The sequence below is a fragment of the Actinacidiphila sp. bgisy160 genome (assembly GCF_965342435.1).
Lineage (GTDB): Bacteria > Actinomycetota > Actinomycetes > Streptomycetales > Streptomycetaceae > Actinacidiphila.
The window spans coordinates 1-57,671 of the sequence record NZ_CBDRCM010000016.1 but is presented as its reverse complement, the minus strand read 5'-3'; the positions used below and the strand labels follow the sequence as shown (position 1 = coordinate 57,671).

The following is a 57,671-nucleotide window of genomic DNA, read 5'->3' as shown; positions in this document are numbered from 1 at the left end:
GCTCACCCTCTCCTACGTCTCGGGGTATCTGGGGTCCGAGGTCGCGCTGCTGGGCGCGCTGGCGGTACTGATGACGGTGCTGATGATCCGGCCCAACGGCCTGTTCTCACGCGCCTCCGTGCGACGGGTGTGAGGGCCGATGACCGACACGACGGACACGAAGGACCCGGGGTCCCCGCCCGGGGGCCCGGCCGCGGCCGGGCTGAGGGCCCGGTTCCGCGGGCCGATGGACCGCACCGCGGTGCGGCACCTGGTGCCCGCGCTGCTCGGGCTGCTGGTGGTCTACGGCGTCAGCGCCCTGCTGTCGCCGTACCAGAACCTGGAGGTCGCCACCGTCGCCACGTATGTGTGCGCGGTCGCCGGGCTGACCGTCCTGACCGGGACCAACGGCCAGATCTCACTGGGCCACGGCGCGCTGATGGCGGTCGGCGCCTACGGGACCGGCCTGTTCCTCACCGAACTGGGCTGGTCGCTGGCCGTCTCGCTGCCGGCGGGCACGGCGGTCACGGCCGCCCTCGGAGCGCTGGTGGGCACCGCGGCGGCCCGGCTGCAGGGCCCGTACCTCGCGGGTGCGACGCTCACCCTGGCCGTCGGGCTGCCGGCACTGGCCAACTACCGCCACCTGACCGATCTGCTGGGCGGCGAGAACGGACTCATGGTGGCCTCGCCCCCGCCGCCGGAGGCGCTGGGCCCGTACTTCCCGCTGGAGCGCTGGCAGGCCTGGGTCTGCGTGCTGTGCGCGGTGGTCGTCCTGGTGTTCCTCGCCGACCTGGGGCGCAGCCGCGTCGGCCGGTCGTGGCGGGCGATCCGGGACGACGAGGTCTCCGCGGCGCTGGCCGGCATCCACGTGGCGCGGCTGCGGGTGCTCGCCTTCGTGGTCAGCGCGGCCTGCGCGGGCCTGGGCGGCGGGCTCCTCGCGGTGGTCAGTTCGCTGGCCGCGCCCGGGGCGTTCCCGCTGGCGCTGTCCCTGTCCCTGCTGACGGCGGCCGTGCTCGGCGGGCTCGGCAGCCTGGCGGGCGCCGTGTACGGCTCGGTGCTCCTCGTCCTGCTGCCCAACTGGACGGGTGACGTGGCGGACGCCCTGCACCTGTCCCGGGGCTTCTACGCGAACCTGCCGCTCGCCCTGTACGGCCTCGCCCTCGTCCTGTCGATGCTCCTGTTCCCGCAGGGGATCCAAGGGGCCCTCATCCGTCTGGTCCGGCGGCTCCGCACCCAGGGCCCCGGTACCTGACCGTCCACATCCCGTTCCCTCAACCACTGGCGTGTCACCCGAAATCAGCCCAACACCCACCGAATCCGATTCGGTTCCAGGAGGGGTCATGAGAAGAAGCCACCGACACGGCCCGGGCCTGCGCGGCGGCACCGCGCTGGCCGTGCTGGCCCTGGTGCTCACCGCCTGTTCCGACGGCTCCGGCAGCGGTTCCGCCGCGCCGGGCGTCACCAAGGACAGCATCGTCATCGGCAGCCACCAGCCGCTCACCGGACCCGCGGCACCCGGGTACAGCAACGTCTCGGCGGGCGCGAAGGCGTACTTCGACCACGTCAACGCCAAGGGCGGGGTCAACGGCCGGAAGATCGAGTTCAGGTACAGGGACGACGCGTACAACCCGACCCAGACGGTGAAGGTCACCAAGGAACTCGTCCTGGAGGACAAGATCTTCGCGATGGTGGGCGGCCTCGGCACGCCCACCCACACCAAGGTGGTCGACTACCTCAACAGCCGCCGGGTGCCCGACCTGTTCGTGTCCTCCGGCTGTCGCTGCTGGGACGAGCCCGGCAAGCACCCGCAGACCTTCGGCTGGCAGCCGGACTACCTCGTCGAGGGCAAGATCCTCGGGCAGTACATCAAGGAGAACTTCGCGGGCAAGAAGGTCGCCTACTTCTACCAGGGCGACGACTTCGGCAAGGACGGCGTCGAGGGCCTGGACCAGTACATCCCCAAGGAGTCGGTGGTCAGCCGGCAGAGCTACCAGCCCGGCGGCACCGACATCGCCCCGCAGGTCACGGCCATCGCCCAGGCCAAGGCGGACGTGGTCGTGCTGTTCACCATCCCGACGTACACCGCGCTGTTCAAGCTCACCTCGCTCAAGCTCCGCTACGACCCGCAGATGGTGGTGACCAACGTCGGTTCCGACCCGACCACCCTGGCGGGCCTGCTGGAGTCCTTCGCGAAGCAGGCGGGGGGCACGGCCGACCCGGCGGCGCTCATGGACGGCATCATCACCGACACCTACATGCCGCCCACCAACGACGCCTCCAACAGCTGGATCAAGCTCTACCGCGAGATCCACGACAAGTACATCCCGAAGCTGCCCTTCGACGGCAACGTCGAGTTCGGGATGTCCATGGCGTACACCTTCGTCCAGGCGCTGCAGGCCGCGGGGAAGAACCCCACGCGGGAGTCGCTGGTGAAGGCCGTGGAGAAGGGCGGCTTCACCGGGCCCGGACTGGTGCCGTTCCGGTTCAGCGGGGACTCCCACGCGGGCTACACCGGCGTCCAGATCGGCATCCTGAAGGGCAGCACCGAGGTCGCCCTGCAGGGCACTCCGCTGGTGACGGACGACGAGCAGGGCGCCATCACGCCGTACACCACGGCGCAGCCGGAGGCCCCCGCCGACGGCATCCCGGCGTCCTGAGGGGCGAGGGGTAGTGTGCCGCCCCTCCAGGCAGTGGGTTCACGGCGCTTCGTGACCGTGACGGACGGAAGGTCCCGGGATGGGCGACACACGCGGTGACGAGCTGCTCATCGGCGATCCCGCGGGCCTGCCCACGACCGGTGGGGCGTCCGGGCCGGCCCCGGCCCGGACGCCCGGCCGGGCGGCGACGGGCATGGCCGAGGTGGTCCGCCGCGCGGACGCCGGCGTCGGCGGGCTCTACCAGCCTGGCCGTCTCCCGCCGGGCGTCCTGACCGACACCGCCATCGAACTCATCTGCAGCCTCTGCGACTTCGGGCTGTCGGCCGCCGGGGACGACGCCACGGCCTGAGCCGTCCGGCGACCGGCCGCGGCATCCCGCGCGCCGCGGATCCGCCCTGTTCACGGGCAGGGCGAGCGACTCAAGCGCAGGGCTGAACATTACCTCCGGTAAATCTGCACACCGCACACCTGGGCGACATACGCCCGCACGTCCGTCCGGGACACCGACCGCCGGTGCGCGCGGTTTGATCCGGAGTGCCCGGTTCCACCGTCCGGACGGGATCCCCGAGTGTGAAGGAATTGCCACCGGGCCGTGGGGGATTCGGCGCACCGGTGAAGCCGTGAATCCGAACCGGATTCGAACGCACGGATCGCCAATTGGCCGTCCCACCTGCTCCCATGCTTGTATCCCGTGCCGTGGCGAAGAGGTTGCCCCCTGATGATTCGCCACATGAAATGTGTTCACACGAAGGGAAACCCCCCATGGACTTCACCTCCCAGGTTGAGACCCGCGAGATCTCCGACGCGGACCTGGACAACGTCTCCGGCGGTCTCGTGGGTGGCCTCGTGGCCAACGCCACCGGCACCGTCGAGTCGATCGCCCCGGTCGCGGGCACCGTTTCCGGTGTCGTCGGCACCGTCGAGGGCGTCTCCGGCGTCAACACCGGCGCCGTGACCGGTCTGGCCACCGGCCTGATCGCAGGTCTCTGAGACTGATGGATCCGCGAGTCCCGGAAACCTCCCTTCCGGGACCCGCGGACGCCATTGCGGCATGGTGCCCCAATGGCGAGGGATGCGGCTGAGGAAAGAGTTCCGTGCAGTTTCGCCAAAAGGCCCTTGCCAAACTCCAATCACCGGAAGAACTCGATCTCCCGGTGCGTTTCGCACGCCCGCAGGGTCGTCTCGTGCTGTCCGTCGCCATTCTCGTGATGGCAGCCGCGGCTTCCTGGGCGGTAAACGGTTCCGTGTCCTCGAAATTGAGCGCGCCCGGAATCATCGGCTACGGGCAGGGCAGTTACGTGCTGCAGAGCCCGGTCGCCGGACAGGTCACCCGGGTCCTCGCCGAGGAAGGGGAGCGCCTGCCCGCGGACGCCCCTGTGCTCAACGTGCGTACGGCGCGCGGTGACACCGTCGTCCGCACCGTGGCCGCGGGCCGGGTCAGCGCCCTGGTCGCCACGCTCGGCACCGTCGTCACCGTCGGCGCGGACGTGGCGACGGTCGAACGTGTCGCCCGCACCAATGACCCGCTCGTCGCGACCCTCTACGTCCCGGCGACCGGCGCCTCCTCGGTGCCGGTGGGCGCCGCGGTGGACCTCGCCGTCGAGTCGGCGCCCCAGGCGCGGTACGGCGTGCTGCGCGGCCATGTGCAGGCCGTCGGCCGCACCTCACGCACCGCACGGCAGATCGCCACCGACCTCGGCGACCCGCAACTCGCTGCCCAACTCGCCGGTGCGGGACGCCCGGTGGCCGTCGTGGTACGCCTCGACGGATCCTCCCGGACCCCGAGCGGCTACCGCTGGTCCAAGGGCGACGGCCCCTCGTACGAGCTGGACTCCATGACCCTGGCCACCGGCGCCGTCCGCCTGGCCGCACAGCGCCCGATCGATTGGCTGCTCCCGTGACCGCGCCGACCGCCCGGCCCCAGCAGCGGCCCCTTCCGCCCGCCGGCCGCCGCAGACACCGCCCCGAGCCCGCACGCACCCGCCGGCAGCGGCCGGGCCGCAGGCCGCGCACCGTCCGCACCCCCACCGTGCTGCAGATGGAGGCCGTTGAGTGCGGCGCGGCCTCCCTGGCGATGGTGCTCGGCCACTACGGCCGGCACGTCCCGCTGGAGGAACTGCGCATCGCCTGCGGCGTCTCCCGCGACGGCTCCCGGGCCAGCAACCTGCTGAAGGCGGCCCGCGGCTACGGCCTGCGGGCCAAAGGCATGCAGATGGAGACCGCGGCCCTCGCCGAGGTACGCGCCCCGGCCATCCTCTTCTGGGAGTTCAACCACTACGTCGTCTACGACGGTACGGGACGCCGGCTCGGCCGGCGCGGCGTCCACATCAACGACCCCGACAAGGGGCGGCGGTTCGTGCCCCTGGAGGACTTCGACACCAGCTTCACGGGTGTCGTGCTGACCTTCGAGCCGGGCCCGGACTTCCACCGCGGCGGCCGCAGGCCCGGCATCCTCGCCGCCCTGCCGGCCCGGCTGCGCGGCACCAGCGGCACCATGCTCGCCGCGCTGGTGGCCAGCCTCCTGCTGGTCGCGGTCGGGGCGGCACTGCCGGCGCTCAGCCGCGCCTACATCGACCTGTTCCTGATAGGTGACCAGACCTCGCTGTTGGGCACGCTGTTCGCGTCGATGGCCGTCATGGTGGCGCTCACCGCCGCGCTCACCGCGGTCCAGCAGTCCAACCTGCTGCGCGGCCGCATCATCTCCTCCACCCTCGGCAGCGCTCGCTTCCTGCGCCACCTGCTGCGGCTGCCGGTCACCTTCTTCACCCAGCGCAACCCGGCCGACCTCGTGCAGCGCCTGCAGTCCAACGACGCGGTCGCCGAGACCCTCGCCCGCGACCTGGCCGCGGCGGCCGTCGACGGCGTCGTCGTCGTGCTCTACGCGCTGCTGATGTGGAGTTACGACCCGCAGCTGACCGTTCTCGGGGTGGGGATCGCGCTGCTCAACGCCGTCGCCATGCGCGTGGTGACACGGCTGCGGGCCACCCGGACGCAGAAACTGCGCGCCGACAGCGCCCGGCTGACCAACACCTCGTACACCGGCCTCCAGTTGATCGAGACCATGAAGGCCACCGGCGGCGAGAACGGATACTTCCGCCGCTGGGCGGGACAGCACGCCTCCACCCTGGAGGAGCAGCAGCGGCTCGGCGTGCCCAGCGCCTGGCTGTCGGTCGTCGCCCCGACGCTCGCGACGCTCAACAGCGCGCTGATCCTGTGGATCGGCGGGCTGCGGGCGGTGGAGGGGCACATCTCGATCGGCCTGCTCGTCGCCTTCCAGGCCCTGGTGACGCGGTTCACCGCGCCCATCACCCGGCTCAACGGCGTCGCGGGCCGCATCCAGGACTTCGCCGCAGACGTGGTGCGGCTCAAGGACGTCGAGAACTTCCCCGTCGACTCGCTGTACACGCGCCCCGACTCCGGGGCGAGCACGCGCCGGCTGAAGGGCCACGTCACGCTGGAGGACATCACCTTCGGCTACAGCCCGCTCGACAAGCCGCTGCTGTCCGGTTTCTCATTGTCCGTCGCGCCCGGCCGCCAGGTCGCGGTGGTCGGCGGCTCCGGCAGCGGCAAGTCCACCGTCTCCCGGCTCATCGCGGGGCTCTACAGCCCCTGGGAGGGCACCATCCGCATCGACGGGCAGCGCCTGGAGGACATCCCGCGCGGCGCCCTTGCCGCCTCCGTCTCCTTCGTCGACCAGGACGTCTTCCTCTTCGAGGGCACGGTCCGCGACAACGTGGCGCTGTGGGACCCCTCCATCCCCGACGCGGACGTGGAGGCCGCGCTGCGCGACGCCTGCCTGTACGAGGTCGTCGCCCGCCGCCCCGGCGGCGTCCACAGCCACGTCGAGCAGGACGGCCGCAACTTCTCGGGCGGGCAGCGGCAGCGGCTGGAGATCGCCCGGGCCCTGGTCCGGCAGCCCAGCGTGCTGGTGCTCGACGAGGTGACCAGCGCCCTCGACGCGGAGACCGAGCAGTTCATCATCGACAACCTGCGGCGCCGCGGCTGCGCCTGCGTGGTGATCGCACACCGGCTCAGCACGGTCCGCGACAGCGACGAGATCGTGGTCCTGGACCACGGCACGGTCGTCGAGCGCGGGCGCCACGAGGAGCTGATCGCGGCGGGCGGTGCTTACGCCGCACTGGTCAAGGAGCACTGAAGTGATCCCCGTACAGCCCGGCACCGCCGCCGAGGACCCGGTACTGACCGCGCTCGGCGGGCTCGGCGGCCCCCTCGACTGCAGCGGTCTGCGCAGCCTGCCCCTGGAGGGCCCGCACGTGCTGTGGCTCGTGGTGGCCGGCGCCCTCGACCTGTTCGCGGTCGACGCGGCCCAGCAGGGCCACTGGCACTACCTGGGCCGGCTGGAACCCGGCGCCCTCCTGCTCGGCCCGGTCGAGGGGCCCCGGCACACCTTGGTCGGCCGCCCGCTGCAGGGCTGCTTCCTGCGCCGCGTCCCGCTGCGCGAGCTGTACCGGCCGGCCCACCCGCAGCAGGCGGGGTACGGCGACGGCTGGGCGCCGCAGGGCCCGTACGGCGCCGGCCACGACACCCGGGAGCTCCCCCTCAGCCTCCTCGAGCACGCCTTCGCGCTCGGCGTCGGACGCGGCCAGCGCGTGCTGTACGAGGCCCCGCTGGCCGGCCGGACCATGGACGGCGAGCACGTCGCCGACGACGACATCCTGTGGCTGCCGGTCCTTCCGGGCAGCGTGCAGTACGGCGCCGCGTACTCCGCGGAGGCGGCGGGCGACCTGCTCGTCGACGGCGCGATGTGGCAGAGCATGGTCAACCAGCAGTATCGGCTGCTGTCGACCCTGGACGGCTGGATCGAGGGCATGGAGCGTGCCCACGAGGACCGCACGGCCGCGGGCATCCGGGCCGGGGAGGCCGTCCGCGAGCAGGCCGACCGCGATCTGCTGGCCTCCATCGCCACCTCCCGCAAGGCTCCCTCGCGTACCGCGGCCGCCTCCGACGACGCGACGTACGCCGTCTGCCGGCAGGTCGCGGAGGCCGCCGGGATCCCCCTCGTCCCACCCTCGCGCGGCGGCGCCGTCAGCGAACGGACGGACCCCGTCGAGCGGGTCGCCGTCACCTCCGGCATCCGTACCCGCCCGGTACGGCTCGACGGCCAATGGTGGCGGGAGAACACCGGTCCGCTGGTCGGCCGGCGTGCCGCTTCCGGCGCGCCGGTGGCCCTGCTGTGGCGGCGCGGCGGCTACGAGGCGGTCGGGCCGGGCGGCAGCAGCCGCGTGCGGGTCGCCGAATACAACGCGGAGGACTTCGAGCAGCGCGCGGACATGCTGTACCGGCCGCTCCCCGAACGCGGCATCGGGTTGACGCGTCTGCTGCGCTTCAGCCTCAGGGGCTCCGCGGGCGATCTGCGCAACCTCGTCCTGAGCAGCCTGGTCACCGTCGGCCTCGGCGCGCTCGTGCCCATCGCGACCGGCCAGGTGCTGGGCACGTACGTGCCCGACGCGGAGACCGGGCTCATCGTCCAGGCCTCGCTGGCCGTCGCCGTCACCGGCCTGGTGTGCGCCGCGTTCATGCTGACGCAGAACCTCACCGTGCTGCGCATCGAGGGGCGCGTCGAGGCCACCCTGCAGCCCGCCGTGTGGGACCGCCTGCTGCGCCTGCCTACCGGGTTCTTCGCCGGGCGCTCCACGGGCGAACTCGCCAGTGCCGCGATGGGCATCAGCGCCATCCGCCGGGTGCTCGCCGGGCTCGGCCCGGTCGCCGTCCAGGCGACCACGGTCGGCGCGATGAACCTCGTCCTGCTGCTCCTGTACAGCGTCCCGCTCGCTCTCGCCGCCCTCGGCATGCTGGTCGTCATCGGGGCGGTGCTCCTGGGCCTCGGGCTGTGGGAACTGCGCTGGCAGCGACGGCTGGTGGAACTCGGCAACAAGCTCAACAACGAGGCCTTCCAGACCCTGCGCGGCCTGCCCAAGCTCCGCGTCGCCGCCGCGGAGAGCTTCGCCTACGCCGCCTGGGCCCGCCGCTTCGCCCGCAGCCGGGAGCTGCAGCGGCGCGCGGGCCGCGTCAAGAACATCACGACCGTCCTCAACGCGGTCTACCTGCCGCTCTGCTCCCTCATCATGTTCATGCTGCTGGCCGGCCCGGCCCGGGGCTCGTTGTCCGCGTCCGGCTTCCTCACCTTCAGCACCGCCATGACCATGCTGCTGACCTCGGTCACCCAGCTCACCGGGGCGCTGCTGTCGGCCGCGGCGGTGCTGCCGATGTACGAGCAGGTCAAGCCGATCCTGGACGAGGCGCCCGAGGTGCGCGGCGGCAGCACCCAGCCCGGCGTCCTGTCCGGCGCGATCGAGGCCCGCAACCTCTCCTTCCGCTACTCCGACGACGGTCCGCTCGTCCTCGACGACGTCAGCCTGCGGGTCGGGCCCGGGGAGTTCGTGGCGATCGTCGGCCCCAGCGGCTGCGGCAAGTCCACGCTGCTGCGCCTGCTCATCGGCTTCGGCCGGCCCGCCTCCGGCAGCGTGCTCTACGACGGCCAGGACCTGGCCGCGCTCGACCAGGTCGCGGTCCGCCGGCAGTGCGGGGTGGTGCTGCAGAACGCCCAGCCGTTCACCGGCTCGATCCTCGACTGCATCTGCGGAGCCGAGGCGTACACGCAGGAGGAGGCGATGGAGGCGGCCGCCATGGCCGGTCTCGCCGAGGACATCAAGCGCATGCCCATGGGTCTCCACACCATGATCGCGGGCGGCAGCACCATCTCCGGCGGCCAGCGCCAGCGCCTGATGATCGCCCAAGCCCTCATCCGGCGGCCCCGAATCCTCTTCCTCGACGAGGCGACCAGTGCCCTGGACAACGAGACCCAGCGCATCGTCATCGACAGCACCCGGCGGCTGCGGGCCAGCCGTGTCGTGATCGCCCACCGGCTCTCCACGGTGATGGACGCCGATCGCGTGGTCGTCATGGAGGACGGCCGCGTCGTCGAGCAGGGCCGCCCCGCGGACCTGCTGGCCAACCCCGGCGGCCGACTGCACGATCTGGTGCGGCGCCAGATGAGCCAGGTCAGTAGAACGGCGTCCCAGTAACGTGCGCACACCGGCGTACGACTGACGCGGCGTTTCGGCGCAATTCCGCTCTCACGGTGTCGGCATCCCGACACCTGTCTGCAAAACGACAGGCAGTCAGGTGCGGAAGTCGCTCAGGACCCCGGCAACGTGCCACCCCCCGGGAACCCGTGATCAGCACCCAGGAGCACGGGTTCAACCACCGCCACACGTATCCGAGTTATCGCTGCTCAAGGCTTTGGCAGGCTCACTTCCCGTACCTCGGCGACCGACCGGGCGCCGCTCCCGTCGCGGGGGACTCACCGCGCCGCAGCAGGGAAAAATCCCCCGTCAGACGGCCTCGCCAACGCCGGGCGAGACGGATCGTCATTCGAATGTGATCTTCTCGTAATCGCTTGGAGGTTGGGTGTGACGGGCATTCACACCGTTGACTTCATGGGAGGAGACTCGTGGTCACAAGCGCGAGCCTTCGACGACGACGCCGAATAATCGTGGCGTCGGCAATCACCGCATTCGCCACCATCGTCGGCGGCCTGGGGAACATCGGGCCGGCCGCGGCACAGACCGGCGCTCCGCTGCCGGACCTGAAGCTGGGCCAGTACGACCACTCCCGAGCCGCCCTCACGGGCGGTGGCGCCCTGCACACCGCCGCGCAGCCCGGCACCATCAAGGGGCAGTACGTCGTGCGACTGCGGGAAGCGCCCGTCACTTCGTACACGGGCGGCGTCAAGGGACTCGCGGCGACGAGGCCGGCTGCCGGGCACGAGCTCCAGCCTCATTCGGCCGCGGCCGAGAAGTACCGGCAGCACCTGGGCGAAGCGCAGCGTGACGTACTCGGCGACTTCGGTGTGCGGGCTCAGCGGACCTACACGACCGCCTTCAACGGCTTCGCCGTCAAAATGACCAGCGCGCAGGCCGGCAAGCTGTCCAAGGACCCGCGCGTCGCGGCGGTCACCCCGGCCCGTCTCGTGAAGGCCGACGCGGCGACAACCCCGACCACGCAAGCGGCGCAGCACACCGCACAGGCGCCGGCGCGGACGGCGGCGCCGACGGCGGCGCGGACCAAACCGGTCCACGGCTCCAATGTGGTCATCGGTGTGATCGACACCGGAATCTGGCCGGAGAGCGCCTCCTTCGCCGCCACCATGGCGGCGCCCGCGGGCTGGCACGGCACCTGCCAGACCAGCAGGGACTTCCCCGCCACCGCTTGCAACGGCAAGATCGTCGGAGCACGGTACTTCGCCGACGGGTGGCTCAGCGCCTACGGATCGCTGCCCGAGGGGGAGAGCCTCTCGCCCCGGGACATGTACGGACACGGCACCCACACCGCCTCCACCGCGGCGGGTCTTCCCGTCAAGCACGCGATGGTCCTCGGGCATGACTACGGCGCGATCTCCGGAGTGGCGCCCGACGCTCGGATCGCCGTGTACAAGGCACTGTGGGGCGGCTCGGGCACGGACGCCGACATCATCGCGGCGATCGACGCGGCCGTGGCCGACGGCGTCCAGGTGATCAACTACTCGGTCGGCACGGCGATGGGGGACTACCAGCCGAACAGCCCGATCGGGAACGCCTTCCTCAACGCGTACCTCGCCGGGGTCTTCGTCGCGACGTCCGCCGGCAACGACGGCATGTCCGGGATGATCAGCAACGCCGAACCCTGGGTCACCACGGTCGGCGCGACCGTGGAGCGGTCCCACGAGGCGACCGTACGACTCGGCGACGGCACCCGCATCGTCGGCACCTCGATGGACCAACTGCCGTCCCGTCGCAGCACACCGATCGTCTTCGCCGACCAGGCCGGATCACTCGAGGACGGCGCGCAGTACTGCTGGTCCGGAAGTCTCGACCCCGCCAAGGTCAAGGGCAAGATCGTGGCCTGCGACTTCATCGACTCCGTCGACGCGGTGGCGACGGTCAAGGCCGCCGGCGGTGTCGGCGTGGTGCTGTTCCAGTCGACCGGCAACGCGCGCCTCAACGTGATCTACGACTTCCCGACCGTCTACCTGTGGAGCGCCGAACAGGCGGGCAAGCTCTTCAACTACCTGTGGGCGCACCGTACCGACGGGACCGCCTCGCTGGCCCAGGGCGGGGACGGCAGCAGCCTCGTCGGACTGCCGAGCGTGGCCGGACTCTCGTCCTACGGCCCCGACCAGACGCACACCGGACTCCAGAAGCCCGACCTCGTCGCGGACGGCATCGACGTGGTCGCGGCGGTGTCGCCGATGGGCGGCGGGCGCCTCTTCGACGCCTACTCCGGCACCTCGATGGCAGCCCCGCACGTGGCCGGCATGGCCGCACTGCTGCGCACCCGGCACCCGAAGTGGTCGCCCGGCGCGACCGCCTCGGCACTGCGGACGACCGCCACGGACACCCAGGGCACGGCCAGCCCCCTCCGCCAGGGCTCGGGCATGCCGCAGACCTCGTCCGCCGACGACCCCGGCCTGGTGATCGAGCCTTCCGCGGCCGAACTGACCACCTTCGCGGCCGCGGCGACTCCGGACGGCAAGGAGATCAACCTGCCGTCGATCGCGCTGCGCGAGTACGACGGGACGAAGCCGGTGCGGCTCACGCGACGGCTGACCAACGTCGGCACGCGCACCGAGACGTACACGGCGCACGTCGACGGGCTCGCCGGGATGAAGGTGGCGGTCAGCCCTCGGACGATCTCGGTGAAGCCCGGAGCCACCGCCACGGTGACCATCACCCTGGAGCGCGGAACCGCGACCTGGGACCGCTACAGCACCGGCTCACTCGTCTTCAGCAGCGCCAGGCACCGCGTGCGCCTGACAGTCGCCGGCCGACCGTGGGGCTTCACGCCGCGGCCGTACGACGACACGGGAATCGAGTTCGGCCGCACCGGCGGCCAGGGCCAGGGATTCCTGGAACCGGGCTTCACCGGACCGCTGGCCGGCCGCACCACCGGGTACATCCCCGTTACCTGGACGGACAAGCAGCTCACGACCACCGTCAGCGGCGGCGTCTTCTCCCCCGGCGGGGTGGGCACTCAAGGCACGAGGATCGTCGTGCCGCGCGGCTCGGCCGGACTGATCGTGCAGACGGCCTCGGACGACCCCGACACGAATCTCGACCTCTACCTCTACAAGGACGGCAAGCTGGTCGATCGAAGCTGGGCCTCGTGGCACAGCAGCGAGCGCAGCGTACGGTTCTTCCCCGAGCCCGGCGTCTACACCGCCTACGTACACGCCCAGACGGCAACCTCGCCCGACGTTCCCTACCGGCTCGGGGTGACCGTCATCCCCGGGAACACCGACCGGCACAACGCCACCCTGACCGCACCTGCCAAGGTGGAGCGGGGCGCTTCCTCACAGGTGACCCTGAACCCCGTGGGTCCGCAGCCCGACGTCGAGCAGTGGGCGTACACCGAGTTCCGCACCGGCCGAACCGTCGTACCCGGCTTGCTGATCAGTTCCCGCTGACCGCAGACCGATGTGCTGACCCTTTCATGCCGAGCCGGGGGCCGGCCTTCCCGAAGGAAGGCCGGCCCCCGGCGTCAGCGCGCGGCGGAGTGGCTCCCGCAACTGCTGCGGTCAGAGCTGGCCTCCTTTGCTCGCTTCCAGCCAACCTGTTGCGTGGCCGGTGGCGAGTACGGGCTGCTTCACCTCGACCTCGCCGTTTCGGCGTGGCCGAGAGCCAGACATCGCGGACGGCCGTGTCACAGATCGAAGTCCCGTCCGGTCAAAGACTCAAAAGGTGCAAACGGTGATGAATCAACCACCGTGAGGGTCCACTGCCCGGTGAGGCGCGTGTCGTGTTGCCGCACCTCGAATCACCCTGTCTCTGCCGAGAGGACACGGACTCGATGACCAGGAACCAGAAGACGACGCTCGGCAATGCCGCGAATACGCAGGAGGGCGTGGAATCGGCGAACGCGATGTTCGACGAACAGGGAACGGCCGTCGGATGGACTCAGGCTGCTGAGCGGCTGCTCGGATACGCCGCCCGGGAAGTAGTCGGCCGATCCGCCGCGATGTTGCTGCCATCTCCCGCAGAAGCCTCGGGAATAGCGGAGTTCATCGACCACTGTCGTGCAAGAAACGGCTGGTCGGGCACAGCGGTATTGCTCCACCGAGACGGCCGGCTACTCAACGTGAGCCTGCGGATCTCGAAGCTGTGGGGACAGGGAGGAGCGGTTCGTTGGCTGGTGTCCGTAACCGAGGTCGGCAAGCTTTCCTGGGCGGCGGCCAAGGGGTCGGTGCGGGAGTCACTCATCAGCCGCGCGCCGATCGGCGTCGTCGTTCGTGATACGCGGCTGCGCTGCACCTGGGTGAACGACACGATGGAAATGCTGGACGGTGTCCCCCGCCATCGGCGGCTCGGCCGTCGGTTCACAGGGGCGCTGCCCGATTCCGAGGCAGCCGGCCGCGAGGCGGTGACGCGGCAGGTCATGCGCAGCCGCGCGGCTGGCATCCACGAGTACCAGACCCGGCTGCCGACGAGTCCTGCCGGTGAGCACACGGTCACCGCTTTTTACTCGTGCCTCGAAGGTGCCGACGGCCGCGTTGTGGGGGTGTGCGCCGTCAGTGTCGATGCCACCGAAAGCCGGCGGGCGCGCGAGCGGCTCGCCATCCTGAGTGAGCGCAGCACCCGTCTGGGCTCGACACAGGACGCGATGCGCACCAGTCAGGAGTTGGCCGACCTCGCCGTACCTCTCTTCGCCGACTTCGTCGCCGTCGACCTGGAGCAGTCGGTTCCGTTCCGTGCGGGGGCGGCGGACGGCACCGTACCGATGGGGCATGGCCTCCCTGTTTTGCGCCGGGCCGGGCTCGCGTCCATCCGCGAGGGGGTGCCCGAGTCCCCATGGGCGCGCGGTGAGGTGATTCCCGTGCCTGCCTCCTCACCGCTCGCCGACACCCTGCGCACCAGGCGGCCCTATCTGGAGCCGGTCCTGGACGCTGCTCCCGGCAGATGGACCGACCACGACCCGACCCGGGCGCGGAAGATCAGCGAGAACAACATGCACTCGGTCATGGTCGTGCCCATCTGTGTGCAGAGTGACATGCTGGGCGTGGCGTTGTTCGTCCGCACAGAGGATCCGGCGCCGTTCCAGGAGACCGATCTGCTCCTCGCCGAAGAGCTCGTGAGTCGCGCGGCGCTGTCGCTGGACAGCGCCCGCCAGCACGCTCGTGAGCGCGGCGCGGCTCTCGAGCTCCAGCGCGGTCTGCTCCCTCAGGGTGTGCGGGGCGGCGCGGCGGTCGAGGTCGCCTCGCGCTATCTGCCCGCGGACACCGGCCTCGGTGTCGGCGGCGACTGGTTCGACGTGATCGAGCTGTCCGGCGCTCGCGTGGCCCTTGTCGTGGGTGATGTGGTCGGACACGGCATCGACGCCGCCGTGACCATGGGCCGGCTCCGCACCGCGGTGCACACGCTGGCCGACATGGAGCTGCCCCCCGATGAGCTGCTGACCCACCTGGACGACACAGTGCAGAGACTGGCCGAGGAGTACGCCCAGCCCCCCTCGCTGATGGGTGCGACCTGCCTTTACGCGGTCTACGACCCCTCCACCGGCCGGTGCACCATGGCACGGGCCGGGCACCCCCCGCCTGCGGTGATAGACCCGCACGGCCAGGTGACCTTCCCCGACCTTCCCGCTGGGGTCCCCCTCGGCTTTGGTGTGGACGCCCCGTTCGAGGCCGTAGAGCTTGAAGTCCCCGAGGGGAGTCTCCTCGCCCTGTACACCGACGGCCTGATCGAGACCCGCGACCACGACATCGATGACGGAATGCGCCGTCTGGGCACCGCCCTGGCACAACCGGGACGCTCCCTGGAAGACCTCTGCGCCCGCGCGATGGACATCGTCCCTGGCCGGGCGCCTGCGGACGACGTCACGCTCCTCCTCGTCCGCACCCACTCGCTCAGCCCGGCCAAGGTCGCCTCCTGGACGCTGCCCGGCGACCCGACCGCCGCCCGCAGTGCCCGGCACTTGGCAGCGCTGCAGTTGGCGGAATGGGGTCTGGGAGACCTTGAGGATCCGACGAAACTGATCGTCAGCGAACTGGTTGCGAACGCCGCACGCCACGGCAGCGGCCCGATCGGTCTGCGCTTGATCCAGCACAAGGTCCTCACCTGCGAGGTATCAGACGCCGGTGTCAGCTGCCCGCGCCTGCGTCGCTCGGGCTCCGGTGACGAGAGCGGTCGCGGCTTGTTCCTCGTCGCCCAGATGTCCCGCAGATGGGGGTCCCGCGCGACACCGAGCGGCAAGGTCGTCTGGGCCGAAGAGGACCTGGATGCAGCAGGCCTCGCAGGGCGCCACGCGGGGAGGGCGTGAAGCCAGATCTCACCGATGGGGACCCGTCGTACCGTGACCGTCCATCAGGTCCGGAACGTCAGCACGGGTGCGGGACGGGGGGATCGCGCACCGGCCCGCGACGCGATGCCGAAGGCTCACAGCCTCAAGCGCGGCATGAAGCAGGGCCGGGCGATCCGGCAGTTCCACGTTTTGCGAACTGAAAGGCTTCATCGTGTCGAATCACCTCGCAGTCGACTTCACCGGCCGAGTCGTGATCGTGACCGGTGCTGGATCGGGTATCGGCCGTTCGGTCGCCGTGTCCTTCGCCGACGCGGGCGCGGCCGTCCTTGGTGCCGGCCGCAATGAGCAAGCCCTCGCCGAGCTGGCCGACGCCCATGAGTCCATCGAGACGATCTGCTGCGACGTCACAGAGAGGGAGGCCCACCAGGCGATCGTCCGAGCCGCCGTGGACCGATGGGGTCGCCTGGACGTCCTGGTCAACAACGCCGGCGTCTTCATGTCGATGCCATTGCACGAGGTGACGTACGACGGCGTCAAACAGATCCTCGATACCAACGTCACCGCCCCCAGTCTGCTGGCCGGCGCCGCGCCGCCGTACCTGCAGAAGTCACGAGGGTCGATCGTCAACATCGCCAGTACCTTCGGACACCGCCCGCTCGCGCTGGCCAGCCACTACGGCGCCTCGAAAGCGGCGATCGAGCACCTGACCCGGAGCTGGGCACTGGAGCTGGCACCGGACGGGATCCGGGTGAACGCGGTCGCTCCGGGGCCCGTCGAGACCAGCGCTCTGGCAGCCTCCGGCCTCTCCCCGGCCGAGGTCCAGCAGATCAAGGATGCCGAAGCCGCCCGCATCCCGCTGGGGCGCCGAGGTCGGCCGGAGGAACTCGCCGTCTGGGTCGTCCGACTTGCGGATCCGGCTGTGGAATGGGTCACCGGCCAAGTCCTCACCGTCGATGGAGGCCTGGAGAACACCTGACGCCTTTGTACGCACGGGCGCCGTGGGAGCTGTGAGGGGATGGCGCGGCGGACGTACGCCCCTGGTGACGCGGACCCACGGGCGACCCCGAACTGCGGATAGCCCCCTACGCTGCCCAGAGCGTGGCCCGCTCGAGGGCTCAGGCAAGGAGCAGGCCGATCCCGATCAGCAAAGCTGTGCCCGCCAGCACGGTGGCCAGGAAGAGGGTGCGCTTGCCCGCGCCGCCGAGGCGTAGAACGAGAGCCAGCGGGCCGACTGGAGGGATCTTGCAGTTCACGGTGGCCTCCTTGAGCCATGGACGGGTCCGGACGGATGGATTTCAGGGGTTCAGGGGGTTTCCCGTCGCAGCGCGTCCCGTAGCCGCAGGAGTTCGCGGCGGCGGCGCCGGGCCCGGGAGAGGACGAGTGCCGCTGCGGCGACGAGGACGGCACCCGTCAGGGCGGTGGCCAGTGTCCCGGCCGCGGTGGAGCGTGCTGCGGCCAGTGCTGTCCCTGCCGTGCCGGTCACCACGGTGACCAGGAGCGCCAGCCGCGCTCCCAGCACCCGGTCCTGGGCGAACAGCGGTCGGTGCCTGCTCAGCACCCAGGTGGCGAAGGCGGCCCAGGCCAGCCCGATGGCGATCAGTGCGGCGAAGACGGCCTGGGTGCGCGCGGGAAGCGGATGCGGCTCGGTGGCCCAGAGCACCGCGACCAGTGCCGCCCCAGATGCTCCCGCCAGTCCCACGGCCACGTGGCGCATCCGGGAGCCCAGCGAGGCCTCCGCGGCAAGCGCGCGCTCGAGTTCCCTGGGCACATCCCGCCGAGCTGCGGGGTCCTGCTCGCTCATGTCTCGTATCCCCTCTCGGCAAGGACGCTCCGCAACATGCGGCGCGCGCGGTGCAGTCTGCTCTTGACGGTGCCGGGTGGTACCCCGAGCACCTCCGCACAGGCAGCCAGGGGCAGGTCCTGCAGATGGAAGAGGATCAGCACTTCGCGCTCCAGGGGTGGCAGCCCGTTGAGGCCGGCTTCCACCTGCATCGTGGTCAGCACGCCGCTGAGGGTGTCGTCGTCGCCGACGGCCACGGCACCGGCCTCCTCCACCGGCGTCTCCACAGCCCGGTACGCCTGCCGGAGGTGGTCGGTGACCGTGCGCCGGGCGATGGTGAACAGCCACGGGGCGAACCGCTCGGGCTGCCGCAGTCCCGGCAGCCCGCGCAGCACGGCGACCCAAGCCTCCTGCGCGAGATCGTCCGCGAGGTGCGGCGCGCCGACCATGCCCCGCACATAGCGCCACAACGGGGCGTGCCAGACGCGCACCAGGTCACGGAACGCCTCCCGCTCCCCGAGCTGGCAGCGCACCACCAGCAGCTCGTCGCGCCGCCCGCCACCGCTCACCGCACCTCCCGTGTCCACGGTCTCCCATCACCAAGACAGTCGGTATTCGGGGCATGGAGGTTCACGAACGGGAGCGACGCGTCAGGAGCCGGCTGAGTGGGACAGGGGTGCTCATCGCCCGGGCGATCCGCCTGTGGGGCTGGGGCTGCTTCTGCCACGCAGCGGCCCCGCGGTCTTCAGGCGTCGCCGACCTCAAATGATCCCAGCAGTCGGCTCGGGCACATCGGCTTACGTGGCAGCACCGCTTCCATCTCACCGGTGCTGGTAGCGGGTGGTGGCGCTGCACCCGGCTGGAGACAACCCTTGATCATTCGTGACTGCGGCTATGTCCCCGGTACGCCTCCGTGATCGCGGGCGTAGGCCTGGAAGATCTCGCGGGTGGTGCCGGCAGTGTGGAGGAAGCGTTGCTCCAGGACGGCTGCGAGATCGTCGAGGGCAGCCGTGAGGATGTTGGCGGCGAGATGGACGTCAGCACGGTGGGCGGCACACCCGCGCTGGGCAAGTTCGGTCGCGTACTCGGCGTGGACGGCTAGGGATGTGGTGTCCTGACCGTCGTGGAAGTAGTAGGACTCGGCGTACTGCAGGAGGTCTACGCCGATCCGACCGACCTCCGTTGCCAGCCCTGCGAGGAGGATGGCGCCGCTGCCGGAGTCCAGCTGATCGCTGGTGGGGTCGGTGGTTCGAATATGGGAGATTTTCAGCGCGAGAGCCCGCCGTCGTGCCAGAGCCGGGTAGATGCCCAGGATCCAGGAGACCGTCGCGGTCAGTAGGGCGAACCCCACCAGAGCTTCCAGGGGCCCGGCGATGCGCAGCCATCCGGCGGTCGGTGCAATGTCACCCAGGCCCAATGTCGCCAGGGTGACCAGGGAGACGTATACGGCGTCCACAAAGCCGGCATGTTCGGTGGGTTCCAGGCCGGTTGCGTAGGAGAAGGCGTCTGGTAGGTGTGGCCAGTAGATCAGCGCCCACCCCAGGGTTACGCCGCTGGCCCACATCGCCACTACGGTCACCATGCCGAGCGGTCCTGCGAGCCCTGCCTGCCGTCGGCGTGTACTGAGCCGTGAAGAAAGCCTCCACAGGACCGTCATGACGAACCGGCTCAGACCTCCGTGACGAGTGGGGTGCCACAAGGTGTGGAACACATCCCTCAGGATGATCCCGACGGTTCCCGCGCCGACCAGCGTGATCAGCCATTTCATGCGACCTCCCGACGTTGCGGGTGCAGCGGGAGTCGGCGAGCACAGCGACTCCACCGCCGATGACGGCGCCGTCTCGACTATCTGTCCGGGCAGCCCTACCTCGGGGATATTGTTGCTGGTCAGTGTCCTTCATGAACGGAATTACACCGTCGCATCCGGTGCCTTCTGCGGTGTGCGCCCGGCTGCCGGGACGCTGAGGACCATGGTGAGGCCGCCGCTGGGGGTGTCCTCGGCGTGCAAGGTGCCTCCCATGGCTTCGGCAAAGCCGCGGGCGACGGCCAAGCCGAGGCCGACACCGTTACCTCGCGGGGCGTCGCCGTAGCGCTGGAAGGGTTCGAAGATGCGTTCCTTGGCTTCGTCGGGGACGCCGGGGCCCCGGTCTACGATGCGGATTTCGACTCGGTCTCCCAGAGCACTTCCGGATACGAGTACGGGCCCCCTGCCAGGGCTGTACTTCACGGCGTTCTCCACGACGTTGGCGACGACCCGCTCCAGCAGACCCTTGTCCACGACGACCATGGGCAGAGTCTCGGGGATGTCCAGTTCTACGGTGTCCTCCGGCACGCCGGCCAGTGCCATGGGAACGACTTCGTCCACGTCCACTTCGCGGATCACTGGTGCGAGGGTTCCGGTCTGGAGCCGGGACATGTCGAGGAGGTTGCCGACCAGGTGGTCAAGGCGGTCGCAGCCTTCCTCGATGCCGGTGAGGAGTTCGGCCTGGTCCTCCTTGGACCAGGCCACATCGTTCGCCAGCAGGGAGGTGACGGATGCTTTGATGCCGGCCAAGGGGGTGCGCAGGTCGTGACTGACCGCGGCCAGCAGGGCGGTGCGCATGCGGTTGCCCTCGGCCAGCAGCTTGGCTTGGTCGGCTTCCTGCTGCAGGCGTTGGCGGTCCACGACTACGGCGGCTTGGGCTGCGAATGCGGCCAGGACGCGGCGGTCCTCTGCCGGCAGGACCCGGCCGGAGAGGGCCAGCGTCATGTGGTGGCCGGCCGGCACGTCGACGTCGGCGTCTTCTGGGCGTTCGCTGGAAGCACCGGGGCCCACACTGCCGGCCACGGTCCATGGCGCGGTCTCGTTCTCGCGCTCCAGCAGAGTCGCGGACTGCATGGCGAACGTTTCCCGGACCCGTTCCAGAACGGCCTCCAGGCTGGTCTCGCCCCGGAGCACATTACCCGCGAGGAAGGAGAGGATCTCCGACTCGGCGCGAAGCCGGGCTGCCTGGTGTGTGCGCCGGGCGGCCAGGTCGACGACGGAGGCCACGGACGCGGCCACCGCCACGAAGATCACCAGGGCGAGGATGTTCTTGGGGTCAGCGATCGTGATCCGGTGGACTGGTGGGGTGAAGTACCAGTTCAGGAGCATTGAGCCGAACGCCGCAGAGGCCAGCGCCGGCAGGAGGCCGCCCAGCAGTGCCGCCGCCACCGTCAGCGTCAGGAACAGCAGCATGTCGTTGGTGAGGCCGAGGTTGGCGTCGACGTGGGTCAGGAGCAGGGTCAGCAGTGCCGGGCCGCCGACGCCTGCGAGCCAGCCCCATATGATCCGTGCGCGGCCCAGGCGGGCGCCGCGCGCGATGGGCAGACCTCGGCCCTTGCCTACCGCGTCGTGGGTGATGAGATGCACGTCGAGGTCGGGGCCGGAGTCCCGGGCGATGGTGGCGCCGACGCCCGGCCCGAAGGCGTACTGCCAGCTCTTGCGGCGTGAGACGCCGAGGACGATCTGGGTGGCGTTGACGCCGCGCGCGAAGGCGAGCAGGGCTGCCGGGATGTCGTCGCCGACGACGTGGTGGAAGGTGCCCCCCAGGTTCTCGACGAGGGTGCGCTGGAGGGCCAGTTCTTTTGGTGAGGCCGAGGTGAGACCGTCGCTGCGGGCGATGTAGACCGCCAGCACCTCGCCGCCGGCGCCTTTCTCCGCCAGCCGGGTCGCGCGCCGGATCAAGGTGCGCCCTTCCGGGCCGCCGGTCAGGCCCACCACGATGCGTTCCCGCGAGCCCCAGATCTTTGAGACGCGGTGCTCGCTGCGGTACTGCTTGAGGTACGCGTCGACTCGGTCGGCCACCCACAGCAGCGCCAGCTCGCGCAGGGCGGTGAGGTTGCCGGGCCGGAAGTAGTTCGACAGGGCCGCATCCACCTTGTCGGGCTTGTAGATGTTGCCGTGCGCCATGCGGCGGCGCAGCGCTTCGGGTGACATGTCGACCAGTTCGATTTGGTCGGCGCGTCGTACGACCTCGTCGGGCACTGTCTCCTTTTGCCGTATCGCGGTGATCGACTCGACGACGTCTCCGAGGGACTCCAGGTGCTGGATGTTGACGGTGGAGATGACGTCGATGCCGGCAGCGAGAAGTTCCTCGACGTCCTGCCAGCGTTTGGTGTTGCGTGAGCCAGGGATGTTGGTATGGGCCAGTTCGTCGACCAGTGCTACTTTCGGCTGGCGGGCCAGCACTGCGTCGACGTCCATCTCGGTGAAACTCGCGCCCCGGTACTGCAGCCTTTTGCGCGGGAGCTGCTCCAGGCCGTGCAGCATCACTTCGGTGCGCGGCCGGTCGTGGTGCTCTACGAAGGCCACCACGCAGTCCGTGCCTCGCTCGACACGCCGGTGTGCCTCGGAGAGCATCGCGTACGTCTTGCCGACGCCCGGTGCCGCGCCGAGGTAGATCCGAAGCTTGCCGCGTGTCATGTTTATCGTCTTTTCGTCTCTGCGGTCGCGTGCCGGGCTTGTCACGCCTCGAACCGATAGCCCATGCCCGGCTCGGTGATCAAGTGGCGGGGGTGGGCAGGATCGGCTTCCAGTTTGCGGCGCAGCTGGGCCATGTAGACCCGCAGGTAGTTTGTCTTGTCGCGATGGGACTCGCTCCAGACTTCCTGCAGCAGTTGCTTGTGGGTGACGAGTCGGCCGGGGCTGGTCACCAGGATTTCCAGTAGATGCCACTCGGTGGGGGTGAGCCGGATGTCCCGGCCGTCCCGGGTGGCTTTTTTCGCGAGCAGGTCGATGGTGAAGGCGCCGGTCTTGACCAAGGTTGTTTCAGGCGTGAGTGGTGCAGGCTCGGTGCGCCGCACGGCGGCGCGTAGCCTGGCCAGCAGTTCGTCCATGCTGAACGGTTTGGTGATGTAGTCGTCTGCGCCCGCGTCGAGGGCTGCGACCTTCTCGTCGGAGGCCGTGCGCGCGGACAGCACGAGGATGGGTACGCGTGTCCAGCCGCGCAGGGCGCGGATGACATCGACGCCGTCCATGTCGGGTAGCCCGAGGTCGACGATGATGATGTCCGGTTGACGTGCTGCGGCCAGACGCAGCGCTGTGGCGCCGTCGGGTGCTGCATCGACGCCGTACTGTCGGGCCTGCAGGTTGATCACGAGAGCTCGTACGAGCTGGGGATCGTCCTCCACCACCAGCACCCGGGTCATCGGCCTGAGACCTTCCTTTGTCGGTGGGCAGATAGTGGGGGTGACAGCGGGAGCCGGCGGGTCCGGTGTGCGGTCCGCCGGCTCCCGGCCGTGGTTGTCGATGAGCCGGTCACTGCTCGGCGAGCTGCCTCAGGGCAAGGTTGAGCTCCAGGACGTTGACGTGTGACTCGCCCAGGAAGCCGAGGGTGCGGCCGGTGGTGTGGTCCTTTACCAGCTTCTGCACCTGGGCGACGGAGAGCCCGTTCGCCGTGGCCACCCGCTGGACCTGTATGTCCGCGTATTCCGGCGAGATGTCCGGGTCGATCGCGGAGGCGGAGCCGGTGACCGCATCGGCCGGAACTTTCGACTCGGGTACGTCATTGAATGAGGCGACCTGCTGCTTGGCGGCCTTGACGTTCTTGACGAGGGTGGGGTCGCTGGCGCCAAGCTGACTGGAGCCGGTCGACAGCGGGTCGTAGCCGCTGTTGGAGGGGCGGGGCTGGAACCACTTCGGGTCGGGCCTGTCGGTGCCGTTGATGTTCCAGCTCTGGCCGATGAGCTTGGAGCCGACCTCCTTGCCGTCGGTCTTGACGATCGAGCCGTTGGCCTTGGCGTGGAAGGCCGCTTGGCCGACGCCGGTGACGACGACCGGGTAGACGATCCCGGTCACAACGGTGAGGACGAGCAGCATGCGCAGCGCGGCCCATGCCATGCGGGCAGAGTTCGCAAGAGAGGTATTCATGTCCTTCACCCGATCCCGGGGATGAGCGAGATGAGCAGGTCGATCAGCTTGATGCCGATGAACGGGGCGACCAGGCCGCCGAGTCCGTAGATCGTCAGGTTCCGGCGGAGCATCTTGTCGGCGCTGACCGGCCGGTACTGGACGCCTTTCAGGGCGAGTGGGACCAGGGCGATGATGATCAGCGCGTTGAAGATGACCGCGGAGAGGATCGCGGAGTCCGGCGAGGACAGCTGCATGACATTGAGCTTGTCCAGGCCCGGGTAGACGATCGCGAACATCGCGGGGATGATCGCGAAGTACTTCGCCACGTCGTTGGCGATGGAGAAGGTGGTCAGCGCGCCCCGCGTGATCAGCAACTGCTTGCCGATCTCCACGATCTCGATCAGCTTGGTGGGGTTGGAGTCCAGGTCCACCATGTTCCCGGCCTCCTTGGCGGCCGAGGTGCCGGTGTTCATGGCCACGCCCACGTCGGCCTGGGCCAGCGCCGGGGCGTCGTTGGTGCCGTCACCGGTCATCGCGACCAGCTTGCCGCCCGCCTGCTCGCGCCTGATCAGCGCCATCTTGTCCTCGGGCGTCGCCTCCGCCAGGAAGTCGTCGACACCCGCCTCGTCCGCGATCGCCTTGGCCGTCAGCGGGTTGTCACCCGTGATCATGACCGTGCGGATGCCCATCCGCCGCAGCTCGTCGAACCGCTCCCGCATGCCCTCCTTGACGACGTCCTTGAGGTGGATCACGCCGAGCACACGGGCACCTTCGGCGTCCTTGACCGCGACGAGCAGCGGGGTGCCGCCCGCAGCGGAGATGCGGTTGGTGATCTGTCCGGCGTCCTCGGCGACGGTGCCGCCGTGTTCCTTCACCCAGGCGATGACCGAGCCAGTGGCACCCTTGCGGACCTGGCGGCCGTCGACGTCGACGCCCGACATGCGGGTCTGCGCGGTGAACGCTATCCACTCGGCGTTGGCGAGCTCGCCCTGGTGGCGCTCGCGCAGCCCGTACTTCTCCTTGGCGAGGATGACCACAGAGCGGCCCTCGGGCGTCTCGTCGGCCAGCGACGACAGCTGGGCAGCATCGGCGACCTCCGCCTCGGTGGTGCCACGTACTGGCACGAACTCCGACGCCTGGCGGTTGCCCAGGGTGATGGTGCCGGTCTTGTCCAGCAGCAGAGTGGACACGTCGCCCGCCGCCTCCACCGCGCGGCCGGACATCGCGAGCACGTTGCGCTGCACCAGACGGTCCATGCCGGCGATGCCGATCGCCGACAGCAGGGCGCCGATCGTCGTCGGAATCAGGCAGACCAGCAGCGCGACGAGCACGACGATGCCGAGCTTGGAACCGGCGTAGTCGGCGAACGGCGGCAGGGTGGCCACTGCCAGCAGGAAGACGATGGTCAGCGAGGCCAGCAGGATGTTCAGCGCGATCTCGTTGGGCGTCTTCTGCCGGGCCGCGCCCTCCACGAGGGCGATCATCCGGTCGATGAAGGTCTCTCCCGGCTTCGTCGTGATCTTGATGACGATGCGGTCGGACAGCACCTTCGTGCCGCCCGTGACCGCCGAACGGTCACCGCCGGACTCCCGGATGACCGGCGCCGACTCACCGGTGATCGCCGACTCGTCGACCGAGGCGACACCCTCCACGACATCACCATCGCCCGGGATGACGTCGCCGGCCTCGCAGACCACCAGGTCGCCGACGCGCAGTTCCGTTCCCGGGATGCGTTCCTCGGCGCCGTCCGCCAACCGGCGGGCGACGGTGTCCGTCTTGGCCCGGCGCAGGGTGTCGGCCTGGGCCTTGCCGCGGCCCTCGGCGACGGCCTCCGCCAGGTTGGCGAAGACCACGGTCAGCCACAGCCAGGCACTGATCGCCCAGCCGAACCAGTCGGCCGGGTTCCTGAAGGAGAACACGGTGGTCAGCACGGACCCGATCCACACCACGAACATCACGGGCGACTTGACCATCACCCGTGGGTCGAGCTTGAGGACGGCATCCGGCAGTGACTGGACCAACTGCTTGGGGTCGAAGAGGCCGCCGCCGACCCGCCCGCCGGGCTTGTGCCCGGTAGGCGCGTCCTGATGGGGCGCGAGGGTGGGAGTGGCCATGGAGTCCTGCTTCTTTGTCTCTGTCTTCGGCGTGCGGGTGGTCATGACGCCAACCCCTCCGCGAGCGGGCCCAGCGCGAGCGCCGGGAAGAACGTCAGACCGGTGATGATCATGATTGAGCCCACCAGCAGACCGGTGAACAGCGGCTTCTCAGTGCGCAGCGTGCCCGCGGTGACCGGGACCGGCTTCTGTTCCGCGAGTGAGCCGGCCAGCGCCAGCACGAACACCATCGGCACGAAACGGCCCAGCAGCATGCACAGGCCCAGCATCGTGTTGTGGTATTCGGTATTTGCCGCGAAACCGGCGAACGCCGACCCGTTGTTGTTCGACGCCGACGTATAGGCGTACAGCACCTCGGAGAAACCGTGAGGGCCCACGTTCGTCATCGACGACTCACCCTTGCCCAGCGCCATCGCCGCCGCAGTGCCCACCAGCACCAGCGCCGGGGTCACCAGGATGTAGCAGGCCGCCAGCTTGATCTCACGCGAGCCGATCTTCTTGCCCAGGTATTCGGGTGTACGGCCGACCATCAGCCCGGCGATGAACACCGCGATGATCGCCATGATCAGCATGCCGTAAAGACCGGAGCCGACACCTCCGGGCGCGATCTCGCCCAGCATCATGCCCAGCAGCAGCACTCCGCCGGACAGTCCGCTGTAGGAGTCGTGGAAGGAGTTCACCGAACCCGTCGAGGTCATCGTGGTGGATACCGCGAACAGCGAGGAGTTGCCCTCGCCGAACCGCTGCTCCTTGCCTTCCATCGCACCGCCCGCCAACTGTGAGGCGGTGCCGGGGTGGGCATACTCGATCCAGGTCACCGCGACCACGCCGACGAACCAGATGATTCCCATCGCGGCGACGATCGCGTAGCCCTGCTTCACGCTGCCGACCATCCGGCCGAAGGTGCGCGGCAGCGAGCACGGGATCACCAGCAGGAGAAAGATCTCCAGCCAGTTGGTGAAGCCATTGGGGTTTTCGAACGGATGTGCGGAGTTGGCGTTGAAGAAGCCGCCACCGTTGGTCCCCAGGTCCTTGATGGCTTCCTGCGAAGCCACGGCACCCGGACTGATCGCCTGCTTGTCACCGGTCAATGTGGTGACGTAGTGGACGTCCCCGAAGTTCTGAATGGCACCAGCCGCGATCAGCACGACGGCGGCCACCGCGCAGATCGGGATCAGGATCCGGATGGTGCAGCGCACCAAGTCTGCCCAGAAGTTGCCCAGCTCTCCGGTTCGGGACCGGGCGAACCCGCGCACCAGGGCCACCGCCACGGCGATACCGACCGCCGCGGAGACGAAGTTCTGCACCGCCAGGCCCATCGTCTGGGTGACATGGCTCATCGCCACCTCACCCGAATACGACTGCCAGTTCGTGTTCGACACGAACGAGGCGGCCGTGTTGAACGCCTGATCAGGGCTGATCGGCTTGAAGCCGAGCGAGAGCGGCAGCTTGTCCTGAACCCGCTGCAGCAAGAAGAGGAACAGCACACTCACCGCGGAGAACATCAGCACGCCACGGAGATAGGCGGGCCAGCGCATTTCGACGTCGGGATTCGCACCCACCGAGCGGTAGATCCATCGCTCGACACGCAGGTGCTTTTCGGACTGGAAGACGGCGGCCATGTAGTCGCCGAGGGGACGGTGCACGAGGGCAAGCGCGCCGATCAGCGCGATCACCACGAGCACGTCAGCAAGTACCGGACTCATGGTGGCGGCTCAGAACCTCTCCGGAAATATGAGGGCGAGGACGAGGTAGCCCAGCAGGGCAACCGCCACGACCAAGCCGACGATGTTCTCGGCGGTCACAGCTTCGCCACCCCCTTGGCGACGAGAGCCACCAGCGCAAACACCGCGACCGTGGCGACGACGAAGGCCACATCGGCCATCGCAAGCTCCTGGATCAAGTTCGAAGATGGATCGGACCCGTATAGGAAACCCATCCACCCAGTCGCATTTCAGCCGCCTTAACGCCCCCTATACGGCAACCCCAGCAGCTTTGACGTATCTCATACGGCATGCCCCACATCCGCCGCAGCACCGCGCTTGAGTTCCTGCGCTGCGCCATTGAGACGGAGTGGCGGGAGCTGGCACTGGGACACGATGGCGTCTCGGTGTGGGAATCCGAGCACAGGGTCGTGCTTCCGGAGCCGTACCGGAGTCTGATCGCCGAGATCACCAACGGGTCGCCCCTCGGACCCCGGCAGTACTGCGTCGCGGCACTCTCGCCTTGCGCGGCGGCTGATGCGCCTGTGCGGTCTGGAGACGGACGGCAGTGCCGAGGACTACTACCTGATAGGCCGGGACCACATCCCGTTTGTCGCGGTGACTCCCAGTACCGCTTGATGGGTGAGCCAGCCGACGGGCTTGCCGCTTCCGTGGTCCAGTACGGGCAGTCCTGTGCCGTCGGCGGTGACCAAGGCGTGCAACGCCGCGGACAGCGGCGTCCCATCCGTGACGGCCTGCGGCACCTCCGTCAGATCCTCCACGGTTACAGGGCTCTGGCTGAGGTCTGTCCGCGCCACGGCGAGCGCCTCGGCCACGGCGCGGGCCGTGACGACTCCGTGGTAGCGGCCCTCGCAGTCGGTGACCGGCAGGGCGCCGTGCCCGGACAGTGCCAGGGAGTCGGCGGCCTGCGGGAGCGGCGTGTCGGCCGGCAGGGGCGTCGGCAGTGGCTCCATCACGTGGCCGGCGGACACGGCGGCGAACGGGGAGTCGTGATGTGCCTGATCCAGGTCGATTCCACGCCGCCGCAGCTTCAAGGTGTAGATGGTGTCGCGGGACAGGGCGCGACTGGTCAGCGTGGCCAGCACGATGGCCAGCATCATCGGCAGGATGATCGAGTATTCGCCGGTCAGCTCGAAGAGTACGACCACCGCGGTGATCGGAGCGCGCGCGGCGCCCGCGAACGCCGCCCCCATGCCGACGAGCCCGTAGGCGCCGGCGTTGCCTCCCATGGCAGGGCTGAGGTGGTGGACGAGAATGCCGAAGGCGGTCCCGGTCATGGCGCCGATGAAAAGGCTCGGTGCGAAGACCCCTCCGGAACCGCCTATGCCGATGGTGAGGCTCGTGGCGAGAACCTTGCCCACGAGCAGGAGCAGCACGAAGCCGATGAGGTAGCGGCCCTCGACGGCGTTCTCCAGCGCCGGGTAGCCGACTCCGTACATCTCCGGCAGCGCCAGTAGCACTCCGCCCAGCAGCAGGCCGCCGGCGGCCGGGCGAAGCCATTCAGGCCCGCGCCAGGCCCAGTCGCAGGCGTCCTCGACCAGGTACAGGACACGCGTGAAGCCGAGGCCGACCACGCCGGCAGCCACACCGAGGACTGCGAACAGGAGGTACTGGACGAGGTTGTCGACATGGAAGGCGGGCAGTGCAAGAAACGCCGTGTCACCGAAAGCTGCCCGGCCGACGACGCTTGCGGTGACGCTGGAGATCACCACCGCGCCGAATGACTCCACGGCGAAATCGCGCAGGATCAGCTCCATCGCGAAGAACACCCCGGCCAGCGGCGCGTTGAAGGTGGCCGCGATACCGCCGGCGGCGCCGCAGGCCACCAGCATGCGCATTCGGCTCTCCGGGACTTTCAGGACGCCACCGAGGGCGGAACCCAGAGCTGATCCGATCTGCACGATCGGGCCCTCCCGGCCGACCGAACCACCGGAGCCCATACACAGAGCCGACGCAAGGGCCTTGACCACGGACACCCGCGGCGCGATGCGTCCGCCTCGCAGTGCGACGGCGTACATCACCTCCGGCACCCCGTGGCCGCGGGCCTCCTCGGCGAACCGCTGTACCAGGGGTCCGTACAGCAGGCCTCCGGCCACCGGCGCGAGCAGGACGAACCAGGGTCCCAGCCAGGGCAAGTGCGGGTGCGCCGCGCGACCTGCCGCCGCGTAGTCCTGGTGGCCGCTGAACAACCACGTGAACGTTCGGATCAGCCACCGGAAGGCGATTGCCCCCAGCCCGGCACCCAATCCGACGATCAGGGCGAGTACGACCAGGTCCCACTGCGCCCTGCTGCGCCTGCTCCCGACCCGAGTTCTTTGCATGATGCAAAGGTAGCAGTGTGTGTGCCTATGATTTCGACAGTGCAAAGTTTGTCTAGGCAATCCGTGGGCGGCTCGGCTGTCATCCTGCTGTGCGCCGAAGTGCTCGTGGAGAGTCTGCCGCCTCCTGGAGGCGTTGACGACTATGTGGGGCCGCATCCGCTTCCTGAGCGCGGCCGGCCGTCGAGGCTTCGGTCCGGATGCATCGGTAGCGGCATGCTGCGTGGTCACCGCTGGTGGCGATCCGCTCAACTTCGTCGATGCGGTGGATCAGTAGACGGACTCAGAGGCGATCCGTGGAGCCGCTGGGTCGTGGCTGTCGGTGGCCAGTTCACAGGAGAGGGCACCGCGTGTCGGCAGGCCTGCGGCTGACACGACCAGCGCGTTACCAGCCGATGTGCAATGGCGCTCCCTCGGCCACGGAGGGCTCGCCGCCCGCCTCGGTGAAGGCCTGCAGGGCACGAATCAGATGGCGCCGTTGGCCGGCCGGCATCGCCTCGACGATCCGGGCGATCTCGGACCTGCGTCCTTCGGTGACCTCGCGCACGGTCCGTCGTCCGGTGTCGGTGAGGGAAATGACGCTGGTCCGCCGATCCGTCGGCAGATAGCCGCGCACCACCATGTGCACCGCCTCCAGGCGGTCGAGCATGCGCATCGCGGTGGAGGGCTGCACGCCCAGTTCGGTGGCGAGCTGCGACAGGCTCAGTGCCCCGCGAGTGTCGAGGACCACCAGCATGCGGAACTGCGGCAGCGTCAGAGCGTCCTCGACAGCGGCAAGCGAGCGAGCGGACACCGCGACAAGCAGGCGGGACGCCGTCAGCAGGGCGCTGACCATCGCCTCGGCGTCGGATTCGGATGCAGGAGTGCTGGCGGCCATAGGGTCATTTCTACCGCTCGGCTCGGTAGGCGCGCTGTATACCCCTGATTGAGACGATGCTGTTGGACTGTGCCGACGCGGTACGAGACGCGGCGGCGATCAGAGCAGGTCCGTTGGATCCCCGGTAAGGCCGAGGAGCGCCGTGATGCGCTTGCCCACCGGCTCGCGGCGGGCGTCGACACTTCGGGAAACGGCGAGGATGATCTCCAGCCCAAGCCGTCCCACCCGGCCCGGGTCGCTTCCCAAAGCCGCGGGGAGGCTGGGGTCGGTGTCTCACACGGTGACCGCGAGCACCTCCTCGTCGACTTCCAGCTCCAGGAGGAACGGACCCGGAGCGTATTTGCACGCGTTCGTCACCAGCTCGCTCACGACGAGTTGCGCCATGGCCATCGATGAAGGGGAAATGTGGACGGCCTGCGCCTCGCTGAGGAACACGTGTGCAAACTCACGTGCTTCACCGATGGACCGGCTCCGTCCCTCGTAGGCGGCGCTCTTCCTCACGGGCAGGGGAACCGATGCCTGCCGGTCTTTCAGCGCGGCTGAAGCCGGGGGTATCCACGAAGGAGAGCCCCGATGACGCCAGTCATCCCCGAAGTGCTCTTCCTCTCCCGAAGCCGCAGGGGACTCCCCGGCGCGTCGTCAGGAAAGGGCGAAATAGCGCAGCCACAGGTACACCCCCGATGCTGCCACTGTGGCGGCGGTGACGATCAGGCCGTACTTGGTGAAGGTCCAGAAGCTGATGGGCTGGCGGTTGCGTTCGGCGATGCCGAGGACGACGACATTGGCGGATGCGCCGATCGCGGTGGCGTTTCCCCCGAGGTCGGCGCCCAGCGCCAGGGCCCACCACAGCACGTGCTGACCGGTGGGGGCGTCGCCCAGATGTTTGACAAGGTCCGCGGTGACGGGAGCCATGGTGGCGACGTAGGGGATGTTGTCGACCACCGCAGAGAGCGCCGCAGAGCCGAAGAGCAGCCCCATGGTCGCGCTCAGCTCATTGCCTCCGAGGGCATCCGCCAGAGCGCCGGAGAGGTCGCCGATGACGCCGGTCTCGATCAGCGAGCCGACCATGACGAACAGACCGGCGAAGAAGGCGAGGGTGGGCCACTCGACCTCCTTCAGTACTTCATTCGTCTCGACCCGGGAGACGAGTACCAGGACACCCGCGCCCAGCAGCGCCACCACGCTCGGCGCGTAGTGCAGCAGTGGATGCAGGACGAAGCCGGCGATGACCAGGGCCAGCACGCCGAGCCCCTGCACGAGGAGCCGGGGGTCGCGGATCGCCTCACGCTCCTCCAGTTCCATGATCTCGGCAGCCCGCTCCTCGTCGTAAATGAAGTACCTGTGGAACATGAGGCGGCACAGCACCAGGAGGACGCCGGTCAGCACGACGGCGATCGGAGCCAGGTGGACGAGGAAGTCGTTGAAGGTCAGTCCGGCACGGCTGGCGATGATGATGTTCGGCGGGTCGCCGACGAGGGTGGCCGTGCCCCCGACGTTGGAGGCGAAGACCTCGGCGATCAGGAACGGCGCGGCCGGCAGGGCCAGGCGTTCGCACACCAGCAGCGTCACCGGGGCGACCAGCAGGACGGTGGTGACGTTGTCCAGGAGCGCCGAGGCGAGCGCGGTGATGACGATCAGCATGGCCATCACCCGGTAGGGCTTGCCGCGGGCCCGTTTCACCGACCAGATGGCCAGGTACTCGAAGACACCCGTCTGCCGCAGCACACCGACGATCGCCATCATGCCCAGCAGCAGGAAGATGACGTCCCAGTCGACGCCCGAGTGCTCGCTGTAGAACGCGGTCTTGTCGTCGGTCGCCCCGATCAGCAGCATCAACGCGGCACCGCCCAGGGCGGCGGCCGTACGGTGGACGCGTTCGCTGATGATCAGGACGTAGGTGCCGGCGAACACCGCGATCGCCGCCCAGCTGTGCCAGTTGCTCATGTCACCCCGAGGAGTCGTTCCAGCAGATGGGCCGCGGTGATCACTCCGAGCAGCCGGGCATCCGCCTTGTCCTTGTTCACCACTGCCACCAGCGGGCTGCGCTCCCTTGCCATCAGGGCGGCGACCTCCAGCGCGGTGTCGTCCGGGTCGCACACCGGCGGGATCTGCCGTTCCTTGGGCAGGGCGTCGCGGACGGGCCGGCCGGACAGTGCCCGGCACAGCCGGTCGGCGTGCCTCTCGTCCACCACGGCCGCCAGTGTCGGGTCCTCGATCACATAGTCGGGGACCAGCAGCTTCACCAGACGTGAGGCGGGCAGGATGGCGTGCGGGGTGCCGTCCTCCTTGAGTACCAGCACCCCTGGCAGATGGCGGTCGGCCAGGAGCCGTGCCGCGTCCAAGGTGTCGCTGTCCAGACTCACCGACGGGTACTCCACCGCCAGGTCACGTGCGCGCATGGCCGGTCTCCTCCTTCCGGGCCGCGGGCAGCGGCTTCCGGTCTTCGTCCTCGGCCACATCATCGTCCGGAATACCCACAAGGTCCTCGACGTCGAACATCCGGGCGATCGGTACGTCGGTGCTGCTGTGCGCGATGATCGAGAAGGCGATGCACACCGCGATGAGCGTGTAGGCCTTCTGGCCCTCGGGGATGCCGGACTGCAGGACCAGGAGTCCGTAGACGACGGAGGCGAAGCCCTTCGGGCCGAACCAGGCGGCGGTCAGCTTCTCCCGCCTGTCGATGGTCCGGTTGCCGAGCAGGGACACGAGCAGGGAGGCGGGACGGATCAGCACGATCGCCAGCACCGCCGCGGCGTATCCGCCGAGCGAAAGGTCACCGAACAGACCGGGCGTCAGGAGAGCTCCGAAAACGAGCAGGGCCGCGAACTTGGCCAGCTCGGCCAGCGACTCGCCGAGCGGCTCGAACGCTTCCCTGCTCTCCGGGGAGACGGAGGCGAACACCGCACCGGCCGAGAACGCCGCCAGGTAGGGGTTGGCGTGGGTCAGATGGCAGGCCGCGTACAAGATGACGCCGACGGCAAGGGGCAACAGCGGCTGGAGCTTGGGTTCCGCGCCCAGGAGCCGGAAGCGGACCAGCCACGCGACGGCCAGAGGCAGTGTGATCCCCAGTGCCAGACCGCCGATCAGTTCGAGCCCGATCTTGCCCAGGTCCGCCTCGGCCGATGCCGCGGTCGGCCCCGCGGCCGCGATCAGGACGAGCACCACGGGAAGGGCCAGGCCGTCGTTCACGCCGCTTTCGACGTTGAGCAACTGGCGCAGCCGCGCCGGCACCTCCTTGCGACCCACGATGGCCGATGCGAAAACCGGGTCCGTGGGTGCCAGCACCGCGCCCACCAGGAACGACGTCGTCCAGTCCAGACCGGCGAGGAAGTGCGTGACCAGCGCCATGCCGAGCAGCGCCAGCGGCATCCCGATTCCCAGCGCGCGTGCCGGGTTGCGCCAGGCCCCGCGCAGCGCCGGGAACGAGACGTGCATCCCGTCGGTGAACAGCACGGCGAACAAGGCCAGGTCAGCGGTCACCGCCACGATCCCGCTGTCCGGGGTGATGTGGATCACTCCGAGGAAGCCGTCACTGACGAGAGCTCCGCCGAGCAGGAAGAGGAGGGAGGTCGAGAGCACCGAGCGCGCCGCGAGACCGGACAGCAACACGGCCACCAACAGCGCGGCCCCGAACACCAGCACGAGCACCACGAAAAACCGCCCCCGATCGACGAAGAGAAACATCCCTTGTTCGCCGACCAGACTTCCCGGCACACCGCAGGGCACCTTACCTGATTCATACGTTCCTCATACGAGACTTTGATGTCGACTTCGGCACGGTGACCCAGATGACAAGCTCGAATGTCGCAGATGCCCTGGTCGCCTCGTTTGCTCTGTGCAAAAGTGGTTGACCGGCACGTTGAGCAGAAGGCGTCACGGAATCCGGAGAGGGAAATCTTGGCCGAGCAGCAGAGGCACCCTGTCAACCTGCTGACGGTGCTGCCGTTCGCCATGATGGGCTTCGTCGCCACCGTCGACGTCCTGGCCGGTCCCGGTGTCGGACTCCTGCCACTGCTCTCCCTGGGCCCGGCATTCGCCAGCCTGACCGGAACACCGCGCCGGACTACGGCCATCGGCGTTCTGGCACTCGCCTTCTGCGTCTTCCTGGGCTTCTACAACGACCTGTTCCACGTACGCCGCGGCTACACGGCCCTGCTCTCGGTCGCGGGGGTCTCCGTCGCAGCACTCGCGGCCACGGCCGACCGCCGGCGCAGAGAGGCCGAACTGGACACGGTCCGGTCCGTCGCCGAGGCCGCCCAGCGGGTGCTGCTACGCCCCGTTCCTCTGGTCGCCGGGAACCTGCGGATCTCCGTCTCCTACACCTCCGCTGCCGCCGAGGCCCGTATCGGCGGCGACCTGTACGAGGTCGTCGCGGCGGACGGCGCGGTGCGCATCATCGTGGGTGACGTCCAGGGCAAAGGTCTCGAGGCCGTCGAGACCGCGGCCGTCGTCCTCGGGGCCTTCCGTGAGGCCGCACATGATGAACCCGATCTGGTCTCGGTGAGCTCCCGGCTCGAGCGGGCCCTGAACCGCAGGCTTTCCGGGGAGGAGTTCGTCACCGCCGTACTCGTCGAGGTCAAGGCCGACCGCAAGGTCACCCTCCTCAACTACGGTCACCCGGCTCCGCTGATCCTCCGGGCAGACGGCACCTTCACCCTGGCCGAGCCCCCCGGGAATGCCCCGCCGTTGGGTCTCGCCGAGATCGGACCCATAGGACCGCTCCCCTATCGCGTCCCGCTGGCCCCGGGTGACCAGATGCTCCTGTACACGGATGGCGTCACCGAGGCCCGCGACCGCGACCGGCACTTCTACCCACTCGATGAACGCACCCATCTGCTGAAGGACGCCGATCCCGACGCCGCCCTCGAGGCCCTGCGCAAGGATCTCGAGCAGCACACCGGTGGCCCGCTTCACGACGACGCCGCCATGCTCCTGATCCGTTACCGGGGGCCGGCGTAGGGCCGACCTGAGCGTTGCACTGGCGAAATCGCAGGCACCTCTCGGGCACGAGGCGCATGAGCCCGCCGATCGCAGCCCACGTGGCGTGCTCGGTGGCGGGGGCGAATACGGCGTGTGCGCCGGCGCGGGTGAGTCGGTCAGGCCAGGCGAGCCGCAACCGGCAGGCGCTGGCCCACTTCGTCACCGCCAGTCCGTGGGATCCGGTCCATCTGCGGGCCCGTCTGGCGTCGAAGGTGACTCCACCCACGCGACACCGGGGTCCCTGAAGGACGGAGACGCCTCAACTGAGGCCGCCGTCAGGGGACGACGATGACCGGGCGCTGGGCGCTGCGAGCCAGCCGGTCGGAGATCGGGCGGAACAGCCTGAGGCCGGCTCCGCGCCTGCGCCCCACGATGATCGCGTTCGCCCGGTACTTGCGGCCGGCCTTCTCCAGTTCGTCCGCGACGGCGCCCTTGCGGTGGATGAGTGTCCAGGGCAGCCCCGACAGATGGTCCTCGCGGGCGAGCTGCCGCAGGAGCGCCTGCTTGCCGCGGGCGTGCGGCAAGCTCCCGCCGCCCGCCTCGTCGTAGCCGAGCAGCGACGCAACGGGGTTCTCCTTCGCGACGTGGACGATGAGGAGCGCCGCGCCGGTGCGCCGCGCCATGCCGGCCGCGTACGACAGGGCCCGCCTGCTGGTGGCGGAGCCGCTGTATCCGACGAGCACCCCGTACTTGTCGACGGTCGCGTGGCCGCCGCCCGTCAGGGGAACCGGCTCCCCCGCCGTGGACGACCGCGGCAGGGGATCGTCGCCGAAGGGTTCGGGAACGCCAGGGCCTGCCATGGGAAACCTTTCGGGGCTGAGCTGAACGGGAGCCGGCCTCGGAACCGGGGGCGGTCACACGAGGACGACGGGGCATCCACCGCTACCGACCGGCGTCGCCCCCGAAGTGTGACAACCCCGGCACCAGCGGCCGGTCCGGCGCGCCCGGCGGCGCCGCTTCCCGCGGGCGTGTCACACGGGCGCGGGACGTCCGGTCTCAGTGGAGGAAGCGTGCGGGAAGCAGGGCCTTGTCCCCCGGGAATGTGAGGAACGTGACGTGAGCGAGGAAGCGGTTCCCGGGCGGCGCGGCGTGGCGTGCGCCGCGGGGACGGCACCGGCGTGAGCGCGCCGCAGGCCACCGCCACGGCATGGCGGCGCCGCATGGTCGCCCGCGTCGCCGACGAGAAGCACCGCACCGCCACCGCGCTGGAGCTGTTCTTCGACCTCTGCTTCGTCGTGGCCGTCGCCCAGACGTCCGCCGCGTTCGAGGAGGAACTGGCCGCGGGACACGTCGCGAGCGGCATCCTCGGCTACGCGCTGGTGTTCTTCGCAATCTGGTGGGCGTGGATGAACTTCACCTGGTTCGCCTCCGCCTACGACACGGACGACATCCCGTACCGCCTGCTCACCGTCGTGCAGATCACCGGCGCCCTCGTCATGTCGGCGGGCACGGCGTCCGCCCTGCAGCACGGCGACTACACCGTCATCACCTGGGGCTACGTCGTCATGCGGCTGGCCATGGTGAGCCAGTGGCTGCGGGCCGCCCGCGCCGACCCGCAGCGGCGCCGGTGCTGCCTGCGGTACGCCGCCGGGATCCTGGTGGTGCAGACGGGCTGGCTGGCGCACCTCGTCATGCCCGGCGACCTCCGTCTCCCGGCGCACGTGCTCCTCGCCCTGGCCGAGCTCTCCGTCCCCGTGTGGGCCGAGCGGGTGGCCCACACCACCTGGCACCCGAGCCACATCGCCGAGCGCTTCGGCCTGTTCACCCTCATCGTCCTGGGCGAGTCCATCACGGCCGCCGCCGGGGCGGTGCGCGCCGCCCTCGACACCGAAGCCACGTTCGGCGACATCGCCACGCTGGTGCTGGGCGGCACGCTCACGGTCTGCGCCCTGTGGTGGCTGTACTTCGCCCAGAACGCCTCCCGCCGCCTGGGCGGCTTCGCCACAGCCACGCTGTGGGGCTACGGGCACTACGCGGTCTTCGCCTGCGCGGCGGCGGTGGGCGCCGGACTCGCCGTCAACGTCGCCCAGACCACCGGGCACGGCCATCTGACCGCCCACGTCGCGGCAGCGGCCTACACGGTGCCCGTCGCCGGGTTCGTCCTGTCCGTGTGGCTTCTGCACCGCCGGGCCGCCTGGCACCCCACCGCGCCGGACGTGGTGCACGCGCTGGCCGTGGCGGTGATCCTGGCCGCCACGTTCGCCCCCGCCCCGGTCCTGGTGGCGGGCGTCGCCACCGCGCTCCTGGTCGCCGCGACCTGCGTGCCGCGCGCCGGCGTACGCACAGCGGCCGCGTGAACGCACGCCACCGGCGGAACCCGTCCCACGGGCTGTCGCGTCCAACGGCCCAGTTCACTGGGCACTTCACAGCGCGCCGCAGCCCTGGCGGCCGCTGCCGCCGCGGCCGTATCTCACGTGTTGCGCCGTCCGGACCCCGCATCGCCTCCCAGCTCCACACCCACTGCGTCGAGGCCGGCCCCGCTCACCGGCGACGCCTTCAGCGCCCCGCCGGGCTGCGACCGCCCACGCAGAAGAGCCCGGTGACGCGGCTGTCACAACTGTCGGCCCGCGGAGGGGTCATGGCGGCGGAGGTGCGGGGTCAGGTCAGCAGTAGGAGTGCCATCCCGAGCGGTAGCCGTCGCGGTAACCGCGCCGGTATTCGGAGTTCCAGCTCGAGGGGCGGTACGAGTCCCAGTGGTTCCGGCAGCGGGGGCGTGAGCGGGCGTCGTGGCGCCCGTCGTCCCGGCCGTCACGGTAACCGCGCCAGTAGCGATCGCTCGCCTGCGGGGCGAGGGTGCCCGCGGCCTGCGCCTGGACCGTGCCCGCCGTGACATGGCCGGCGGTCGCGGCCTGCGCGGGCGCCGCCGGCAGGACCGCCAGGGCTCCTATGGCTACCGGGCCTGCGAGCAGTGCGAGAAATCGCTGTGCGCGCATGGCTGTTTCCCCTCTCGAAAGCGTACGCGGTGGGGTGCCCTCGTCCCTGGTCAGACCCAAAGCCATGCTTTGAGTACGCCGTTGGGGAGCGGCGGGGCACCGGCCTCGAAGGGCGGACTGCGCCCACCCCCGACCGTATCGAGCCAGGTTCAGCATGTCCACTTATGGAGTAATCTGCCCCGATTTTCTGATGCACGCACCCTCCGTGCCCCCTCCGTCACCTTCGGCGCTCCCCCATAGGGTCGGCCCCCCGCCACCTGCCGGAATCCGATGAGCGGAGGCCGCCTTGAGCGCGGCGAACGATGGCCGGAACAAGGCCGATCGCGACTCCTCGACACCTGGCCCTCGATGCCGTCGCCGAAGTCCTCCCGAGGAGGAAGCCCGCCGGGCACGCACGCGGAAGTGCGTGCCCGGCGCGGGCCGTCAGGCGCCGGAGGTGCGCTCCGGCGCCGGGACCGTGCGCTGATGCGGCAGCGTCATCCCCTCGGGCTGTTCCTGACGCAGCACCACGTTCCGGGTCGGGAAGGCGATCTCGATGCCCTCCTCCCGGTAGCGGCGGTGCAGGCGCTTGATGAACTCGTGCTTGATCCGGTACTGCTCCCCGTACTCCGAGGTCCGCAGGATCACCGAGAAGTCGATCCGCGACTCGCCGAAGGTGTGGAAGCGGACGACCGTGTCGTGCTCGGGGATGCCTCCCTCGACGTGCGCCATGACCTCGCCGGCGACCTCGATGGTCACCCGCTCCACGTGCTCGAGGTCGTTGCCGTACCCCACGCCCGCCTGGACGATCAGGGACATCTGCTGCTCGGGCTGGTGGAAGTTGGTGGCGATCGCGTTCGCCAGCTTGGCGTTGGGGATGATCACCAGGTTGTCCGACAGCTGGCGCACCACGGTGTTGCGCCAGTTGATGTCGACGACGTAGCCCTCCTCGCCGCTGCTGAGGCGAATGTAGTCGCCGGGCTGCACGGTCTTGGACGCGAGGATGTGGACGCCCGCGAAGAGGTTGGCGAGCGTGTCCTGCAGGGCCAGGGCCACGGCGAGACCGCCGACGCCGAGGGCGGTGATCAGGGGCGTGACGGAGATGCCCAGGGTCTGCAGCAGGACCAGGAAGCCCATCGCCATCACGACGACGCGGGTGATGTTGACGAAGATCGTCGCGGAGCCGGCCACCCCGGACCGGGACAGAGCCAGCGACCGCACCGTCTCGGCGACCATGCGGCCCGCGGCTATCGTGGCCGCCAGGATCAGCACCGCGACGAGCACCTGGTTGACCGTCCGGTCCACGACGCGGGTCAGCGGCAGCGCCGCGGCCCCCACCCAGGCGCCCGCCGCCAGCGCAGCCCAGGGCACGACGGTGCGCAGGGCGGCGACGACGATGTCGTCGCCGCCCCATCTGGTGCTCCTGGCCCGCTCGCCCAGCCACTTCAGGGCCAGTCGCAGCAGCAGCCCCGCCAGGGCGCCGGCGGCGATCGCGGCACCGGCGACCATCAGGTCGTGCAGCGTGAGGGCCCGGTTCACCGGTCGCCTCCCCACGTGTGTACGGGTTCACCCACGAAGCGCGGGGGGTGCTGTGTCGTCACTTGTCGCCTTATCGTTCTGGGGACTTCGAGGAGGGCGCGCCGAACACGCGGTGTCCGGGCGCGATCTGACACATCCTGCCGCAGCGGTGCCGCGGCCCGCAGACGGCCCCCGCCCCGGCCGCCCGTTCCGGCCACGGTCGCCGCGGCCGGGAGCGGCGGCGGGTGTGCCGGTATCCTCCCTGTTCACAATGCACGACGCCCTTCGGCGTTCCCGGTGAGGACTCCCCCCTTGGCACCACGCTTCGGCACCGCCCGCTTCCACGTGGCCACCGGCCCCGCGCCGCTGTTCGCACGGGTGCGGCACGTACTGCGCGAGCCCGCACGCCTCACCGCGCGCGGGCCGCACGTGACGGAGCGTCTGGAGCGACGCGGGGCGCCGGTCGAGGCGCTGCTCGCCTTCGATCCCAGGTCCTGGGAACCGGTCTCCGCGGAGGTGCGGACCGACACCGGGAAGTGGGTGAAGGCGACGTGGCGGGTCCGGGTGGCCGGACAGGACTGGTGGGCGGTGATCGGGTACGGCAACACCTTGGTCACCGTGATCGACGTGCCGCCGCACCGACAGGGTCTCGGGGACGACATCGTGCGGGAGGGCCCGCTGTACGAGCGCGTGGCGGCCGTCAACGAGGCCCTCATGGCGGAGGCGTGAGCCGGCCCGGCGGGCCCCGCCCCACGCGGACGAGCGGGGCGGGGCCGGGCGCGGCGTCTAGCGGGTCACCGTGCCCGCCGGGGCCGGGGCGTACCCGGCCGGCCGGGTGGTGAAGGTGCCGCGGCCCTGGGTGCGGCTGCGCAACCGGGTCGCGTAGCCGAACAGTTCGGCCAGCGGCACCGTGGCCGTGACGACCGCCGTACCGGAACGCGCCGTGGAACCCGTGACGCGGCCGCGGCGGGCGGCGAGGTCGCCGAGGACGGCGCCCAGCGCGTCGTCGGGGACGGTGACCGTGAGCTCGACGACCGGTTCGAGCAGGGCCATGACGCCGCCGCGCAGGGCCTCGCGCAGCCCGAGCCGGCCCGCGGCGCGGAAGGCCGTCTCGGAGGAGTCACGGGAGTGCGTCGCGCCGTCGGTCAGCGTGACCCGCACACCGGTCACGGGGTGGCCGCCGAGCGGACCCTCGGCGAGGGCGTCCCGGCAGCCCGCCTCGACCGCGCGGACGAACTCCTTCGGCACCCGCCCGCCCACGACGTTCGAGACGAACGCGAACGCGGCCTCCGCGTACGGCTCGACGTCCAGGACGACGTGCGCGAACTGCCCCGCCCCGCCCTCCTGTCTGACGTGCCGGAAGACCAGACCCGACACGCCGCTGACGAGCGTCTCCCGGTAGGCGACCTGCGGCCGCCCGACCCGGACGTCCAGCCCCCGGTCACGGCGGATCTTCTCCACCGCGACCTCCAGGTGCAGTTCGCCCATGCCGGACAGGACCGTCTGGCCCGTCTCGGGGTCGGTCCGCACGGCCAGCGAGGGGTCCTCCTCGGCCAGCCGGGCCAGGGCCACCGCCAGGCGGTCGGTGTCGGTGTTGCGGGCGGCCTCGACCGCGACGAAGACGACCGGCGCGGCCACCAAGGGCGGTTCGAGGACCAGCGGCGCCCCCGGGGCGCACAGGGTCGCGCCCGCGGCGGCGGACTTCATCCCGACCACCGCGACGATGTCCCCGGCGACCGCCGCGTCGACGTCGACGTGCCGGTCGGCTTGGACCCGCAGGATCCGGCCGATCCGCTCGGTGCGTCCGGCACGTGTGTCCAGCACCGCGTCCCCCTTCCTGATCGTCCCCTCGTACACCCGCAGGTAGGTCAGCCGCCCGGTGGCGGTCACGTTCACCTTGAACACCAGCGCGGCGAACGGCGCGGCCGGGTCGGCCGCCTGGCGTACCGCCGGGACGTCCAGCGGTGACGGCAGGTAGTCCACGACGGCCTCCAGCAGCGGCTCGATCCCGCGGTTGCGGTAGGCCGAGCCGCACAGCACCACGACGCCGTGGCCGGACAGGGTCAGATCGCGCAGCGCGGAGCGCAGCGTCGCCTCCGACAGCGCCGACCGTTCGCAGAACTCCTCCAGCGCGGCCGGGTGCAGCTCCGCCACCGCCTCCTCCAGCACGCGGCGGCGCCGCAGCGCCTCCTCACGCAGGCCGCCGGGCACCGGGCCCCCGGCGTACGCGCCGTGGCCGTCGGCCCACACCAGGGCGCGCATGCGCAGCAGGTCCACGACGCCCGTGAAGCCGTCCTCCTGTCCGATCGGCAGCTGGACGACGAGCGGCACGGTGCGCAGCCGCTCGCGGATGGAGCGGGCGGCGGCGTCCAGGTCGGCGCCGGCGCGGTCCAGCTTGTTGACGAACGCGATCCGCGGCACGCCGTGCCGGTCGGCCCGTCGCCACACCGACTCGCTCTGCGGCTCGACGCCCGCGACCGCGTCGAAGACGGCGACCGCGCCGTCGAGGACGCGCAGAGCGCGTTCGACCTCGTCGGAGAAGTCGACGTGGCCCGGGGTGTCGATCAGGTTGAGCCGGTGGCCGTCCCAGTCGCAGCTCACGGCGGCGGCGAAGATGGTGATGCCGCGGTCGCGCTCCTGCGGGTCGAAGTCGGTGACGGTCGTTCCGTCGTGGACCTCGCCGCGCTTGTGGGTGGCGCCGGTGAGGTAGAGGATCCGTTCGGTGACGGTGGTCTTGCCCGCGTCGACGTGGGCGAGGATGCCCAGGTTGCGGACGGCGGTCAGCGGATTGACGGTGCGCATGGCCCGGTGGCCTTTCGGGTGATCCTTTCGGTGGGCGGCGCGATTCCCGCGATCCCGCGATGCCCCCGCGGCGGCAGGGCGTACCCGGCCGCCGGTCCCGGCCGCGCCGAGTGCGAGGGTCAGAAGGTCGTCGCGGACGTCCAGTGCCGGCCGCGCAGCCGGCACCGGGCCGGCGAAGACACCAGGATCACCTCATGCCGTGACGGGGACACGACGGCTGCGGTACGACAACACACGGCCGGGCTCCCCTCGTTCGTCACGGAACGCGCCACGGTGTCGTGCGGCGCGCGATCGACGCGAGTGTAGTGAGCGCGGCGGCTCCGGGGCATCGGGTTTTCCCGGCGGCGGGTCGCGGAGGGATGCCGGCTGCCACGCGCTCGCGGCGTGGGGGACCATTCGCGCCCACGCGGGCCCCGGACGGGCGGCCCCGGATGGCCGGCCCCGGATGGCCGGCCCCGCCTACTGGCCCGCCGGCGTCCGTTTCCCGCCGGTTTCCCGTTGCCCTCGCGACAGGCGACGTGTGGTTGCATTCCCGGGTGCACGACGAGACGGCAGATGCGGTGATCCGGGTCCGGCGGCGGGAGGAGGGCGACCTCGACGCGTGCGTCGGGGTGCTCGCCGCGGTCCACGACCGGGACGGCTACCCGGTCGACTGGCCCGCCGCACCGGCCGCGTGGCTCCGCGGGGCGGCGTTCGCCGCCTGGGTCGCCGAGTCCGCTGGTGCCGTCGTCGGCCACGTCGTCCTCACCCCGGGCACCGGGAGCGACGCCGCGCCCGGGCTGTGGAGTGCGCGCGAGGGCGTGCCCGCCAGAGCGACGGCGGTCGTCGGCCGCCTGTTCGTCGCGCCGGGGGCCCGGGGCCTCGGCATCGGGGCCCTGCTGATGGCCGCGGCCGTCGAGGAGGCCCGGCTGCGGGGCCTGCACCCGGTGCTCGACGTCGTCGCGTCGGACACGGCCGCGGCCGCCCTGTACGAGCGGCTGGGCTGGACGCTGCTGGCCACCGTCGAGCAGCGGTGGGGCCCGGACCGGACGGTGGCCGTCCGCGCCTACGCCGCGCCGCGGCCGCGGAGCCCGGCCGGCTGACCGGCGCGCGTCAGCGCCCGGCGCGGACCCCGTCCAGGGCCACGGACAGGACGCGGTCGCGCTGGGCGTCGTCGAGGAAGTTCGTCGCGGAGATCCCGGAGACCATGCGGAGCAGGTCGTCGAAGGACATGTCCGGGCGGACGTCACCTGCCTGCTGGGCGCGGTCGAAGAGGGGCCCGCCGGCCTGGAACATGGAGTCGCGGCAGGCCAGGAAGACGTCGGACTCGTTGTTGAGGGCCTCGCGGATGGCACGCTTGGTCACCGTGTAGTCGACGAAGCGGCCCAGCCAGGAGGTCAGCGCCTCCCACGGCTCGCCGCCGGCGACCTCCTGGGCGACCCGGCACAGGTCGTTGACCTCGTCCGCGTAGACGGACTCGAAGAGGTGCCGGCGGGTGGGGAAGTTCCGGTAGAGGGTGGCGATGCCCACGCCCGCGCGGCGGGCGATGTCCTCCAGGGAGGCCTCGGCGCCGTTCTCGGCGAAGGCCTCGCGGGCGGCAGCCAGCAGGGCGTCGTAGTTGCGCGCCGCGTCCCTGCGGTGCGGGCGCTGGGACGCGACGATCGCGCTGACGGGGAACGTGTCGGCCGCCACTGCTGCCTCCTTGACCGGAACGATTTGAAGTGGAGGGTAGCCTCCGCTACAGTGGAGGCATACCTCCACTTTAGCAGTCGGGGTGTGGTTCCCGCCGACGCGTGCCCGGCATGCGCCGGCGAGGCGTACGCACCCCGGTGTGACCCTTCACGGGCCCTGCGCCGACGCATCGCCCGTCCCGCGACTCTTCCGGTGGCCGCCGCGCGCAACCACCGCTCCCCAGGCTGCCCGCGCGGCCCGTACGACCACGGCCGGACGCTCCCGGCCACGCCCCCTTCCGAATCGGAGAGGCTTTTCATGCCACAAAAGTCCACCCGCCTCACCTTCACGGTCCTCGCGACCGGTGCGGGCGTGTTCTCCATGCTCCAGTCGCTGATCGCGCCGGCCCTGCCGACCGTCCAGCACGCCCTGCACACCTCGCAGTCCACCGCGACCTGGGTCATGACGGCCTACCTGCTGTCCGCCTCGGTCTTCACCCCGATCCTCGGCCGGGTCGGCGACCTGGTCGGCAAGAAGCGCACCCTCGTCGCCGTCCTGGTGACCCTGACGCTGGGCTGCCTGCTGGCCGCGCTCGCGCCGTCCATCGGCGTCCTGATCGTCGCCCGCGTCATCCAGGGCATCGGCGGCGCGCTGTTCCCGCTGTCCTTCGGGATCATCCGCGACGAGTTCACCGCGAGCGAGGTGGGCCCGAGCATCAGCAACCTGTCCGCCGTGATCGCCGCGGGCGGCGGCGTCGGCATCGTTGCGGCCGGCCCGATCGTCTCGGCTCTCGACTACCGGTGGCTGTTCTGGCTGCCCGTCGGCATCGTCGCGATCACCGCGCTGATCGCCTTCCGCTACGTGCCCGAGTCCCCGAGCCGGGCCGAGGGACGCGTCAACTGGCTCGGCGCCGTCCTCCTGTCGGGCTGGCTCGTCGCCCTGCTGCTGCCGCTCAGCCAGGCCACCCAGTGGGGCTGGACCTCCGGCCGCGCCCTCGGCCTGTTCGCCGCCGCCGTCGTCCTCTTCGCCCTGTGGCTGACGGCCGAGGCCCGCTCCCGCCACCCCCTGATCGACCTGCGCATCATGCGGCTGCGCGCCGTGTGGACCACCAACACCGCCGGCCTGCTCTTCGGTGCGGGGATGTACTCGATCTGGTCCTTCCTCCCCGGCTTCGCCCAGACCCCGCGCGCCGCGGGCTACGGCTTCGGCGCCAGCGTCACGGGAGCCGGCCTGCTGATGCTGCCGATGCTCGTCGCGATGTTCCTCTCCGGTGTCCTCAGCGGCCGCCTGGAGCCCATGGTGGGAGCGAAGCGCCTGCTCACGGCCGGTGCCGCGCTCGGCGCCGTGGCCTGCGGCTCGCTGGCGGCCTGGCATGGCCAGCAGTGGCAGGTGGCCTTCGCGGCCGGCATCTTCGGCCTCGGCATCGGCCTCGCCTTCGCCTCGATGGCCAACCTGATCGTGCGCAGCGTCCCGGCCGAGCAGACCGGCGCCGCGAGCGGCATGAACGCCAACATCCGCACCATCGGCGGCTCGATCGGCGCCGCGGTCACCAGCGTCCTGGTCACCAGCCGGCTCCAGCAGCCCTCCGGCCTCCCCTACGCGTCCGGCTACACCCACGCGTTCAGCCTCCTGGCGGTGCTCTGCCTGGCGGCGGCGCTGGCAGCGCTCCTCGTCCCGGTCCACCGCGCCGCCACCGCCCGCCACACCGCGGGCGTGCCCGCACCGGCCCCGGCGGAAGCCGAACCGGTCACGTCGGCCGCCCGCGGCTGATCCCCCGAGGCGGGTGCGGCGGCCCTTGTGGGGGGCTCACCGCACCCGCCGACGCATCCCACGCTGCCGTCCGCCGGCGGCGCGGCGGTCGCCCGCCCGTCCGTTGCGCGGCGCAATGATCGGTGACGTCGCGGCGCGAGCCGAGTACCGTACGCGCAATGCGGATCCTGCATCTCTCCGACACCCATCTCGACCGCTTCGGCAAGCCGAGGGCGGGTGGTGTCAACGCGAGGGAGTCGCTGCGCGGGCTGCTCCACGACCTGGAGCCGGTGGCGGACATCGACGTCATCGTCATCAGCGGCGACATCGCCGACGACGGGTCGCTGGACGCGTACCTCTCCGTGCGCGACATCGTCCGGGACTTCGCGCTGCGCCGGCAGGCGCCGGTGTTCTACAGCACGGGCAACCACGACGAGCGCCGGGCCTTCGCGCGGGCACTGGGCAGCGGGCACCTGCGCCCGGACGGCCGCAACCACGCCCACGCGATGCTCACCTCGCCCGCCGGGGAGCGGGCGGCCGTGAGCCTGGTCGACGGCTACCGCTTCATCACGCTCGACTCGCTCGTGCCCGGCATGGGCTACGGCCTGGTCGGCGGGGGACAACTCGCCTGGCTGCGGGAAGTCCTGGCCACCCCGGCCCCCATGGGCAGTGTGCTGGTGCTGCACCATCCGCCGATCGCGCTCGACGTCGAGGTCCAGCACGCGCTGGGACTGCGGAACCCCGACGAACTGGCCGACGCGATCCGCGGCACGGACGTGCGGCTGATCCTCTGCGGCCACTTCCACCTCCAGCTCTCCGGGCACCTGGAGTCGGTGCCGGTGTGGGTGACCCCGGGGGTCGTCGGCCGGGTCGACCTCACCGCGCCGCCCGGCACCGAGCGCGCCGTCCGGGGGGCCTCGGCCACCCTGGTGCAGATCGGAGCCCACGGCGGGCCTTTGTTCCACACCCTGCACGCGCGCGACCCGAGGGCGGGCGAGACGATCTACGAGCTCGACCGGGAGCAACTCCGTACGATCATCGACCGGCTCGGCTCCGGCGTCCGGTCCGGGCCCGGCAGTTGACACTCCCGGGACCCCGTCGGCCGCACCGTGCCTCACCGCGCCTCACCTCACCTCACGTCACCGCACGAACACCCGCCGCGGTGAACAAAAGGGAAATCCCAAGGAATTCGATCCCGTTCGAAATCCCGATCACGCCAACTTTGTTCGCAACAGCAAACGCTGACCATCGGGCACCCGAGAGACCCATGACACTCCGTGCCGCCGTCCGCCCGGCGGCCGCGGCGGTGGACCCCCGGTAACGCCGGAGCCGGGCCGTGGCCGGAATCAACCCGCCCCGAACGGCCCGCCGATAGTTATTACCGGCGGGTAGTAGCGTCGACTCCAGCGCGCAACACACAACTGGTCCGATCGACCGAACCTGCCCATGCACGGTGAACCGCCGGGAAGCCAACGGAGTTGTTGTCCGATGCCAGTCTTACAAGCGCCCACGGACGAGCGCGTCACCCACCGCGGCAGCGATGCCACGGTGACCTGGACCGCCCGGCTGCGGGCGGTCGAACAGGACCCCTTCTTCTTCGACCACCCACTCGACCACCTGCCCGCGGCCCTGCTGATCGACGGGGCCGCCGAACTCGTCGAACGCGTCGCCGCTACGGACGCGCACCCCGGGCCCGCCTGGCGGGTCCACGCGCTGGAACTGGAGTTCGGCAGCTTCGCCGAGAAACACCTCCCCGTGGAGCTCAGCGCACGCGCCCTGCCCGGGACCCCCGGCGGTTGGCGGGTGCGCGCCAGGCAACGGGACCGCGCGGTCTGTGACGGACGGATCCACGCGGTGGCCGTCCCGTCCCCGGGGAGTCCGGGGGGCACGGCACCGCCAGGACCGCGGGCCGGAGAGGACCGGGGGCCGCGCCGCGACGCCATGGTCGCCCCCGCACTGGTCCACCGCCACCGCCCCGAGAACGTCCTGCTCGCCGACTACCGCAACCACGGACCGGGCGGCTACAGCGCCGAGTTGCTCTCCCCGCCCCGCGGCCACCATCTGCGCGGCCGCCCCGGCGGATCCGGTGCGGAGCTGCGCTCGCTGACCGAAATCGCCGAAGCCGCACGGCAGTTCGTGACGCTGCTGGGCCACGAGTCACGCCGGGTGGACTTCGACCGCCACTACGTCCTCACCTCGGTGCGCGCCGCCACCGCGCGTCCGGTACGCCGCGCCGAGGGGGTCCGGCTGTGGACCGACTCCCTGCCCCCGGTCGGCGGCGGTGACGTCCGCATCCGGTTCAGCGCGAGCGGCGGCCCGGTCGGCGAGGCCCGCTACAGCGGGTACGCGCTGTCCCCTGCCGCGTACCGCAGGCTGCGCGGCGCCCCCGCGGGAGCCGCGCAATGAGCCCGGACGCCGGGACGGACACCCGGACCGCACCGCCGCGGCAGCGCGAGCGCATGCGCCGCCCCCGCCTGGAGAGTCTCTTCCCGCCCACCCTGTTCACCGCCGGACTGGTGGCCCTGGGCTGGGCCCTGGTCCGCGAGGGCGGCCACTGGTCCGAGCCCCGGCACGGCGCCCAGACCGTGGTCATCGGCCTCTACCTGCTGTGGACCCTCCTGGAACTGCGCGTCACCTTCCGGGCCGCCCCGCGGGTCAGCGGCGGCGACGACCGCGGCACCATGCAGTGGTACGGGGCGGCCCGGGGCGCGGTGGTGGCCACCGCCCTCTTCGTGGCCCCCTGGTGGCAGGGATGGGGACCCGGCCAGTGGCTCGCGGCGGCGGTCTTCGTCTGCGGTGCGGCGCTGCGCCTGGCGGCGATCCGCCGGCTCGGCCGCTTCTACTCGCACAAGGTGCGCACCCTCGGCGACCACGAGGTCGTGACCGACGGCCCGTACCGGCTGGTGCGCCACCCCGCCTACAGCGGCATGGTGCTGGCCCACGCGGGCTTCGTCGGGGTCCTCGCCAACCCGCTCAGCGTCGCCGCGTTCCTGGCGCTGCTGCTGCCCGCCGTCGTGCTGCGCATCCGCGCCGAGGAGCGCGCGTTGACGGACCTGCGCGGGTACGCCGCGTACGCCCGGCACCGCAAGCGCCTGATCCCGGCGGTGTGGTGACCTTGACCGCACACGTAACCACGGCCGGCGCCAAGCCCCGCGGGAGTCACCGTCCCCGTTCCCTCACCCTCGCCCCGCTGCTGGATCAGAAGCACATGACGGCTGGGGACTGCGGGCACAAGTTCGCGCGGCTCGCCCGGATGCGCGGGGCCGGACTGACCGTGCCCGCCTTCTTCGTCCTGCCCGCGGACTGGCACCGCGCCCTCACCCTGCCGCTGCGCCCGCGCATCGACGCCCTGCTGCGGTCGGCGGACTTCACCGACCCCGCCTCCGTACGGACCGCGGCCGCCGGCATCCGCGAGCTGTACGCCACCGCGCCCCTGCCGCCGGAGGCCGAACGGCGCCTGCTCGCGGCCTTCGACGAGGTGATCGGCCCGGCCGCGCCGGCCGCCGTACGAGCCTGCACCGCCGGCGTCCACGGCGAGGACGGCGCCGACGACCCCTTCGCGGGGCTCAGCGACAGCTTCCTGCAGGTGCGCCGCGCCGCGCTCGTCGACCGGGTCCGGGCGTGCTGGGCCTCCGGGCACAACGCGGAGGCGCTGCTCTACCGGCACGCCCGCGGCCTGCCGGTGGACTGCGGCGGCCCTGACGGCATAGCGGTCGCCGTCGGCGTCCAGCGGATGGTGCTGGCCGAACGCTCCTTCGTGATGTTCACCTGCGACCCGCGGACGGGCGCCGCCGACACCCTGATCGCCGCGGGCCTCGGCCTCGGCGAAGGCGTGGTGCAGGAGAAGGTCGGCGTCGACCACTACTTCCTGCGGGGCCCGGAGCAGCGGCTGGAGCGCGTCGTCGCCGCCAAGCCCGAACGCCTCGTCGCCGACCCGCGGCGCCCCGACGCGGGGCCGGTGCCGCAGGCCGTACCGCCGGAACTGCGCGACGCCCCCGTCCTCGACGACCCGCTCGTACGGGAACTGGCGGCCCTGGGCCGCACCGTGCAACGGCTCTTCGGCGGGCAGCCGCAGGACGTCGAGGGCGCCGTCACCGCCGACGGACGGGTGCACCTCGTACAGTCCCGCCCGGTCGCGGTCGATCTGCGGCTTCGCCGGCTGTGGAGCAGCGCCAACGTCACCGAGAGCTTCCCCGGCCCCACCACCGCGCTGACCTACTCCTTCGCGCGGCGGTTCTACCACGCGATCTTCCACGACCTGTACCGCAGGATGGGCGTGCCGGCCCGGACCCTCCATGACGACGAGCCGTACCTGGAGCGCATGATCGGGCTGCACCGCAACCGGATCCACTACGACCTGGAGTCGTGGTACCGGCTGCACGGCCGGCTCGCCGTCTTCCCGTGGTTCCGCGCGTCGTGGGAGTCGATGATGGGTCTGGCAGAGGGCAGCGGCCCCGCCGCGGAGCCCGCCCCCTGCCCCGTGCGGCTGGTGCGTCCGGTGGCCCGGGTCGTACGGCTGATCGCCGGTCACCACCGCTCCATGACGGCCTTCGAGGGCTGGTGGGAGGACCTGATCGCCGGCCGCCGGGGCGCCGACTGGTCCGCCGCCGACCCGCTGGCCCGCATCCAGGACCACCGCGAGGTGTGGCGGCAGGTGGGCAACCACTGGGGCGTCACCCTCCTCAACGACTCCGTGCTCGGCACCACCGCCGGCATCACCGGCCGGCTGCTCGCGCGCTGGGCGCCCCACGAGGGCCCCGGTCTCCTGAGCGACCTGCTCTGCGGCGACGAGTCCAACCGCAGCAGCGAGGCGGTGATGTCACTGCTCCGGCTGGCCGAGACCGTACGCCGGAACCCGCGGCTGTCCGCCGCCCTGCGCGCCGGCCCGGAACCGGGACCGGAACTGTGGCGGGCGGTGCGGGACGGCGTGTTCGGGGAGGAGCCGCGGGCAGCCGCGCTGGAGCACCTCGACCGGTACGGCGACCGCGGCCTGCACGAACTGAAGATGGAGCGGCCCAATCTCCGCAGCACCCCGTGGACGCTGCTGCGGATGGCCGGCGAGCACGCCGCCGCCGGACTCGACGGGCCCGCGCTGCGCACCGCCGAACTGCGGGTGCGCGCCGCTGCCGAGGAACGGCTGGCGGCCGCGCTCGGCGCCCGCTCGCCCCGGCTGCGGCTGGTGCGCGCCCTGCTGGCGGCCCTGCGCCGCGCGATCACCCACCGGGAGAACTCCCGTTACTTCCGCAGCGAGCTCTTCGGCTACAGCAAGGCGGTCTTCGCCTCGCTGGGCGAGGACCTGCACGCGCGCGGGGTGCTGCGCGATCCCGGCGACGTCGTCCACCTCACCCAGGACGAGCTGTTCGGCTGGTACGACGGCAGCGGGGTCAGCGGCAACCTTCAGGCGCTCGCGGACGTCCGGCGCGCCGAGTACGAGGCGCCGGGGCCGGACCTGCCGCCGGGCTTCACCACCCTGGGCCCGGTACGCGACCGGCTTCCCCGCGGCCCGGCGACGACCGCCCCCGGCGGGCACCGCGACGGGGAACTGTCGGGACTGGGCTCCAGCAGCGGCGTCGTCCGCGGCACCGCACGTGTCGTCCTCGACCCGCTGCGGCCCGTCGAACCGTGCGCGGACATGATCCTGGTGGCCCGCGAGACCGACCCCGGCTGGCTGTTCCTCATGCTGGGGGCGCGCGGGCTGGTCGTGGAACGCGGCACCCTGCTCTCGCACACCGCCATCACCGGCCGCAAGTTCGCCATCCCCACGGTCGTCGCCGTCGCCGGTGCCACCACCGTCATCCCCGACGGAGCGCTGATCGAGATGGACGGCTCCACGGGAATCGTCAGGATCCTGACGCCCCCGCCGGACCAGGAGACGGGCCGATGAGGACGGCGACCGCGCTCCTGCGTTTCACGGGCCAGGTCTTCACCCCGTACGTGTACGTCCCCTACGCCACGCTGTGGGTGCTGTCCCTGGAGGCCGCGGCCGCGGCGGCGACCCGCACGCCCTGGGGCCCGGGCGCCGGCACGGCGGTGCGCTGCGCCTCGGCCGTCCTGGTGCTCTACTGGCTGCGGGTGGTGGACGAGCAGAAGGACCTCGACTACGACCGGGAACACAACCCGGACCGCCCTCTGGTGCGGGGCACGGTCACCGTCGCCCAACTGCGGTGCGCGATGGCAGGCGTGGTGGTGCTCCTCGCGGCGCCGAACGCGGCCCTGTCGCCGGTGTCGCTGCTGCCGCTCGCCGCCTGCCTCGCGTACTCCTGGCTGCTGGTGGTGCTGGAGCGGCGGTCCGCCCGGCTCCGGGACGGCCCGCTGCTCAACCTCGCCGTCACGCACCCCGTGCAACTGCTGCTCAGCGTGTACATGTACGTCTCCCTGACCGACTCCACGCCCGTCCCCGCCGGGTGGCAGGTGCTGCCGCTGCTGCTCGTCCCGGCCTGCGTCTTCCTGCACTTCGAGTTCGCCCGCAAGACCCGCCGGCGGTCCGAGCCCGGCTCCCGGACGTACTCCGGCGTCATCGGCCCGGTGCCCAGTGCCCTGGCGGCGCTCGGCTGGGCGGTGCTCGCCGCCGTGGCGGCCGCGGCCCTGCTGCCCGATCCCCGGGCGCTGTTGCCTTGCGCCCTGACGGCCCTCCCGGTCGCGGTGGCGGTGCGCTTCCTGCGCCACCGCAGCGCGGCCTGGCCCGTGCCCGCGGCGATGGTCTTCGTGGTCGGCTTCCTGTCCGCCCTGCTCACCTCGGCGCTGCTCATCCAGTCCGCCGACCCCGGAGGACCGCGGTGATCGCTCACCCGCCGCACCGCCCACCGGCGGCACCGCGAACCAGGACTGGGACCACGCCCCACCGGCCCTCCTGGCAGCCCCGCCTGCCCCTTCGCCGACGCCCCCGCGAGCGGCCCGCCGACCCCCGGCCGGGCGGTGCCCGCCACCGCCGCGCCGCCGCCGATCAGCGACTCCCCGCCCGCCGGCCCTGGAGACCTCCCTCGATGACGACCGTCCTGCTCACCGGTGCCGCCGGCTTCATCGGCGGTGCCGTCCACCGGCGCTTGCGCCAACAAGGTGTGGACCTACGGCTGCTGGTGCACCGCCGCCCACCCGCGGCCGACCCCGCGGCCCGCCTCGTCCACGCCGACCTCACCCGCCCCGGCACCCTGCGCGGCGTCTGCGACGGCGTGGACACCCTGCTCCATCTCGCGTGCACCGTCGACGAGGGCGATCCTCGGGCCTGCGCACTCGTCAACGACCGGGGCACCGCCGCCCTGGTCGGCGAGGCACGGCGTGCCGGGGTGCGGCGGATCGTCCACCTGAGCACCGCCGCGGTGTACGGCGACGGGCCGCACCGCGGTGCCGCCGAGGGCGACCTCGTCCCGGCGCCGGTCTCCGCCGTCAGCCGCTCCCGGCTCCGGGGAGAGCGGTCGGTCCGGGCCGCCGGAGGCGTCGTGCTGCGGCCGATGTTCGTGTACGGGCCGGGCGACCGGTGGCTGGTCCCCCGGCTCGTCCGTACCCTCACCGCGCTGCCGGTCTCCGTCGACGGGGGCCGGGCCCTGCTCTCCCTGGTCGCCGTCGAGGACCTGGCGGCGGCGATCGCCGCGCTGGCCGTGGCCGGCTGGGGCCCGGTGCCCGGCGGGGAGGTCCACCACGTCGCCCACCCCGAGCCGGTCGCCGTACGCGAGCTGGCCGCGGCGCTCACCGAGCACCTCGGTGTGCCCGCCCCCGTGGCCGGCCTCACGTACGGCGAGGCCCTCGAACTCCTCGCCGGGAGGCCCCGCGACCTGCGCCACCTGGCGCTCTTCGGCCAGGACCACCACTACGACAGCGGCCGCGTCTGGCGGCGCACCAGCCACATCCCGGGGGCCTTCGCCACGCGCTTCGCCGCCGCGGCGCCCTGGTACCGCGCCCACCTCGACCCCCTGGCCACGCCGGCGGCAGCGGCCGCCGGACCGACGGAAGACGGGACGCCGTGACCCTACCGATCCGCGCCACCGCGACCGCGACCGCCGCGCCCTCCGCCGCCGGCCGCGCTCCCGAGGCCCCCGGAGCGCTGCCCCTGCTCGGCCACGGCCCGGCACTGCTGCGGCGCCCCCTGGAGTTCCTCGGCTCGCTCCCCGCCGTCGGCCCGGTGGTCCGCATCCGTCTGGGCGCCCTGCCCGCGTACGTCGTCAACGACGCCGAACTGGTCCGCGCCCTGCTGACCGGCGAAGCCGGCCGGTTCGACCAGGGCGTCCTCATCGAGAAGGTACGCCCCCTGCTCGGCTCCGGTGTCGGCACCGCCGACGGCGACGAGCACCGCAGGCTGCGCCGGCTGATGCAGCCCGCCTTCCACAAGGCCCGCATCGCCCGCTACGCGGACACCATGACCGCCGTCGCCGCCCAGCGCGGCGCGGCCTGGCGGCCCGGCGGAATCGTGTGCGTCGACCGGGAGATGAACGCGCTCGCCCTCACCACCGTGGCCAGGGCGCTGTTCTCCTCCGACCTGGGCGCGGAGGCCGTCACCGAGGTGCAGCGCTCGCTGCCCGTCGTCCTGGACGAGATCCCCCGCCGCTCCGTGCTCCCCGACGCCCTGCTGCGGCTGCCCACTCCCGCCAACCGGCGCTTCGACCGGGCCGTACGGCGTCTGCGCTCCGCCACCCGGCACGTGGTGGAGGCCGCCCGCGCCGACGGCACCGACCACGACGACCTGCTCTCCGTGCTGCTGCTCGCCGCGGACGAGCGGACCGGGGAGCGGCTGACCGACGACCAGGTCCACGACCAGCTGGTCAACATGCTCGTCGCGGGCACCGAGACCACCGGTGCCACCCTGGCCTGGGTCTTTCACGAACTCGCCCGCGAGCCCGCGGTGGAGCGCCTGCTCCACGAGGAGACCGACCGCGCCCTGTGCGGACGCCCGGCCGTCTTCGAGGACCTGCCCCGCCTCCCCCACACCCGGCGCGTCGTCCAGGAGGCCCTGCGCCGGTACGCGCCCTGGATCATCCTGCGGCTCTCCCCGGACGGGGTGCTGCTCGGCGGCGTCCCCGTCCCGGCCGGCGCGACCGTGCTGTTCAGCCCGTACGTCCTGCATCACCTGCCGGAGCTGCACCCCGGACCTCTCGCCTTCGACCCCGACCGCTGGCTGCCCGAACGGGCCGCGGGCCTGCCCCGGGCCGCGTACATCCCCTTCGGCGCGGGCGGGCGGCAGTGCCCGGGCAACGTCTTCGCCCTCACCCAGGCCGTCCTCCAGGTCGCCACGATCGCCACCCGGTGGCGCCTGCGCCCGGTGGGCGACGGCCCGCGCGTCCGCGAACTCGCCCGCGGCGCGGTCGTCCACCCCACCACGATGCCGATGACCTGCGTGCCGCGCGAGCGCGCGGGCACCCGGTGACTCCGCGGACGACAGTCCGGTCACGGGCTCGCGCTTCCGTAAAGACATCCCCATGCAATGGTCTGCTTTCATCATGGGCGGGAGGAGAGTGAACCGGGGCGAGGGGCGAGCCGTACAGGCTTGTCGGTGGCCCAAGCCTCCCCAGCCGGGGTCACCCCCCATCACTGTGGCTCGTTGGAAGGAACCCCGGGTTGTCGCTCTCCAGCGCTCATCAGCGACCGGTTACGGATCAGGCGGACACGAGGCAGCAACCGCCCCCGGGTGACGCTCCCGAGGAGGCGGCCGCGAAGCCGGCCAAGGAGACGGCCGAGGAGACGGCCGAACCCGAGGCGAATGCGAAGACGCAGGAGGCTGCGGCCCCTGCCGCCGACAGCGGGACGGAGGACGAGCAGGCGCCCGAAGCGGACCCCGGCGACCCCGCAGCCCCCGCCGCGGGCAGCGCCCTCGCCCGGTGGCGGGAGCGGCACCCGGACGTCACGCGCGCCGTGTCGTGGAGCCTCACGATCCTCGCCGGCGGCCTGGTGCTGTTCGCCTTCCTGATGCCCGATCGGCTCCCCCAGCTGACCGCCTCCCGGTTCGCCCGCGTCCCGTCGGAGCCCGTCCTGCTGGCCGCCCTGCTGCTCGTGCTGCCGCCCCGGCCCCGACGGGTGGTGGCGGTCCTCAGCGGGGTGCTCCTCGGCCTGCTGGTCGTCCTCAATTGCGTGGACATGGGCTTCTACCAGTCGCTGCAACGCCCGTTCCACCCGCTCTTCGACTGGCCCCTGTTCTCCGACGGGCTGTCGTTCCTGAAGGACTCGGCCGGGGGGACGACGGCTTACGGCGCTCTGGCCGGGGCCCTGCTCGCCGTCCTCGCGCTGCTCGTGCTGATGCCGCTGGCGATCCTGCGGCTCTGCACGCTGATGCTGCGGCACCCCTCGGTGGCGCGCCGCAGCACCCTGGTGGCCGGCGTGGTCTGGATGACGTGCGCGACGCTCGGCATCCAGGTATCCGGGCTGAATGTCGCCGCCAAGGAGGCCAGTTCGCGGGTCCGGGGCCAGGTGGTCATGGTGCGGCAGGGCCTGGCCGACCAGAAGGTGTTCGCCAAGAAGGTGGCGAACGACCCGTTCGCGAAGGTCCCGTCCGACCAGTTGCTGTCCGGACTGCGGGGCAAGGACGTCATCTTCACGTTCATCGAGAGTTACGGCCGCGGCGCGGTCGAGGACCCGGCGATGGCGCCGGACGTCGACGCGGTGCTCCGCGACGGCACCCGGAAGCTGGCCGACGCGGGCTTCTCCGCCCGCAGCGGCTGGCTGACCTCCCCCGTCACCGGCGGGGGCAGCTGGCTCGCCCACACCACCTTCCTGTCCGGGCTGTGGGTCCAGGACCAGCAGCGCTACCGCTACGTCAGCTCCAGCGACCGGATGACCCTGACCAGCGCCTTCAAGCGCACCGGTGACTTCCGCACGGTCGGCATGATGCCGGGCGTCACGCGGGCCTGGCCGGAGAGCAAGTTCTTCGGCCTGGACCACGTCCACGACTCGCGCACCATGGGCTACCAGGGCCCCAAGTTCAGCTGGTCCCCGGTACCGGACCAGTACACCCTGTCGGCGTTCGAGCGTCTGGAACACGGGAGGGCGCGGAACCAGCCGATGATGTCGGAGATCATCCTGACCTCCAGCCACAACCCCTGGGCGCCGATCCCCCGCATGATCGACTGGGACCAGGTCGGCGACGGCTCGGTCTACGACGCCATCAAGAAGGAGGGCAAGGACCGCGACGAAGTCTGGAAGGACCCCCGGCAGGTGCGCCGGGAGTACGGAAGGGCCATCCAGTACTCGCTGAACAGCCTCATCGAGTTCGTGACGAAGTACGGCAACGAGAACACGGTGCTGGTCTTCCTCGGCGACCACCAGCCGGTGTCGACGGTCGTCGGCGTCGACGCCAGCCGGGACGTGCCGGTCGCGATCGTCGCCCACGACCCGAAGGTGCTGGACCAGGTCTCCGGCTGGGGCTGGAGCGAGGGGCTGCGGCCCGAGCACAACGCTCCCGTCTGGCGGATGGACGCCTTCCGCGACCGCTTCCTGACCGCGTTCAGCTCCCCTCAGTCTT

At 71.1% G+C, this 57,671-nt stretch carries 45 protein-coding genes and 1 pseudogene (1 of these 46 running past the window's edge); 25 read left to right on the top strand and 21 right to left on the bottom strand.

All coding sequences use genetic code 11. From position 1 onward, the window contains the following. From ACRWNP_RS15730 to ACRWNP_RS15680, 11 genes are all read left to right on the top strand, one after another. On the top strand, window positions 1–133 hold the 3' portion of the coding sequence (locus ACRWNP_RS15730) for a branched-chain amino acid ABC transporter permease (protein ID WP_431961844.1). The gene continues 713 nt to the left of window position 1, outside the view; the window shows 133 of its 846 coding nt (coding positions 714–846); its start codon lies off the left edge, out of view; it ends in the stop codon at window positions 131–133. Window positions 134–139: 6 nt separating this feature from the next. Beyond that, window positions 140–1,231 carry a branched-chain amino acid ABC transporter permease gene (locus tag ACRWNP_RS15725; protein WP_431961843.1) on the top strand — a complete coding sequence of 364 codons (1,092 nt, stop codon included), beginning with the start codon at window positions 140–142 and terminating at the stop codon, window positions 1,229–1,231. 88 nt (window positions 1,232–1,319) lie between these two features. After that, complete coding sequence (locus ACRWNP_RS15720; protein WP_431961842.1) at window positions 1,320–2,636, top strand: ABC transporter substrate-binding protein; 1,317 nt, start codon at window positions 1,320–1,322, stop codon at window positions 2,634–2,636. 79 nt (window positions 2,637–2,715) lie between these two features. Continuing rightward, window positions 2,716–2,985: a hypothetical protein gene (locus ACRWNP_RS15715; RefSeq protein ID WP_431961841.1), complete on the top strand. Its 270-nt coding sequence runs from the start codon at window positions 2,716–2,718 to the stop codon at window positions 2,983–2,985. A gap of 413 nt (window positions 2,986–3,398) precedes the next feature. Beyond that, a complete protein-coding gene (locus ACRWNP_RS15710) occupies window positions 3,399–3,626 on the top strand; it encodes a type A2 lantipeptide (RefSeq protein ID WP_431961840.1) in 228 nt (75 codons plus the stop codon). Between the two features lie 104 nt (window positions 3,627–3,730). Beyond that, window positions 3,731–4,537, top strand: coding sequence for an HlyD family efflux transporter periplasmic adaptor subunit (locus ACRWNP_RS15705; protein ID WP_431961839.1), 807 nt, complete (start codon window positions 3,731–3,733; stop codon window positions 4,535–4,537). Then, window positions 4,534–6,792: an NHLP family bacteriocin export ABC transporter peptidase/permease/ATPase subunit gene (locus ACRWNP_RS15700; RefSeq protein WP_431961838.1), complete on the top strand. Its 2,259-nt coding sequence runs from the start codon at window positions 4,534–4,536 to the stop codon at window positions 6,790–6,792. Before ACRWNP_RS15705 ends, ACRWNP_RS15700 begins: the two co-directional genes overlap by 4 nt. A gap of 1 nt (window position 6,793) precedes the next feature. Then, window positions 6,794–9,682, top strand: a complete 2,889-nt coding sequence (locus ACRWNP_RS15695; RefSeq protein WP_431961837.1) for an NHLP bacteriocin export ABC transporter permease/ATPase subunit — start codon at window positions 6,794–6,796, stop codon at window positions 9,680–9,682. A gap of 470 nt (window positions 9,683–10,152) precedes the next feature. Continuing rightward, window positions 10,153–13,101, top strand: coding sequence for a S8 family serine peptidase (locus ACRWNP_RS15690; RefSeq protein ID WP_431961836.1), 2,949 nt, complete (start codon window positions 10,153–10,155; stop codon window positions 13,099–13,101). Window positions 13,102–13,484: 383 nt separating this feature from the next. Beyond that, a complete protein-coding gene (locus tag ACRWNP_RS15685; protein WP_431961835.1) occupies window positions 13,485–15,950 on the top strand; it encodes a SpoIIE family protein phosphatase in 2,466 nt (821 codons plus the stop codon). 193 nt (window positions 15,951–16,143) lie between these two features. Continuing rightward, window positions 16,144–16,908, top strand: coding sequence for an SDR family NAD(P)-dependent oxidoreductase (locus ACRWNP_RS15680; protein ID WP_431961834.1), 765 nt, complete (start codon window positions 16,144–16,146; stop codon window positions 16,906–16,908). Between the two features lie 139 nt (window positions 16,909–17,047). Here the strand turns inward: ACRWNP_RS15680 and ACRWNP_RS15675 are convergent, their stop codons facing one another. The 16 genes from ACRWNP_RS15675 to ACRWNP_RS15600 all read right to left on the bottom strand — a co-directional run bounded on the left by ACRWNP_RS15675 (window position 17,048) and on the right by ACRWNP_RS15600 (window position 34,268). Continuing rightward, window positions 17,048–17,185 (bottom strand): hypothetical protein, encoded by a 138-nt coding sequence (locus ACRWNP_RS15675; protein ID WP_431961833.1) that lies wholly within the window; start codon window positions 17,183–17,185, stop codon window positions 17,048–17,050. Between the two features lie 50 nt (window positions 17,186–17,235). Continuing rightward, a complete protein-coding gene (locus ACRWNP_RS15670; RefSeq protein ID WP_431961832.1) occupies window positions 17,236–17,733 on the bottom strand; it encodes a transmembrane transport protein in 498 nt (165 codons plus the stop codon). After that, complete coding sequence (locus ACRWNP_RS15665) at window positions 17,730–18,281, bottom strand: RNA polymerase sigma factor (protein WP_431961831.1); 552 nt, start codon at window positions 18,279–18,281, stop codon at window positions 17,730–17,732. Before ACRWNP_RS15665 ends, ACRWNP_RS15670 begins: the two co-directional genes overlap by 4 nt. 323 nt (window positions 18,282–18,604) lie before the next feature. After that, complete coding sequence (locus ACRWNP_RS15660; RefSeq protein ID WP_431961830.1) at window positions 18,605–19,480, bottom strand: potassium channel family protein; 876 nt, start codon at window positions 19,478–19,480, stop codon at window positions 18,605–18,607. Between the two features lie 141 nt (window positions 19,481–19,621). After that, entirely contained in the window at window positions 19,622–22,156 is a 2,535-nt protein-coding gene (locus ACRWNP_RS15655; protein WP_431961829.1) for an ATP-binding protein, read from the bottom strand. A 41-nt stretch (window positions 22,157–22,197) separates the two neighbouring features. Continuing rightward, window positions 22,198–22,881, bottom strand: a complete 684-nt coding sequence (locus ACRWNP_RS15650) for a response regulator (protein ID WP_431961828.1) — start codon at window positions 22,879–22,881, stop codon at window positions 22,198–22,200. Between the two features lie 109 nt (window positions 22,882–22,990). Further along, a complete protein-coding gene (gene kdpC / locus ACRWNP_RS15645; protein WP_431961827.1) occupies window positions 22,991–23,602 on the bottom strand; it encodes a potassium-transporting ATPase subunit KdpC in 612 nt (203 codons plus the stop codon). 5 nt (window positions 23,603–23,607) lie between these two features. Then, window positions 23,608–25,743, bottom strand: a complete 2,136-nt coding sequence (gene kdpB / locus ACRWNP_RS15640; protein WP_431961826.1) for a potassium-transporting ATPase subunit KdpB — start codon at window positions 25,741–25,743, stop codon at window positions 23,608–23,610. Then, entirely contained in the window at window positions 25,740–27,404 is a 1,665-nt protein-coding gene (gene kdpA, locus ACRWNP_RS15635; RefSeq protein WP_431961825.1) for a potassium-transporting ATPase subunit KdpA, read from the bottom strand. Before kdpA ends, kdpB begins: the two co-directional genes overlap by 4 nt. 9 nt (window positions 27,405–27,413) lie before the next feature. Beyond that, on the bottom strand, window positions 27,414–27,503 hold the full coding sequence (gene kdpF / locus ACRWNP_RS15630) for a K(+)-transporting ATPase subunit F (RefSeq protein WP_016434100.1): 90 nt from the start codon (window positions 27,501–27,503) through the stop codon (window positions 27,414–27,416). Window positions 27,504–27,982: 479 nt separating this feature from the next. Beyond that, window positions 27,983–29,743, bottom strand: coding sequence for a chloride channel protein (locus tag ACRWNP_RS15625; RefSeq protein WP_431961824.1), 1,761 nt, complete (start codon window positions 29,741–29,743; stop codon window positions 27,983–27,985). A 382-nt stretch (window positions 29,744–30,125) separates the two neighbouring features. Continuing rightward, window positions 30,126–30,617, bottom strand: coding sequence for a MarR family winged helix-turn-helix transcriptional regulator (locus tag ACRWNP_RS15620; protein ID WP_431961823.1), 492 nt, complete (start codon window positions 30,615–30,617; stop codon window positions 30,126–30,128). A 273-nt stretch (window positions 30,618–30,890) separates the two neighbouring features. Then, window positions 30,891–31,052 carry an ATP-binding protein gene (locus ACRWNP_RS15615; protein WP_431961822.1) on the bottom strand — a complete coding sequence of 54 codons (162 nt, stop codon included), beginning with the start codon at window positions 31,050–31,052 and terminating at the stop codon, window positions 30,891–30,893. 204 nt (window positions 31,053–31,256) lie between these two features. Then, on the bottom strand, window positions 31,257–32,561 hold the full coding sequence (locus ACRWNP_RS15610) for an SLC13 family permease (RefSeq protein WP_431961821.1): 1,305 nt from the start codon (window positions 32,559–32,561) through the stop codon (window positions 31,257–31,259). After that, the gene (locus tag ACRWNP_RS15605) at window positions 32,558–33,016 is read right to left on the bottom strand and encodes a CBS domain-containing protein (protein WP_431961820.1); all 459 of its coding nucleotides are present in this window, start codon (window positions 33,014–33,016) and stop codon (window positions 32,558–32,560) included. The genes ACRWNP_RS15610 and ACRWNP_RS15605 overlap by 4 nt, the downstream gene beginning before the upstream one ends. Continuing rightward, window positions 33,003–34,268, bottom strand: coding sequence for a cation:proton antiporter (locus ACRWNP_RS15600; protein ID WP_431961819.1), 1,266 nt, complete (start codon window positions 34,266–34,268; stop codon window positions 33,003–33,005). The genes ACRWNP_RS15605 and ACRWNP_RS15600 overlap by 14 nt, the downstream gene beginning before the upstream one ends. Before the next feature lie 300 nt (window positions 34,269–34,568). Here ACRWNP_RS15600 and ACRWNP_RS15595 point away from each other — a divergent pair, with 300 nt between their 5' ends. After that, window positions 34,569–35,576 carry a PP2C family protein-serine/threonine phosphatase gene (locus ACRWNP_RS15595; protein ID WP_431961914.1) on the top strand — a complete coding sequence of 336 codons (1,008 nt, stop codon included), beginning with the start codon at window positions 34,569–34,571 and terminating at the stop codon, window positions 35,574–35,576. Between the two features lie 155 nt (window positions 35,577–35,731). Continuing rightward, window positions 35,732–35,803: pseudogene (locus ACRWNP_RS15590) on the top strand (hypothetical protein); the annotation flags it as partial. A 69-nt stretch (window positions 35,804–35,872) separates the two neighbouring features. Here ACRWNP_RS15590 and ACRWNP_RS15585 read toward each other — a convergent pair. Then, window positions 35,873–36,397 (bottom strand): universal stress protein, encoded by a 525-nt coding sequence (locus ACRWNP_RS15585; RefSeq protein ID WP_431961818.1) that lies wholly within the window; start codon window positions 36,395–36,397, stop codon window positions 35,873–35,875. A gap of 318 nt (window positions 36,398–36,715) precedes the next feature. Between ACRWNP_RS15585 and ACRWNP_RS15580 the strand changes: the two genes are divergently transcribed. Further along, window positions 36,716–37,894 carry a low temperature requirement protein A gene (locus tag ACRWNP_RS15580; protein ID WP_431961817.1) on the top strand — a complete coding sequence of 393 codons (1,179 nt, stop codon included), beginning with the start codon at window positions 36,716–36,718 and terminating at the stop codon, window positions 37,892–37,894. Window positions 37,895–38,200: 306 nt separating this feature from the next. Here the strand turns inward: ACRWNP_RS15580 and ACRWNP_RS15575 are convergent, their stop codons facing one another. Beyond that, window positions 38,201–38,530, bottom strand: coding sequence for a hypothetical protein (locus ACRWNP_RS15575; protein ID WP_431961816.1), 330 nt, complete (start codon window positions 38,528–38,530; stop codon window positions 38,201–38,203). 423 nt (window positions 38,531–38,953) lie between these two features. Then, window positions 38,954–40,048 (bottom strand): mechanosensitive ion channel family protein, encoded by a 1,095-nt coding sequence (locus ACRWNP_RS15570; RefSeq protein ID WP_431961815.1) that lies wholly within the window; start codon window positions 40,046–40,048, stop codon window positions 38,954–38,956. 291 nt (window positions 40,049–40,339) lie between these two features. On the opposite strand from ACRWNP_RS15570, the gene ACRWNP_RS15565 reads away from it, so the two are divergent. Further along, window positions 40,340–40,756 carry a hypothetical protein gene (locus tag ACRWNP_RS15565; protein WP_431961814.1) on the top strand — a complete coding sequence of 139 codons (417 nt, stop codon included), beginning with the start codon at window positions 40,340–40,342 and terminating at the stop codon, window positions 40,754–40,756. A 57-nt stretch (window positions 40,757–40,813) separates the two neighbouring features. Here ACRWNP_RS15565 and fusA read toward each other — a convergent pair whose 3' ends face one another. Then, complete coding sequence (fusA, locus tag ACRWNP_RS15560; protein WP_431961813.1) at window positions 40,814–42,829, bottom strand: elongation factor G; 2,016 nt, start codon at window positions 42,827–42,829, stop codon at window positions 40,814–40,816. Window positions 42,830–43,365: 536 nt separating this feature from the next. Here fusA and ACRWNP_RS15555 point away from each other — a divergent pair. Further along, entirely contained in the window at window positions 43,366–43,911 is a 546-nt protein-coding gene (locus ACRWNP_RS15555; RefSeq protein ID WP_431961812.1) for a GNAT family N-acetyltransferase, read from the top strand. Between the two features lie 10 nt (window positions 43,912–43,921). Here the strand turns inward: ACRWNP_RS15555 and ACRWNP_RS15550 are convergent, their stop codons facing one another. After that, window positions 43,922–44,500: a TetR/AcrR family transcriptional regulator gene (locus tag ACRWNP_RS15550; RefSeq protein WP_431961811.1), complete on the bottom strand. Its 579-nt coding sequence runs from the start codon at window positions 44,498–44,500 to the stop codon at window positions 43,922–43,924. A gap of 297 nt (window positions 44,501–44,797) precedes the next feature. Between ACRWNP_RS15550 and ACRWNP_RS15545 the strand changes: the two genes are divergently transcribed. From ACRWNP_RS15545 to ACRWNP_RS15505, 9 genes are all read left to right on the top strand, one after another. After that, a complete protein-coding gene (locus tag ACRWNP_RS15545; protein WP_431961810.1) occupies window positions 44,798–46,249 on the top strand; it encodes an MFS transporter in 1,452 nt (483 codons plus the stop codon). Window positions 46,250–46,407: 158 nt separating this feature from the next. Continuing rightward, window positions 46,408–47,310: a metallophosphoesterase family protein gene (locus ACRWNP_RS15540; protein ID WP_431961809.1), complete on the top strand. Its 903-nt coding sequence runs from the start codon at window positions 46,408–46,410 to the stop codon at window positions 47,308–47,310. A gap of 406 nt (window positions 47,311–47,716) precedes the next feature. Next, complete coding sequence (locus tag ACRWNP_RS15535; RefSeq protein WP_431961808.1) at window positions 47,717–48,634, top strand: AfsA-related hotdog domain-containing protein; 918 nt, start codon at window positions 47,717–47,719, stop codon at window positions 48,632–48,634. Further along, window positions 48,631–49,341 carry a methyltransferase family protein gene (locus ACRWNP_RS15530; protein ID WP_431961807.1) on the top strand — a complete coding sequence of 237 codons (711 nt, stop codon included), beginning with the start codon at window positions 48,631–48,633 and terminating at the stop codon, window positions 49,339–49,341. The genes ACRWNP_RS15535 and ACRWNP_RS15530 overlap by 4 nt, the downstream gene beginning before the upstream one ends. A 2-nt stretch (window positions 49,342–49,343) precedes the next feature. Beyond that, entirely contained in the window at window positions 49,344–52,112 is a 2,769-nt protein-coding gene (locus ACRWNP_RS15525; RefSeq protein ID WP_431961806.1) for a PEP/pyruvate-binding domain-containing protein, read from the top strand. Beyond that, entirely contained in the window at window positions 52,109–53,008 is a 900-nt protein-coding gene (locus tag ACRWNP_RS15520; protein ID WP_431961805.1) for a hypothetical protein, read from the top strand. The genes ACRWNP_RS15525 and ACRWNP_RS15520 overlap by 4 nt, the downstream gene beginning before the upstream one ends. A 203-nt stretch (window positions 53,009–53,211) precedes the next feature. Continuing rightward, complete coding sequence (locus ACRWNP_RS15515; protein ID WP_431961804.1) at window positions 53,212–54,189, top strand: NAD-dependent epimerase/dehydratase family protein; 978 nt, start codon at window positions 53,212–53,214, stop codon at window positions 54,187–54,189. Beyond that, window positions 54,186–55,583 carry a cytochrome P450 gene (locus ACRWNP_RS15510; RefSeq protein ID WP_431961803.1) on the top strand — a complete coding sequence of 466 codons (1,398 nt, stop codon included), beginning with the start codon at window positions 54,186–54,188 and terminating at the stop codon, window positions 55,581–55,583. Before ACRWNP_RS15515 ends, ACRWNP_RS15510 begins: the two co-directional genes overlap by 4 nt. Before the next feature lie 191 nt (window positions 55,584–55,774). Next, on the top strand, window positions 55,775–57,671 hold a 1,897-nt coding region (locus tag ACRWNP_RS15505), incomplete at its 3' end, for a sulfatase (RefSeq protein WP_431961802.1).

Coding starts and splice junctions, on each gene's coding strand:
- ACRWNP_RS15725 (WP_431961843.1), top strand. CDS start 140: ATGACCGACACGACGGACACGAAGGACCCGGGGTCCCCGCCCGGGGGC.
- ACRWNP_RS15720 (WP_431961842.1), top strand. CDS start 1,320: ATGAGAAGAAGCCACCGACACGGCCCGGGCCTGCGCGGCGGCACCGCG.
- ACRWNP_RS15715 (WP_431961841.1), top strand. CDS start 2,716: ATGGGCGACACACGCGGTGACGAGCTGCTCATCGGCGATCCCGCGGGC.
- ACRWNP_RS15710 (WP_431961840.1), top strand. CDS start 3,399: ATGGACTTCACCTCCCAGGTTGAGACCCGCGAGATCTCCGACGCGGAC.
- ACRWNP_RS15685 (WP_431961835.1), top strand. CDS start 13,485: ATGACCAGGAACCAGAAGACGACGCTCGGCAATGCCGCGAATACGCAG.
- ACRWNP_RS15670 (WP_431961832.1), bottom strand. CDS start 17,733: ATGAGCGAGCAGGACCCCGCAGCTCGGCGGGATGTGCCCAGGGAACTC.
- ACRWNP_RS15660 (WP_431961830.1), bottom strand. CDS start 19,480: ATGAAATGGCTGATCACGCTGGTCGGCGCGGGAACCGTCGGGATCATC.
- ACRWNP_RS15655 (WP_431961829.1), bottom strand. CDS start 22,156: ATGACACGCGGCAAGCTTCGGATCTACCTCGGCGCGGCACCGGGCGTC.
- ACRWNP_RS15650 (WP_431961828.1), bottom strand. CDS start 22,881: ATGACCCGGGTGCTGGTGGTGGAGGACGATCCCCAGCTCGTACGAGCT.
- kdpC (WP_431961827.1), bottom strand. CDS start 23,602: ATGAATACCTCTCTTGCGAACTCTGCCCGCATGGCATGGGCCGCGCTG.
- kdpB (WP_431961826.1), bottom strand. CDS start 25,743: ATGACCACCCGCACGCCGAAGACAGAGACAAAGAAGCAGGACTCCATG.
- kdpA (WP_431961825.1), bottom strand. CDS start 27,404: ATGAGTCCGGTACTTGCTGACGTGCTCGTGGTGATCGCGCTGATCGGC.
- ACRWNP_RS15625 (WP_431961824.1), bottom strand. CDS start 29,743: ATGCAAAGAACTCGGGTCGGGAGCAGGCGCAGCAGGGCGCAGTGGGAC.
- ACRWNP_RS15620 (WP_431961823.1), bottom strand. CDS start 30,617: ATGGCCGCCAGCACTCCTGCATCCGAATCCGACGCCGAGGCGATGGTC.
- ACRWNP_RS15610 (WP_431961821.1), bottom strand. CDS start 32,561: ATGAGCAACTGGCACAGCTGGGCGGCGATCGCGGTGTTCGCCGGCACC.
- ACRWNP_RS15605 (WP_431961820.1), bottom strand. CDS start 33,016: ATGCGCGCACGTGACCTGGCGGTGGAGTACCCGTCGGTGAGTCTGGAC.
- ACRWNP_RS15595 (WP_431961914.1), top strand. CDS start 34,569: ATGATGGGCTTCGTCGCCACCGTCGACGTCCTGGCCGGTCCCGGTGTC.
- ACRWNP_RS15585 (WP_431961818.1), bottom strand. CDS start 36,397: ATGGCAGGCCCTGGCGTTCCCGAACCCTTCGGCGACGATCCCCTGCCG.
- ACRWNP_RS15575 (WP_431961816.1), bottom strand. CDS start 38,530: ATGCGCGCACAGCGATTTCTCGCACTGCTCGCAGGCCCGGTAGCCATA.
- fusA (WP_431961813.1), bottom strand. CDS start 42,829: ATGCGCACCGTCAATCCGCTGACCGCCGTCCGCAACCTGGGCATCCTC.
- ACRWNP_RS15545 (WP_431961810.1), top strand. CDS start 44,798: ATGCCACAAAAGTCCACCCGCCTCACCTTCACGGTCCTCGCGACCGGT.
- ACRWNP_RS15540 (WP_431961809.1), top strand. CDS start 46,408: ATGCGGATCCTGCATCTCTCCGACACCCATCTCGACCGCTTCGGCAAG.
- ACRWNP_RS15535 (WP_431961808.1), top strand. CDS start 47,717: ATGCCAGTCTTACAAGCGCCCACGGACGAGCGCGTCACCCACCGCGGC.
- ACRWNP_RS15530 (WP_431961807.1), top strand. CDS start 48,631: ATGAGCCCGGACGCCGGGACGGACACCCGGACCGCACCGCCGCGGCAG.
- ACRWNP_RS15520 (WP_431961805.1), top strand. CDS start 52,109: ATGAGGACGGCGACCGCGCTCCTGCGTTTCACGGGCCAGGTCTTCACC.
- ACRWNP_RS15515 (WP_431961804.1), top strand. CDS start 53,212: ATGACGACCGTCCTGCTCACCGGTGCCGCCGGCTTCATCGGCGGTGCC.